Source organism: Pseudomonas promysalinigenes (assembly GCF_014269025.2).
In the GTDB taxonomy this organism is placed as follows: Bacteria; Pseudomonadota; Gammaproteobacteria; order Pseudomonadales; family Pseudomonadaceae; genus Aquipseudomonas; species Aquipseudomonas promysalinigenes.
The window spans coordinates 1-55,713 of sequence record NZ_CP077094.1 but is presented as its reverse complement, the minus strand read 5'-3'; the positions used below and the strand labels follow the sequence as shown (position 1 = coordinate 55,713).

Annotated in this window: 55 protein-coding genes (1 of these 55 only partly in view); 25 read left to right on the top strand and 30 right to left on the bottom strand. The window is 60.4% G+C overall.

The window, feature by feature from the left end; all coding sequences use genetic code 11:
- Positions 1–1,359: the 5' portion of a cytochrome c oxidase subunit I gene (gene ctaD / locus HU725_RS00275; RefSeq protein WP_060479055.1), read on the bottom strand. It extends 231 nt beyond the left edge of the window; 1,359 of the gene's 1,590 nt are visible here — the first part of the coding sequence; it begins with the start codon at positions 1,357–1,359; the stop codon falls past the left edge of the window.
- A gap of 43 nt (positions 1,360–1,402) precedes the next feature.
- Positions 1,403–2,530 (bottom strand): cytochrome c oxidase subunit II, encoded by a 1,128-nt coding sequence (gene coxB, locus HU725_RS00270; protein WP_186476073.1) that lies wholly within the window; start codon positions 2,528–2,530, stop codon positions 1,403–1,405.
- Between the two features lie 368 nt (positions 2,531–2,898).
- Between coxB and HU725_RS00265 the strand changes: the two genes are divergently transcribed.
- Together HU725_RS00265 and HU725_RS00260 are read left to right on the top strand one after the other, a co-directional pair.
- Positions 2,899–3,543 carry a hypothetical protein gene (locus tag HU725_RS00265; RefSeq protein WP_186476074.1) on the top strand — a complete coding sequence of 215 codons (645 nt, stop codon included), beginning with the start codon at positions 2,899–2,901 and terminating at the stop codon, positions 3,541–3,543.
- 127 nt (positions 3,544–3,670) lie between these two features.
- Positions 3,671–4,732: a hypothetical protein gene (locus HU725_RS00260; protein WP_225915507.1), complete on the top strand. Its 1,062-nt coding sequence runs from the start codon at positions 3,671–3,673 to the stop codon at positions 4,730–4,732.
- 2 nt (positions 4,733–4,734) lie between these two features.
- Here the strand turns inward: HU725_RS00260 and HU725_RS00255 are convergent, their stop codons facing one another.
- The 5 genes from HU725_RS00255 to prlC all read right to left on the bottom strand — a co-directional run bounded on the left by HU725_RS00255 (position 4,735) and on the right by prlC (position 10,935).
- Positions 4,735–6,252, bottom strand: a complete 1,518-nt coding sequence (locus tag HU725_RS00255) for a SulP family inorganic anion transporter (RefSeq protein WP_186476076.1) — start codon at positions 6,250–6,252, stop codon at positions 4,735–4,737.
- 194 nt (positions 6,253–6,446) lie between these two features.
- The gene (locus HU725_RS00250) at positions 6,447–7,166 is read right to left on the bottom strand and encodes a carbonic anhydrase (protein ID WP_060479060.1); all 720 of its coding nucleotides are present in this window, start codon (positions 7,164–7,166) and stop codon (positions 6,447–6,449) included.
- A gap of 294 nt (positions 7,167–7,460) precedes the next feature.
- Positions 7,461–8,519 carry a PA0069 family radical SAM protein gene (locus tag HU725_RS00245; RefSeq protein ID WP_186476077.1) on the bottom strand — a complete coding sequence of 353 codons (1,059 nt, stop codon included), beginning with the start codon at positions 8,517–8,519 and terminating at the stop codon, positions 7,461–7,463.
- 86 nt (positions 8,520–8,605) lie between these two features.
- Complete coding sequence (locus HU725_RS00240) at positions 8,606–8,887, bottom strand: YheV family putative zinc ribbon protein (protein WP_186476079.1); 282 nt, start codon at positions 8,885–8,887, stop codon at positions 8,606–8,608.
- Positions 8,884–10,935, bottom strand: coding sequence for an oligopeptidase A (gene prlC, locus HU725_RS00235; protein ID WP_186476081.1), 2,052 nt, complete (start codon positions 10,933–10,935; stop codon positions 8,884–8,886). Before prlC ends, HU725_RS00240 begins: the two co-directional genes overlap by 4 nt.
- A gap of 102 nt (positions 10,936–11,037) precedes the next feature.
- On the opposite strand from prlC, the gene HU725_RS00230 reads away from it, so the two are divergent.
- Both HU725_RS00230 and HU725_RS00225 read left to right on the top strand, forming a co-directional pair.
- On the top strand, positions 11,038–11,586 hold the full coding sequence (locus HU725_RS00230; RefSeq protein ID WP_186476082.1) for a gamma carbonic anhydrase family protein: 549 nt from the start codon (positions 11,038–11,040) through the stop codon (positions 11,584–11,586).
- 20 nt (positions 11,587–11,606) lie between these two features.
- On the top strand, positions 11,607–12,257 hold the full coding sequence (locus tag HU725_RS00225; RefSeq protein ID WP_186476083.1) for an HAD family hydrolase: 651 nt from the start codon (positions 11,607–11,609) through the stop codon (positions 12,255–12,257).
- 38 nt (positions 12,258–12,295) lie between these two features.
- On the opposite strand, the gene HU725_RS00220 is transcribed toward HU725_RS00225, so the two are convergent.
- Positions 12,296–13,378: an aminopeptidase gene (locus HU725_RS00220; protein ID WP_186476084.1), complete on the bottom strand. Its 1,083-nt coding sequence runs from the start codon at positions 13,376–13,378 to the stop codon at positions 12,296–12,298.
- A 67-nt stretch (positions 13,379–13,445) separates the two neighbouring features.
- On the opposite strand from HU725_RS00220, the gene HU725_RS00215 reads away from it, so the two are divergent.
- Together HU725_RS00215 and HU725_RS00210 are read left to right on the top strand one after the other, a co-directional pair.
- Positions 13,446–13,859, top strand: a complete 414-nt coding sequence (locus HU725_RS00215) for a PA0061/PA0062 family lipoprotein (protein ID WP_186476085.1) — start codon at positions 13,446–13,448, stop codon at positions 13,857–13,859.
- A gap of 53 nt (positions 13,860–13,912) precedes the next feature.
- A complete protein-coding gene (locus HU725_RS00210; RefSeq protein ID WP_060479068.1) occupies positions 13,913–14,326 on the top strand; it encodes a PA0061/PA0062 family lipoprotein in 414 nt (137 codons plus the stop codon).
- 30 nt (positions 14,327–14,356) lie between these two features.
- Here the strand turns inward: HU725_RS00210 and HU725_RS00205 are convergent, their stop codons facing one another.
- Positions 14,357–14,590, bottom strand: a complete 234-nt coding sequence (locus HU725_RS00205) for a DUF1161 domain-containing protein (RefSeq protein ID WP_060479069.1) — start codon at positions 14,588–14,590, stop codon at positions 14,357–14,359.
- A gap of 134 nt (positions 14,591–14,724) precedes the next feature.
- The gene (locus HU725_RS00200) at positions 14,725–15,150 is read right to left on the bottom strand and encodes an OsmC family protein (RefSeq protein ID WP_186476086.1); all 426 of its coding nucleotides are present in this window, start codon (positions 15,148–15,150) and stop codon (positions 14,725–14,727) included.
- A 154-nt stretch (positions 15,151–15,304) separates the two neighbouring features.
- On the opposite strand from HU725_RS00200, the gene HU725_RS00195 reads away from it, so the two are divergent.
- Entirely contained in the window at positions 15,305–16,309 is a 1,005-nt protein-coding gene (locus HU725_RS00195) for an LLM class flavin-dependent oxidoreductase (RefSeq protein WP_186476087.1), read from the top strand.
- A 36-nt stretch (positions 16,310–16,345) separates the two neighbouring features.
- On the opposite strand, the gene HU725_RS00190 is transcribed toward HU725_RS00195, so the two are convergent.
- Together HU725_RS00190 and HU725_RS00185 are read right to left on the bottom strand one after the other, a co-directional pair.
- The gene (locus tag HU725_RS00190) at positions 16,346–16,567 is read right to left on the bottom strand and encodes a DUF1161 domain-containing protein (protein WP_186476088.1); all 222 of its coding nucleotides are present in this window, start codon (positions 16,565–16,567) and stop codon (positions 16,346–16,348) included.
- 103 nt (positions 16,568–16,670) lie between these two features.
- A complete protein-coding gene (locus HU725_RS00185) occupies positions 16,671–16,886 on the bottom strand; it encodes a dodecin (RefSeq protein WP_060479073.1) in 216 nt (71 codons plus the stop codon).
- A 149-nt stretch (positions 16,887–17,035) separates the two neighbouring features.
- Here HU725_RS00185 and HU725_RS00180 point away from each other — a divergent pair, with 149 nt between their 5' ends.
- Complete coding sequence (locus tag HU725_RS00180) at positions 17,036–17,359, top strand: ElaB/YgaM/YqjD family protein (protein WP_060479074.1); 324 nt, start codon at positions 17,036–17,038, stop codon at positions 17,357–17,359.
- Here the strand turns inward: HU725_RS00180 and HU725_RS00175 are convergent.
- On the bottom strand, positions 17,356–18,252 hold the full coding sequence (locus tag HU725_RS00175; protein WP_186476089.1) for a LysR family transcriptional regulator: 897 nt from the start codon (positions 18,250–18,252) through the stop codon (positions 17,356–17,358). The genes HU725_RS00180 and HU725_RS00175 overlap by 4 nt on opposite strands.
- 110 nt (positions 18,253–18,362) lie before the next feature.
- Here HU725_RS00175 and trpB point away from each other — a divergent pair, with 110 nt between their 5' ends.
- On the top strand, positions 18,363–19,580 hold the full coding sequence (gene trpB, locus HU725_RS00170) for a tryptophan synthase subunit beta (protein ID WP_186476090.1): 1,218 nt from the start codon (positions 18,363–18,365) through the stop codon (positions 19,578–19,580).
- Positions 19,577–20,386, top strand: a complete 810-nt coding sequence (gene trpA, locus HU725_RS00165; RefSeq protein WP_186476091.1) for a tryptophan synthase subunit alpha — start codon at positions 19,577–19,579, stop codon at positions 20,384–20,386. Before trpB ends, trpA begins: the two co-directional genes overlap by 4 nt.
- A gap of 82 nt (positions 20,387–20,468) precedes the next feature.
- On the opposite strand, the gene HU725_RS00160 is transcribed toward trpA, so the two are convergent.
- Together HU725_RS00160 and HU725_RS00155 are read right to left on the bottom strand one after the other, a co-directional pair.
- Positions 20,469–20,801 carry a DOPA 4,5-dioxygenase family protein gene (locus tag HU725_RS00160; protein ID WP_186476092.1) on the bottom strand — a complete coding sequence of 111 codons (333 nt, stop codon included), beginning with the start codon at positions 20,799–20,801 and terminating at the stop codon, positions 20,469–20,471.
- Positions 20,802–20,824: 23 nt separating this feature from the next.
- The gene (locus HU725_RS00155) at positions 20,825–21,724 is read right to left on the bottom strand and encodes a choline sulfate utilization transcriptional regulator (RefSeq protein WP_186476093.1); all 900 of its coding nucleotides are present in this window, start codon (positions 21,722–21,724) and stop codon (positions 20,825–20,827) included.
- A 108-nt stretch (positions 21,725–21,832) separates the two neighbouring features.
- On the opposite strand from HU725_RS00155, the gene betC reads away from it, so the two are divergent.
- Entirely contained in the window at positions 21,833–23,350 is a 1,518-nt protein-coding gene (gene betC / locus HU725_RS00150; RefSeq protein WP_186476094.1) for a choline-sulfatase, read from the top strand.
- A 14-nt stretch (positions 23,351–23,364) separates the two neighbouring features.
- Positions 23,365–24,288, top strand: a complete 924-nt coding sequence (gene choX, locus HU725_RS00145; RefSeq protein WP_186476095.1) for a choline ABC transporter substrate-binding protein — start codon at positions 23,365–23,367, stop codon at positions 24,286–24,288.
- Positions 24,289–24,415: 127 nt separating this feature from the next.
- On the opposite strand, the gene aroE is transcribed toward choX, so the two are convergent.
- Together aroE and hemF are read right to left on the bottom strand one after the other, a co-directional pair.
- On the bottom strand, positions 24,416–25,240 hold the full coding sequence (gene aroE / locus HU725_RS00140; RefSeq protein WP_186476096.1) for a shikimate dehydrogenase: 825 nt from the start codon (positions 25,238–25,240) through the stop codon (positions 24,416–24,418).
- Between the two features lie 25 nt (positions 25,241–25,265).
- A complete protein-coding gene (hemF, locus tag HU725_RS00135; protein WP_060479083.1) occupies positions 25,266–26,177 on the bottom strand; it encodes an oxygen-dependent coproporphyrinogen oxidase in 912 nt (303 codons plus the stop codon).
- A gap of 135 nt (positions 26,178–26,312) precedes the next feature.
- Here hemF and HU725_RS00130 point away from each other — a divergent pair, with 135 nt between their 5' ends.
- Entirely contained in the window at positions 26,313–27,290 is a 978-nt protein-coding gene (locus HU725_RS00130) for an NADPH:quinone reductase (protein WP_186476097.1), read from the top strand.
- 115 nt (positions 27,291–27,405) lie between these two features.
- Here the strand turns inward: HU725_RS00130 and tsaC are convergent, their stop codons facing one another.
- Both tsaC and dprA read right to left on the bottom strand, forming a co-directional pair.
- Positions 27,406–27,963 (bottom strand): L-threonylcarbamoyladenylate synthase type 1 TsaC, encoded by a 558-nt coding sequence (gene tsaC, locus HU725_RS00125; RefSeq protein WP_060479098.1) that lies wholly within the window; start codon positions 27,961–27,963, stop codon positions 27,406–27,408.
- Positions 27,964–28,007: 44 nt separating this feature from the next.
- Positions 28,008–29,105 carry a DNA-processing protein DprA gene (gene dprA, locus HU725_RS00120; protein WP_186476098.1) on the bottom strand — a complete coding sequence of 366 codons (1,098 nt, stop codon included), beginning with the start codon at positions 29,103–29,105 and terminating at the stop codon, positions 28,008–28,010.
- 206 nt (positions 29,106–29,311) lie between these two features.
- Between dprA and def the strand changes: the two genes are divergently transcribed.
- The 5 genes from def to HU725_RS00095 are packed head-to-tail and all read left to right on the top strand — an operon-like array spanning position 29,312 to position 33,839.
- Positions 29,312–29,818, top strand: a complete 507-nt coding sequence (gene def / locus HU725_RS00115; protein ID WP_003260000.1) for a peptide deformylase — start codon at positions 29,312–29,314, stop codon at positions 29,816–29,818.
- A gap of 60 nt (positions 29,819–29,878) precedes the next feature.
- Positions 29,879–30,811 (top strand): methionyl-tRNA formyltransferase, encoded by a 933-nt coding sequence (fmt, locus tag HU725_RS00110; protein WP_186476099.1) that lies wholly within the window; start codon positions 29,879–29,881, stop codon positions 30,809–30,811.
- Entirely contained in the window at positions 30,808–32,118 is a 1,311-nt protein-coding gene (gene rsmB, locus HU725_RS00105) for a 16S rRNA (cytosine(967)-C(5))-methyltransferase RsmB (protein ID WP_186476100.1), read from the top strand. The genes fmt and rsmB overlap by 4 nt, the downstream gene beginning before the upstream one ends.
- Before the next feature lie 23 nt (positions 32,119–32,141).
- Positions 32,142–33,515: a Trk system potassium transporter TrkA gene (trkA, locus tag HU725_RS00100; protein ID WP_060479088.1), complete on the top strand. Its 1,374-nt coding sequence runs from the start codon at positions 32,142–32,144 to the stop codon at positions 33,513–33,515.
- A 9-nt stretch (positions 33,516–33,524) separates the two neighbouring features.
- A complete protein-coding gene (locus tag HU725_RS00095; protein ID WP_186476101.1) occupies positions 33,525–33,839 on the top strand; it encodes a hypothetical protein in 315 nt (104 codons plus the stop codon).
- An 84-nt stretch (positions 33,840–33,923) separates the two neighbouring features.
- On the opposite strand, the gene HU725_RS00090 is transcribed toward HU725_RS00095, so the two are convergent.
- Both HU725_RS00090 and HU725_RS00085 read right to left on the bottom strand, forming a co-directional pair.
- On the bottom strand, positions 33,924–34,811 hold the full coding sequence (locus tag HU725_RS00090; RefSeq protein ID WP_186476102.1) for a lysophospholipid acyltransferase: 888 nt from the start codon (positions 34,809–34,811) through the stop codon (positions 33,924–33,926).
- Positions 34,812–34,851: 40 nt separating this feature from the next.
- Positions 34,852–35,403, bottom strand: coding sequence for a DNA-3-methyladenine glycosylase I (locus tag HU725_RS00085; protein WP_060479091.1), 552 nt, complete (start codon positions 35,401–35,403; stop codon positions 34,852–34,854).
- A gap of 83 nt (positions 35,404–35,486) precedes the next feature.
- On the opposite strand from HU725_RS00085, the gene glyQ reads away from it, so the two are divergent.
- The 4 genes from glyQ (at position 35,487) to HU725_RS00065 (ending at position 39,847) form a co-directional block, all read left to right on the top strand.
- A complete protein-coding gene (gene glyQ / locus HU725_RS00080; RefSeq protein WP_060479092.1) occupies positions 35,487–36,434 on the top strand; it encodes a glycine--tRNA ligase subunit alpha in 948 nt (315 codons plus the stop codon).
- Positions 36,431–38,482, top strand: a complete 2,052-nt coding sequence (glyS, locus tag HU725_RS00075) for a glycine--tRNA ligase subunit beta (protein WP_186476103.1) — start codon at positions 36,431–36,433, stop codon at positions 38,480–38,482. Before glyQ ends, glyS begins: the two co-directional genes overlap by 4 nt.
- A 3-nt stretch (positions 38,483–38,485) precedes the next feature.
- Positions 38,486–39,013: a D-glycero-beta-D-manno-heptose 1,7-bisphosphate 7-phosphatase gene (gmhB, locus tag HU725_RS00070; RefSeq protein WP_060479094.1), complete on the top strand. Its 528-nt coding sequence runs from the start codon at positions 38,486–38,488 to the stop codon at positions 39,011–39,013.
- A 63-nt stretch (positions 39,014–39,076) separates the two neighbouring features.
- On the top strand, positions 39,077–39,847 hold the full coding sequence (locus HU725_RS00065; RefSeq protein WP_186476104.1) for a lysophospholipid acyltransferase family protein: 771 nt from the start codon (positions 39,077–39,079) through the stop codon (positions 39,845–39,847).
- A 167-nt stretch (positions 39,848–40,014) separates the two neighbouring features.
- Here the strand turns inward: HU725_RS00065 and HU725_RS00060 are convergent, their stop codons facing one another.
- Positions 40,015–41,634: an MFS transporter gene (locus HU725_RS00060; protein WP_186476105.1), complete on the bottom strand. Its 1,620-nt coding sequence runs from the start codon at positions 41,632–41,634 to the stop codon at positions 40,015–40,017.
- A 97-nt stretch (positions 41,635–41,731) separates the two neighbouring features.
- On the bottom strand, positions 41,732–43,378 hold the full coding sequence (locus HU725_RS00055) for a GMC family oxidoreductase (protein ID WP_186476106.1): 1,647 nt from the start codon (positions 43,376–43,378) through the stop codon (positions 41,732–41,734).
- Between the two features lie 119 nt (positions 43,379–43,497).
- On the opposite strand from HU725_RS00055, the gene HU725_RS00050 reads away from it, so the two are divergent.
- Positions 43,498–44,385: a LysR family transcriptional regulator gene (locus HU725_RS00050; RefSeq protein WP_060480538.1), complete on the top strand. Its 888-nt coding sequence runs from the start codon at positions 43,498–43,500 to the stop codon at positions 44,383–44,385.
- Here the strand turns inward: HU725_RS00050 and HU725_RS00045 are convergent.
- The 3 genes from HU725_RS00045 to HU725_RS00035 are packed head-to-tail and all read right to left on the bottom strand — an operon-like array spanning position 44,374 to position 47,370.
- The gene (locus HU725_RS00045) at positions 44,374–45,192 is read right to left on the bottom strand and encodes a sulfite exporter TauE/SafE family protein (RefSeq protein WP_186476107.1); all 819 of its coding nucleotides are present in this window, start codon (positions 45,190–45,192) and stop codon (positions 44,374–44,376) included. The two genes, HU725_RS00050 and HU725_RS00045, sit on opposite strands and share 12 nt — an antisense overlap.
- Positions 45,189–46,445: an NAD(P)/FAD-dependent oxidoreductase gene (locus tag HU725_RS00040; RefSeq protein WP_437180302.1), complete on the bottom strand. Its 1,257-nt coding sequence runs from the start codon at positions 46,443–46,445 to the stop codon at positions 45,189–45,191. Before HU725_RS00040 ends, HU725_RS00045 begins: the two co-directional genes overlap by 4 nt.
- A gap of 40 nt (positions 46,446–46,485) precedes the next feature.
- A complete protein-coding gene (locus HU725_RS00035) occupies positions 46,486–47,370 on the bottom strand; it encodes an MBL fold metallo-hydrolase (RefSeq protein WP_186476109.1) in 885 nt (294 codons plus the stop codon).
- 222 nt (positions 47,371–47,592) lie between these two features.
- On the opposite strand from HU725_RS00035, the gene HU725_RS00030 reads away from it, so the two are divergent.
- Both HU725_RS00030 and HU725_RS00025 read left to right on the top strand, forming a co-directional pair.
- Complete coding sequence (locus tag HU725_RS00030; protein ID WP_186476110.1) at positions 47,593–48,888, top strand: sigma-54 interaction domain-containing protein; 1,296 nt, start codon at positions 47,593–47,595, stop codon at positions 48,886–48,888.
- A gap of 130 nt (positions 48,889–49,018) precedes the next feature.
- Positions 49,019–49,429, top strand: coding sequence for an RcnB family protein (locus tag HU725_RS00025; protein ID WP_060480543.1), 411 nt, complete (start codon positions 49,019–49,021; stop codon positions 49,427–49,429).
- A 57-nt stretch (positions 49,430–49,486) separates the two neighbouring features.
- On the opposite strand, the gene gyrB is transcribed toward HU725_RS00025, so the two are convergent.
- Genes gyrB through dnaA form a run of 4 tightly spaced genes read right to left on the bottom strand, consistent with a single transcriptional unit; the run spans position 49,487 to position 55,713 of the window.
- The gene (gyrB, locus tag HU725_RS00020; protein WP_060477655.1) at positions 49,487–51,907 is read right to left on the bottom strand and encodes a DNA topoisomerase (ATP-hydrolyzing) subunit B; all 2,421 of its coding nucleotides are present in this window, start codon (positions 51,905–51,907) and stop codon (positions 49,487–49,489) included.
- A gap of 4 nt (positions 51,908–51,911) precedes the next feature.
- The gene (recF, locus tag HU725_RS00015) at positions 51,912–53,015 is read right to left on the bottom strand and encodes a DNA replication/repair protein RecF (RefSeq protein WP_060477654.1); all 1,104 of its coding nucleotides are present in this window, start codon (positions 53,013–53,015) and stop codon (positions 51,912–51,914) included.
- Between the two features lie 15 nt (positions 53,016–53,030).
- Complete coding sequence (dnaN, locus tag HU725_RS00010) at positions 53,031–54,134, bottom strand: DNA polymerase III subunit beta (protein ID WP_060477653.1); 1,104 nt, start codon at positions 54,132–54,134, stop codon at positions 53,031–53,033.
- Between the two features lie 40 nt (positions 54,135–54,174).
- Positions 54,175–55,713: a chromosomal replication initiator protein DnaA gene (gene dnaA, locus HU725_RS00005; protein ID WP_186476111.1), complete on the bottom strand. Its 1,539-nt coding sequence runs from the start codon at positions 55,711–55,713 to the stop codon at positions 54,175–54,177.

Sequence of the window (55,713 nt, the reverse complement as noted above, 5' to 3'; positions counted from 1 at the left end):
CGGCATACCGGCCAGCCCCACGAAGTGCATGGGGAAAAAGGCCATGTTCATACCGACGAACGACAACCAGAAGTGCAGCTTGCCAAGGGTTTCATCGTACATATGGCCGGTCCATTTCGGCAGCCAGTAGTAGGCCGAGGCAAAGATGCCGAAGATTGCACCGGGCACCAGCACATAATGGAAGTGCGCCACCACGAAATAGGTGTCGTGGTACTGGAAGTCCGCCGGGGCGATGGCCAGCATCAAGCCGGAGAAACCACCGATGGTGAACAGGATGACAAAGGCGATGGCGAACAGCATCGGCGTTTCGAAGGTCAGCGAGCCTTCCCACATGGTGCTGACCCAGTTGAATACCTTCACCCCGGTTGGCACGGCGATGAGCATGGTGGCGTACATGAAGAACAACTCGCCGACCACCGGGATGCCGACCACGAACATGTGGTGGGCCCAAACGATGAACGACAGGAAGGCAATGGCGCCCGTGGCATACACCATGGAGGTGTAGCCGAACAGCGGTTTGCGCGAAAACGCCGGGATGATCGAACTGACCGCGCCGAACGCCGGCAGGATCATGATGTAGACCTCGGGGTGACCGAAGAACCAGAACACGTGTTGGAACAGCACCGGATCACCGCCACCGGCGGCGCTGAAGAAGCTGGTGCCGAAGTGGATGTCCATCAGCATCATGGTCACCACGCCCGCCAGCACCGGCATCACGGCAATCAGCAGGAATGCGGTGATCAGCCAGGTCCAGACGAACAGCGGCATCTTCATTAGGGTCATGCCAGGCGCGCGCAAATTGAGGATGGTGGCGATCACGTTGATCGCGCCCATGATCGAACTGATGCCCATCAGGTGGATGGCGAAGATGAAGAAGGTGACGCTGGCTGGCGCATAGGTGGTCGATAACGGGGCATAAAAGGTCCAGCCGAAATTGGGCCCGCCGCCTGGGGTGAACAGGGTGGACACCAGCAACAGAAAGGCCGCCGGCAGTAACCAGAAGCTGAAATTGTTCATCCTCGGCAGGGCCATGTCGGGTGCGCCGATCATCAGCGGAATCATCCAGTTGGCCAGGCCGACGAAGGCCGGCATCACCGCGCCGAACACCATGATCAGGCCGTGCATGGTGGTCATCTGGTTGAAGAACGCCGGCTCCACGATCTGCAGCCCAGGCTGGAACAGCTCGGCACGGATGACCATGGCGAACGAGCCGCCGAGCAGGAACATCATGAAAGCGAACCACAGGTACATCGTGCCGATGTCCTTGTGATTGGTGGTCAGCACCCAGCGCATCAGCCCTTTGGCGGGGCCGTGGGCGTGTTCATGGCCGTGGCCGTGGTCGTCGATCACTGCACTCATGTTCTGTCTCCTGCAATCCGCTGATTGCCGCGCAAAACCCGGTTCACTTGGCTTCTGCCTGCTTGAGCGCGAGCACGTCCTTCGGCGTGACCATGTCGCCCTTGTTGTTACCCCAGGCGTTGCGTTCGTAAGTCACCACAGCGGCGATGTCGACTTCCGACAACTGCTTGCCGAACGCGGCCATCGCCGTGCCTGGACGGCCGTGGAATACCACGCTCAGGTGTTCTTCCTTGGGCCCGGTCGCGACTTTCGAGCCTTTGAGCGCCGGGAACATCGGGGGCAGGCCCTGACCTTCGGCCTGGTGGCAAGCCACGCAGGTGGTGTGGTAGACCTTGTCGCCGCGCTCGACCAGCTCGTCCAGCGTCCACTCCTTGCTGGTCAGCTCCTTGAGCTTGGCGGCCTCGGCCTTGCGCTCGCCGAGCCAGGTGTCGTAATCGGCCTGGGACTTGACCTCGACCACCACAGGCATGAAGCCGTGGTCCTTGCCACACAGTTCGGTGCACTGGCCGCGGTAGATACCGGGCTTTTCGATACGGGTCCAAGCTTCGTTGACGAACCCTGGGATGGCATCGCGTTTGACCGCAAAGGCCGGCACCCACCAGGAATGAATAACGTCAGCTGCCGTCACAAGAAAGCGCACCTTGGCGCCGACCGGCAGCACCAGTGGCTGGTCCACTTCCAGCAGATAGTGCTCGTCCTTGGGGGCCTGGTTATGAATCTGTTCGGCGGGGGTGGCCAGGTTGCTGAAAAACTCCACATCCTGGCCCAGGTACTTGTAATGCCACTTCCACTGGTAGCCGGTGACCTGGATGTCGATGTCCGATTCACTGGCGTCGTAGATGTCGATCAGGGTCTTGGTCGCTGGAATAGCCATCGCGACCAGAATCAGGAAAGGGACCACGGTCCAGAGAATTTCTACCCAAGTGTGCTCGTGAAAATGCGCCGGCTGCTGACCCGTGGAACGACGATGCACGACCATGGACCAGAACATCGCACCGAACACCACGATGCCAATGATCACGCAGATCCAGAAGATGGTCATGTGCAGGTCGAACACGGCGTTGGAAACGTCCGTCGCCCCTGGGTGCATGTTCACGGTCCAGGCAGCACTGGCCTGACCTAGAACCGACCACAACAGCAGGCCCATCCAGACAGGTGGATGTCGCATCATTGCGGGTTCCCCTTCTCGTTCTTGTTGTCCCGGAGGCGTGGCCTGCGGCAAGAGGGAACGGCGGTCAAGACTGCCTGACTTCGACGACCGAGCCCCTGCAAAAGCAGTCGGGCCTCATCAACGAATCACGTTCAACGGGAGTATAGACAGCAGGCAACGCCCCGCAACGGCGCCCATGAAATGAACTTCACCAAACACCATGAATCGCGCAAAAGCCCGAGTTTGAGGGGCTATGGGAGTATAGAAAGGGTGCTATATGCCTGAGAGCGCACACGTTTGCGAATTTTATAACAAATGCGTCTTAGGTATTCTGTATACCGAGCTAATTTACTGTCTTCCGTATGAAACGTTTTGTCCCTGGAGTTGTCATGAACATCGCCGCTGTACGCGAGCAAATAAGCCAAGCCCACGATCATGAAGGCCGCACCGGCCAGCTGAAAGCGCGTCTCGAGCTGCAACTGCCCCACCTGCACCCCTCGATCCAACTACCTGAGCAGGACGCGCAGGGTACCTTGGCGCGTTTCGTCAGCGCATACATCGATCAAGTACCTGAACTACTGGAAGCCGCCCACACTGTGGCGCTCGAGGCCGGCATCGAATCGCAGATCAAGCCGGTGCTGAAAATTGCAGAGGCATACTTCCTGCAACCCCCTTGCCTGATGCAGGGGCATGTAGGGCTCGATTGCCTGCTCGATGAAGCTTATTTGGCCCACCGCCTGGTCGAAGAGGTCAACGACCTGTACATCCGTCACTTCCAGCAGCCGCTGATTCCTGTCGATACAACGGTCGCCAACCTTATAGCCCACCAATTGATCGGTGAAACCTTCGCCAACCAGCTGGATGAAGTGGTGCATCATTCAGTGGACGAAATGCTCGACGACGAAAGCTTCGCCGCTGAGTCGGTAGAGGCCTACCGTGAAGCCCTAAGCAGCCCGCAGACAGGCCAGGCCTGGAAGCGCTGGCCGTGCCTGTCGCGTCAGCTGAACGTTGAACTCGGCCAGGCCAGTGCCTGAACGGCCAGGCGATTAGGGAAAGCGCTCCTGCTGCTGACTACCGCCTTCGATCCTTACTGTCATCCGGCCGCCTCAGGGCGGCCTATTTCATTCCGAGGTGATGACAATGACGATCAGAAGAAACCGGATGTACACAGACTTGCTGCGCGGCACCTACCGGACGATTTGGGGCAACTGGGGCCTGAACCCCGCCATCAAGCCGGGTGCGGTCGGCATCATCGATTCCGACTCTGGCGATTTCAAGCTGGTCGCAGACTGCCTGCCTGGGGTCGAAATCAGCAAGAACCAACAAAGCCGCAAGTGGGATTTCAAATCCACGGGGGTGACGTGCAAAAGCATCAACGCCAATGTAGGCGGGACTATCCTCGATCCGAGCACCGGAGCCGAGGTCAAGCCCGAGGCGGCGCTGGAATGGACCTTCGACAAGGAGAACTCCATGACGTCGGAGTTCGCGATCGCCGGTGAGCATGCCATCAGCAATCTGACCGTGCTCGATGATCAGTACGACTGGCTGCTGGAGCAGGCGCGCAAGATGAACATGGCCACCAGCGCCGGCATCTCCGAGGGTTTTGGCGTGGTGACCTCGGTCATCTACGCAAGCAGCGGCCTGAACGCTGTAGCCAAGAAGAGCAAAGCGAGCTTCACCGTTGCCGGCAGCGCAAGCGGCCTGAACCGCCTGCTGGGTGAGCAAGGCATCAGCGGCAAAGGCAAGGCCAGCTACGTGTTCACCAGCAACTCCAGCGAGGTCGAGACCCATACACTGCCGGCCAGAAGTGGTGAGGTGGCAACCAATCCACTGCCCATTGCCTATACCTTTTCTTCGTATGCAGGCGGCCGGGTGTTGATCCCAAGCTGGGTGGGCAAGGTGGGTGTGCTAAACCTTCTGGTCAACAGCAAGGCGTCGGCCTTCACCACTTACACAACCAAAGTCACGCTGTCGTACAAGACGCCTACCGGCCCGGTGGAAGACTCCAGAACCGTCATCGGCGGAAGCTCGGCAAGCTTTGGAGAGATTCCGCTGACCGCCACCGAAATGGTGCTGACCGCCGAGTTCATCAACATCGGCTCCAACACCCGTAAGTCGATCAAGTGGAACACCCCCGCCAGCCAATGGCTGGGTGGCACCCGCACCGTGAACCTCACCGGAACCTGGCCGAGTGCCCCAGACATGACCGAGGTCAGCAACTGACCTTAGGTACCGGCAACACTGCGCAAGCGGCCTTCCACTCTGCGCTTGAGCCCTCGCTGCTCGATGCGCAGGGTGCTGCCGCTGGTCTTGCTCCAGTCCTCCAGCAGCTCCAGGCAAGAGTGGTCGATGTAGTTGAGGTTGCTCAGCGGTACATGCAAGGTGCTCCCGGCCGGTACGCTATCGAGCACCTGGGTCAGCGCAGGAACCTTGAGGAACGTCGCCGCCCCGCTCAGGCGCAGCTCCATATGGCCCTGTGTCTTAAGCTGAACGAGGCTGATCTTCAGGCGCGCCGCCTTGAATGCCAGCTTCAACAGGGTAAGCGCGAAGCCCAACAGCACCCCGGTCAACAGGTCGGTAAAGATGATTGCCATGGCTGTGGCCACATAGGTGAACATCGGCATTCGGCCGTAGCGACGCAGGCCTCGCAGAGCTTTGAAATCGACCAGCTTGATACCCGTGTACACCAATACGCCAGCCAGACTGGCCACGGGGATTTGCTGCAGCACACTGCTCAGAACCACCACGAATGCCAACAGCCACACGCCATGCAGGATGGCCGAAGCGCGGCTTTGCGCACCGGCCTGCACATTGGCAGAACTGCGCACGATCACGCCGGTCATCGGCAAGGCACCCAGCAGCCCGCAGAGCATATTGCCAACCCCCTGCGCCGAGAGCTCGCGATCGAAGTCCGAACGCTGACCACTGTGCATGCGATCGACGGCTGCTGCCGACAGCAGCGTTTCGGCACTGGCGATGAAGGCCAGGGCGAAGGCTGCGACCAGCAGGGTCGGGTCAGCCAGTTTCATCAGGTCATCAGGGCGGATCCAGTCGATGGCTTCGGACAGGTCTGCCGGCACTTGCACACGATTGACCGGCAGCGCCAGCCACATCGCGATGGCGGTCATCGTCGCCACGCCCAGCAAAGCACCAGGCACGAAGCGTAACTTCTGAGGCCGCATCCGCTCCCACGCCCACATGATCAAGATGGTACTCAGCCCCAGGGCACCGGCCATCCACCCGGAACCTGCAGCTTCAAGCGGCAATGCAGCGCTCAGCGTGGCGGGAAATTCCAATAGGTTTTGCAGACCTGAAGGCTGAGGCGCTGTGTCGAACATCACATGCACTTGTGAGAGCACGATCAGTACGCCGATGCCGGCCAGCATGCCGTAAACCACTGCCGGAGCGGTGACCCGGAACCAGCACCCCAAACGCAAACGCCCCGCCAGCAACTGCAATACACCGGCGAGCAATAGTATCGGCCCGAGCATGGCCATACCGTGCTGGCGCACCAACTCGAACACCAGCACCGCCAGGCCTGCTGCCGGGCCACTGACCTGAAGCGGCGAACCTGCCAGAAAGCCCACTACGATACCGCCGATGATGCCGGTGATCAGGCCCTTGGCCGGCGGCATGCCAGAGGCGATCGCAATACCCATGCACAACGGCAGGGCGACCAGAAAGACCACCACCGACGCCAACAACTCACGCGGCAGGGCCGCTTTCAACTGTGTAATGTTCACCCTGTTTCTCCTTTCTCTGTCGCACGGCCATCCCGCTGGCCGTGGGCACGGTTGATCCCTGACGCGCACGCAGGCGCAGGCCGCCAGCGTGATCGCCGGCAGAGCAGTCAAGGCATTTGCAAGGCAGCCGAAGGCCGCGCCACACCCATGACGGGTGCAGCCGGCTATTCAAGGTTCAGCTGTGGATGGGTCGCTTAGTAGCGGCCTCTCGGCGTGGCGCAGGGGATCGATTCACCGGCAGTCAACGGCATGAAGCTGTCGCTGGCAGCGTCGTAGGCTTCGATCTTGCTGGTCTCGATGTCGTACACCCAGCCGTGGATGTACAGCTCACCGGCTGCCAAGCGCGAGGCAACCGACGGGTGGGTGCGCAGGTGATGCAACTGGGCGATCACGTTTTCCTTGGTCAGCACCTGCATGGTTTCGTGCTCACTGCCGCACGAGCAGTTGTTTTCCACCACGGTGCGGGCCACTTCGGCGTGGCGCAACCAGGCGGAGACGGTTGGCATCTTGGCCAACGACTGCGGGTTGAGCACTGCGCGCATGGCACCACAGTCCGAGTGCCCGCAAATGATGATGTGGTGAACTTTGAGCGCAGACACAGCGTACTCGATGGCGCTGGAAACGCCGCCGTTCATCTGCCCGTAGGGCGGTACCACGTTACCGACGTTACGCGTCACGAACAAATCGCCCGGCGAGCTTTGAGTGATCAATTCGGGGACGATGCGCGAGTCGGCACAAGTGATGAACATGGCGCGTGGGGTTTGCGCGGTGGCAAGCTTCTTGAACAGCTCTTGCTGTTCGGGGAACACGTCATGGTGAAAACGCAGGAAGCCGTCGACGATGTGCTTCAGAGCGGCATCGGCGCTCTCCGCGGGGGCTTGCGGAACGACCTTGGATGGGTCCTTGACGGGCATGATTCATCCTCTTGGCGGTGTGTAGGTAAATCCATTTTACCGGTGAAAGATTCTGGCTATGCGCAGATTTAGATGACACGCACGAGCGATAAATCACAGTCTGCTTTGGCTGGATTCCTACGCTAGCGGGGAAAACTTAACTGAAACTTAATTCGAGGGCTCTAGAACGGGCGTTCCAGATCGAAAAGGGGGGAACTGAATAATAGCAAAAAAGCATCAACTGCCAAGAGGGATTACCCAGATTATTTGGTTGCATGAGCCCCATTCGGGGGTGGCACCTTACGGCTGACCCGCTCAGAACAGAGCCATCTGCCCACCAGGTGGACAGAATGCCGAACAATCCAGCGTTTGCGTTTCCCGCCCCGCAAAGTCCAAGCGCTTCATGGCTTTGGCAAAGCGCTGAGCGAGCAACTCGGCAAACACGCCCTCACCGCGCATCCGCGCACCGAACCTGCTGTCGTACAGTTCACCGCCACGGCTCTGACGGATCAGGCTCAGTACATGGTTGGCCCGTTGCGGGTAATGGTCCTGCAGCCACTGCTCGAACAAGGGTGCCACCTCCAGTGGCAAGCGCAGCATCATGTACGCCGCGCTTTGTGCGCCGGCCTCCTTAGCCGCCTCAAGAAGGCGCTCCAGTTCACTGTCGTTGACCATCGGTATCATCGGTGAACACAGCACCCCCACCGGCACCCCGGCACCGCGCAGCACGCGGATGGCTCGCAGTCGGGCCTTTGGTGAGGCCGCGCGCGGCTCCAGCACACGTTTCAGGTCGTCATCCAGTGTGGTCAGGCTGATCATCACCCTGGCCAGGCGCTGGCTGGCCAACTCAGCCAACAGGTCAAGGTCGCGGAGCACCAGCGAACCTTTGGTCACGATGGTCACCGGATGACGAAAACGCAGCAGCACTTCGAGCAGCCGCCGGGTCAACTGCTGCTCGCGTTCGATCGGCTGGTAGGGGTCGGTGTTGGAGCCCAGGTTGATGGGCGCGCAGACATACCCTGGCTTGCTCAATTGCTGCGCAAGCACCTCAGCTGCATTGGTCTTGGCGATCAGCTTGGTCTCGAAATCCAGGCCGGGCGACAGGTCCCAATAGGCATGGGAGGGGCGGGCGTAACAATAGATACAACCGTGTTCGCAACCGCGGTAAGGGTTGATGGAGCGGTCGAAGGGCAAGTCGGGGGAGGTGTTGCGGCTGATGACCGATTTGGCGAGCTCGACCCGGACTTGCGTACCCTGGGTCAGCGGCACTTCCTGGTACCAGCCATCATCCTCGGCCACGCTACGGCTTGGGGCAAAGCGATTGTCGGGGTTGTGCGAGGTGCCACGACCCTTTTGCGCTGCTGGAGTACTCATCGCCTCATCCTTTACTGTATGCATACACAGTATCGAAGTTGGCGTGAGTGCTCCAGCACCTCTGGTCAGAGCGCTGCGGTACAACCCTATTCGGTAGGCTTCTTCAGCTTGGGATTAGGGAAGAACTGCACGGTCTGGACCTTGGCCGGTGCAGCTTTTGGTGCCAGGTGATTGACCCGCGTGCCCAGCTCCTTGGGAATTGAAAGGCCCTGCTCATTAAGGGTATCGGTGAAGCCACAGGCCACGCACTCACGGTGCGGTACGTCGTCTTCGTTCCACATCATCAGCTTGTCGGGCTCGCTGCACGCCGGGCACACCGCCCCGGCGATGAAGCGCTTCTTGGTCTTGTTCACAACCACCTCACTCATGCCGCAGCGGCTTCGGTCAAGCCACTGTGGCGCAGTAACGCATCGATGGAAGGCTCACGGCCCCGGAAGTCGACGAACAGCTCCATGGGTGCGCGCGAGCCGCCGCGAGCCAGGATCGCTTCGCGGAACGCTCGGCCGGTATCGGCATTGAGCACACCCTCTTCCTCGAAGCGCGAAAACGCATCGGCCGACAGCACTTCAGCCCACTTGTAGCTGTAGTAGCCCGCCGCGTAACCCCCGGCGAAGATATGCGCGAAACTGTTGGGGAACCGATTGTACGCTGGCGGGCGCATCACCGAGACCTCATCACGGACCCCTTCGAGCACCTGCAGCACACTACGGCCGTCGCCATGGCTGGCGTGCAGTTCGAAGTCGAACAGCGAGAACTCCAGCTGCCGCACCATCATCATGCCGGATTGGAAGTTCTTCGCCGCCAGCATCTTGTCGAGCAGGTCCTGGGGCAGGGGTGCACCGGTTTCATAGTGGCCGGAAATCAGCGCCAGCCCTTCTGGCTCCCAGCACCAGTTTTCCATGAACTGGCTCGGCAACTCTACCGCATCCCAGGCCACGCCGTTGATGCCGGACACCCCAGCATGTTCGATACGGGTCAGCATATGATGCAGGCCATGGCCGAACTCGTGGAACAGGGTGGTGACCTCATCATGGGTCAGCAATGCAGGCTTGCCAGGGCTGGCCGGGGTGAAGTTGCACACAAGGTTAGCCACCGGGCTTTGCAGCGCGCCAGCCGCCGTGCGGCGACGGTCACGGGCACCGTCCATCCACGCCCCCCCGCGTTTGTTGGCGCGGGCGTAGAGGTCGAAGAAGAAGCGGCCAACGTGCTGGCCGTTTTCTTTGATTTCGAACAGGCGCACATCTGGGTGCCAGGTGTCGAAGCCTTTGAGCTCGGTGATTTCGATGCCGTACAGGCGCTGGACGATGCTGAAGAGGCCGCTGAGTACCTTGTCGATCGGGAAGTAGGCACGCAGAGCTTCCTGGGACACACTGTAACGCTGCTCACGAAGCTTTTCGCCAAAGTACCCGGCATCCCAACTGGCCAGCTCCGGGCAACCCTGCTCGGCGGCGTAGGCCTTGAGCTGCTCCAGGTCCTGAGCGGCGAACGGCTTGGAACGCTTGGCCAGGTCCCGCAGGAAGCTCAGCACCTGATCGCTGGACTCGGCCATCTTGGTCGCCAGGCTAAGCTCGGCGTAGTTTTGGTAGCCCAGCAGCTCGGCCAGTTCCTGGCGCAAGTCGAGGATCTGCTGCATTACCGGGCCATTGTCGAACTGCCCAGCATTAGGCCCCTGATCAGACGCACGGGTGCAGTACGCAGCGTACAGTTCTTCACGCAGGGCGCGGTCGCTGGCGTAGGTCATCACCGCGTAGTAGCTGGGGAATTCCAAGGTAATCAGCCAGCCGTCTAGCCCCTTGGCCTGCGCCGCAGCGGCCATCTGCGCCTTGGCCGAGTCGGTCAGCCCGGCCAGCGCGGCCTCGTCGGTAATGTGCTTGGTCCAGGCCTGGGTCGCATCGAGCAGTTGGTTGGAAAAACGGCTGCCCAGCTCGCTGAGCTTGCTCTGCACCTGGGCATAGCGCTGCTGCTTGTCGGCCGGCAAGTCGATGCCCGACAGGCGGAAGTCTCGCAGGGCGTGGTCGAGGATGGTCTTCTGCGCCACGTCGAAATTAGCTGCTTCAGGGCTGTTGGCCAACGCCTGATAGGCGTCGAACAGCGCGCGGTTCTGGCCCAGTTCGGTAGAGTAGGCGCTCAGCGCTGGCAGACAGGACTCGTAAGCCTCGCGCAATTGGGCGCTGTTGCACACCGCATTGAGGTGGCTGACCGGGCTCCAGGCAGCGCCCAGGCGGTCGTTCAGTTCGTCCATGGCCAGTACCAGGCCAGCCCAGCTAGGGTTATTGCCCTGCTGTTCGAGGATCTGGGCAATGGCTTTTCGGTTGTCGGCCAGGATCGCTTCGATCGCCGGCAACACGTGTTCGGCACGGATTTGCGAGAAGGGCGGCAGATCGTAGGACTGCAGAAGTGGGTTGTTCGCACTCACGGTTCGGATACCTTGGCAGAAGAAACACTACCCCATCTTAATTACAATCGACGCCGGCCGCAGCAAGCAGCCTGTCTATCGGCACAGATGAGAGACGCTATCATGGCCATTCGCAGCTTCCAGCAACACACTCCGAAAGTGGGACCCAGGGCATTCGTCGACCGTTCGGCGGTGGTTCTGGGCGATGTGGAAATCGGCGAGGACAGCTCTGTCTGGCCGCTGGCGGTGATCCGTGGCGACATGCACCGCATCCGCATTGGCGCGCGCACCAGCGTGCAGGACGCCAGCGTGCTGCACATCACCCATGCGGGGCCGTTCAACCCTGACGGGTTCCCGCTGATCATCGGTGACGAGGTCACCATCGGCCATAAGGTCATGCTGCATGGCTGCACGTTGGGCAACCGCATCCTGGTCGGCATGGGCAGCACCATCATGGATGGCGCCATCGTCGAAGACGAAGTGATCATCGGCGCCGGTAGCCTGGTACCGCCCGGCAAGCGTCTGGTCAGCGGCTACCTGTACATGGGCAGCCCCGCCAAGCAGGTCAGGCTGCTGAGCGATCAGGAGCGCGCCTTCTTCCTCTACAGCGCCGGCAACTACGTCAAGCTCAAGGACCAGCACCTGGCCGAAGGTTACGACCAACCGGAATGAACCCGACTCACGAGACGAACATGCACCAGCAGAACATCCTTTTCGACCTCGACGGCACGTTGACCGACCCGCGTCTGGGCATCACCCGCTCGATTCAGTATGCCTTGGCCAAACTTGGCATCGACGAACCCGACCTCACGCGACTGGAACACTTCATTGGCCCGCCACTGCTACAAGCCTTCATGCAGTTCTACGGCTTCGATGAAGCCAAGGCCTGGGAAGCGGTGAATTTCTATCGCGAGCGTTTCAGTGTCACCGGCCTTTACGAAAACCTCGTGTTCGAAGGGGTGCCAGCACTGCTCGAAGACCTGACGGGGCAGGGCAGAACGCTGTACATCGCGACTTCAAAACCCTGGAAGTTCGCCCGGGAAATTGCCAGGCACTTTGCCTTCGACCACCATTTCAAGATGATCTATGGCAGCGAGCTCGATGGCACCCGCACCAACAAGGTCGAGCTGATTCGCCACATTCTGGACGAAGAACGGCTGGACCCTACCCAGACGCTGATGATCGGGGACCGCAAGCATGACCTGATCGGTGCCCGCAGCAACGGCCTCCAGGCGGTGGCCGTGGGCTATGGGTTCGGCAGCCAGGCAGAACTCGCCGCCGAGGCGCCAGCCTTCCACTTCGCCACACTGGCCGAACTGCACCAGGCTTTGACTCGGCCCTGATGACTGTGGGGCTGTGATGCAGCCCCAGAATCCTGGGTTCACATCAAACGCTGTAACGCCGCCTTCCTGTCTGCTGCGGGCAAATGCCCAAGCTCCTCGACCCGTCGATAAAATTGCGGCCAATCCCCCCCCACCTCATGAAATAGCCGCTCGAACGCGGGCACCCACTGATCATAAAGTCCAAACGGCAATAACTTGGCATTGCTCAACGGCCCATAGATCCATGCGTCGTACCGCTTATCGCCGCCCCACTGGCTGTCGCGCACCTGCTTGTACTGGGCCCGTAAACGCTCGAACTCGGCCTGCTTGGCCACACGCTTGTGCGCATCGTCCAGGGGCGCTGCGTAGATTGCCTGCAACCGCTCGCGGCTGGCCAGCACCAGCCGGGTAAACTGCTCACGCTGCTGCGACTGCGCCGTGCCAAGCGGCGCCAACCCGCGCGCTGCGCGCCATTGCCGCGAGCCCTCACGTTCCACAAATGTGGCAAACGACTCGTTGAATGCCGTGTCGTCCTGCACATAAAAGCGCTGGTGGGCCAGTTCATGGAAGATCAGCGTAGCGAGCCGTTCATCCCCCCAAGCGACCATCGACGACAGAATCGGGTCATCGAACCAGCCCAGGGTCGAATAGGCTTCAACTCCGCTCACGTATACGTCCAGGCCCTGCTGGCGCATTAGCGCCGCCTGTCCGCGTGCGGCCCCTTGGCGGTAATAACCGCGGTAAGCGACGCAACCGGCGATGGGAAAACAATACGTCACCGGTTGCAGCGACAGTTCCGGGGTGGCGAATACGTTCCATACGACGTAAGGGCGCTGTAGGTCGGCATAAAGCCGATAGCTACGGTTATCTGGCAGTTTCAACCGCTCGCTGGCAAATGCCCGGGCCTGTTCGGCATGAGCCAGACGTGCTCGCAAGCGAGGGCTGCTGGCCGGGTCAACTATCACCTGGTCCACAGGCTGACGCGCCCGCAGTAACTGCCACTGGCCTTGTGCGAGCTGACTGTAGTAACCCAAGCTGGAGCAACCGCTTAGCAGAAAAGCCCCCAGCAAAGGAACCAAATAGCTGAAAAAGCGGTCGAGTGGCCCGGGGCCTGAGCGCTTGAAAAGAACAGAGAAATGCATCTGAGGTTATCCAACTCGCTCAAGGCCAATGCGCTCCAAGACTATCTCGCCAAGGGGGAGTTTCGCCATGCGTGCTCTATTGCTCACCGCCCCACTGCTGCTGATTAGCGCTTGCTCGACACTGCCGGACCCGGACCCTAACCTCGCCTGGGTCGACCTTACCCCATACGGCGAAACGTCCCTCGACGCAGCGCAGGTTGACCAGCGCGACTGGCCCGAAAGCCGCTACTTCGAGGTCCAACCCGGCAGCCACGAGCTGACCGTGCGTTACCAGTTTCCAGTAGCGCCGAGCAATATCGGCCCGGTCGAGGAGCCTTTGTGGCGTGATTGCCAGGTCAAACTGACGTTCAAGGATTTCAGTGCAGGCCAGCGCTACCAGTTACAAGCCGGCAGCATTGGCTTTCGCCCCTGGATCAAGCTCTATGACCACCAGCAGAAACTGGTGAGCCAAGGCCTGCCAGCCGGTTGCCAACGCACCTGAAGTGCACGAACGGCGCTATGCTTGTAACTGAGTATTGCCAGTGGAGTGTTGCCATGCGCCAGCCCATGATGCTGATTGCCCTGACTGCATTGGGAGCCTGCGCCAGCCCCTTGCCGCCGGCCGATCCCAAGCAGGCCTGGATCGAGCTCTATACCATGACACCCGGCCGAGTCATCATGGCCGACCGCCTCGACGGCCAACGCCTTGACGATGGCCGCTTCTTTCAGGTGTCGCCTGGCAAGCACGAACTGGTTGTGCGCTTCGATTACGAGATATATGCCGGTGGCACGATGACCCAACCCAGGGATCGGACGTGCTATCTGACTGTGCGTTATGACGACTTCAAGGCCGGCCAGCGTTATCGCCTCGAAGCCCGCGCACCGGTAATGGAGCCGCAGGTGCTGCTGTACGATGCTAGCCGCAAGGTACTGGTCGACGAACCGAGCGACGTATTCTGCATCCCATAAAAACTGGGGCCGCGTTGCGGCCCCAGCTATTTATCGATCATTTTTCTGGTAAATGATCTTTTTCGTACCGCCCTGGCATGTGCCAACGATCATGTTCGGATCCTTGACCTCACTGTTGGGTACGATCTCCAGGGTGTAGGACGTCACGCCCTGGGCCTGGATTTTGGCTTCGATTTCGTTCTTGAGTTCTTCGCACGGTTTTACCGCCGCCAATGCAGAAGTGGCCAAAAGCGAAGCCAATAGGGCGATTGCTACGCGAATCATGGAACAGCTCCTGGCAAGGCAGCTGCGCTGCCGACGCTGTTTAGACTACAGCAAAGCGTCCCTGTTTCGCCGCTTCATGCCAGTGTGAACAGCCTGATGTGCAGCGTCATCGAGTAGCACGCATCACCCGGGCCTTATCCAACCAATGAAGCATCCAGGCTGATGTCGGCGTTCAGCACCTTGGACACCGGGCAACCCGCTTTGGCCTTGTTGGCAATTTCAAGGAACTGCTCCTGACTTGCCCCAGGTACCTTGGCCTTGAGAATCAGGTGAACGGCTGTAATGGCAAAGCCGTCTGACTGCTTGTCCAGGGTGACTTCGGCAATGGTATCGATACGCTCTGGAGTAAAGCCCGCTTCACCCAGCATCATCGACAGCGCCATCGAGAAGCAGCCTGCATGGGCCGCGCCGATGAGCTCTTCCGGGTTGGTGCCGGGCGACCCTTCGAAGCGGGTGTTGAATCCATACGGGTTCTGCTTGAGCGCCCCACTTTCGGTAGAAAGCAGGCCTTTGCCATCCTTCAGGCCACCTTGCCAAATCGCCGATGCTGTCTTTTTCATGATGCCTCCGGTTTCAAGGGTTATGTACCTACATCTACGAGGGTGCTGCCCGGCTGCAAGTTCAGCGCAATTGCCCAGCGAGCATTGATTCTGTCGAATCTGCCCATACAGAGTTCTTAGGGCCTTCGGGCCAACCACTATTGCGGAGGCTCCGATGACGCAGTTGCGTGACCTGAAAATTTCAACCCTCGACCTGGTGCCAGTGCGCGCCGACCAAGGCCCGGCGCAAGCACTGCACAATTCTCTGGACCTTGCCCGCCATGTTGAAAAGTTCGGCTACAACCGTTTCTGGGTAGCCGAACATCACAACATGGACGGCATCGCCAGTTCGGCCACTTCGGTTTTGCTTGGCTACTTGGCAGGCGGCACATCGACCATTCGCGTCGGTTCAGGCGGGATCATGCTGCCCAACCACGCGCCGCTTGTAATCGCCGAGCAGTTCGGTACCTTGGCCAGCCTGTATCCAGGGCGGATCGACCTTGGCCTGGGCCGCGCGCCGGGTTCCGATCAGATGACCGCCTATGCCCTGCGCCGTGACCGCGCAGGAAGCGCCGACGACTTCCCCGATGACGTCGAAGAGCTGTCACGCTATCTGGGCCCGCGTACCGATGATCAGAAAGTGATCGCTGTACCGGGGCATGACACCGAGGTGCCCATGTGGCTGCTAGGCTCCAGCCTGTTCAGCGCACAATTGGCCGGCATGCGCGGCATGCCCTACGCCTTCGCCTCGCACTTCGCGCCACGCTACATGCATGAGGCGATCCGCATTTATCGCGACCACTTCAAGCCATCGACAACGCTGGCCAAGCCCTATGTGATGCTGGGCATTCCGATGGTAGTGGCGCAGACTGACGAGAAGGCAGAACACCTGGCTACCTCGGTGTACCAACGCATCCTGGCGTTGATCCGTGGCCAGAGCCTGATGCAAAAGCCGCCTGTGCCGAGCATGGATGGCCTGTGGCTGCCCCATGAACGCGATGCCGTGGGGAGCTTCCTGGGCCTTGCGATGATCGGCAGCCCGCAGAAAGTCAGAGCCAAGGTAGAGGTACTGCTAGAGCAGACGGGCGCGGACGAGCTGATCTTCACCTGTGATCTGTACGAACATGCAGACCGTGTTCGGTCCTATGAGCTGCTAGCGCAAGCGCTCAAGGCGCAGTGACGCTCTTCGCGGGTGGCCCCGCGAAGAAGGCCCGCATCAATTACGGCGGTAGACAATTTCCTTACTACCGCCTTCGCAGCTGCCAATCACTTTGCCATTGACCTCACCCTTCTGCACGACCTCCAGGGTGTAGCCTTGAACACCCTTGGCGTCGAGCTTTTGGGCAATCTCAGCCTTGAGCTCTTCACAGGGTTTACCAGCCGCCATCGTACCGCTCGCCACTGCCATCAAGCCTACCGCAAACATCAGTTTCTTCATCGATTGCATTCCTTGTACAGATGAGAAAGCTTGAAGAACGCCGCTTGGGCGCTCTCCAGAGTTATAACGCCATCACGCCCGGCTGTGCCAGAGCGGTCATGTTTCAGCTATTGGCGATACGGAAGCCGACTTTCAGCGTGACCTGAAAATGCTCAACCTTGTTGTCGCGGATATGGCCACGGGTTTCGACGACCTCGAACCACTCCATATGCTTGATGCTCTTGCCGGCTTCGGCCAGGGCATTGTTGATCGCGTCTTCGATGCTGGTCTGGGACGAACCTACCAGCTCGGTCTTTTTGTAGGTGTGATGATCGGACATGGCACTCTCCTTGGGGGACGGTGAAATTCAGCCTAGCAGCGCAGGCCTGGTTTACCTGCGAGCGGTGACTGCTCGCTAAAGTTCGATCGCACTTTCCCCAAGCCCAGTAGTCGCATTTCTTAGAGCCCATACTGCGAAGGAGAGTCAACATGCACCGCAACTCGCTGCGTAAAAAATCCCTGGAGAGCATGGAAGCGGAGATCGAAAGCCTCCTGAAAAGTCTGGAGAGCCTGAAGCACGACGCCTCTGAGGAAACCCAAAAATCAGTGAAGGCAATGCGCAGCAGCGCTGAAAGTGCACTGCGCCATTCGCGCAGCCTGATCAGCGATGCTTATGAGGAGGTCAAGGAGCGTACCCGCCAGACCGGCATCGCAACCCGCGACTATGCCCAAGAGCACCCATACACCACCGCAGGCGTAGCCATCGGCGCACTGGGCCTGCTGGCGGCGTACCTGCTGTGCAAGCGCAACTAAGCGTTCTGCCTGGCAAGCTCGGCACGTAGCCACTGCGCCAATTGCTCGGCGCGCCCGTCAGCGGCGCGCCTGGGCACCCACAACGCCAGCGCGGCAGGGGTTGGCGAAAAGCCCCAAGGTGCGCTCAGGCGCCCCGCTTGCAGGTCATCAGCGACCAATGGCTGCGGCGCTATCGCCACGCCCAAGCCGGCAACCGCGGCTTCGAGCAAGTAATACAGATGCTCGAACCCCTGGCCGTAATTCAAAGCCTCAGCCCCCAGCCCCTGATCAGCTGCCCATGTCGGCCACGCCTGTGGTCTGGAGGTGGTATGCAGCAAGGCCTCACTGAGCAGCGCCTCGGCAGGCGCAGCGCGCAGGCGCTCAAAACCAGTAAAGTGCGGGCTCAGTACCGGGCCTATGCGCTCCTGAACGAGCACATGAACTTGCATATCTGCCGGCCATGGCGGTTCGGCATATACCAAAAGCGCATCAAGACCGGGCCGACGTGGATCCAGATCGCCTTCACCCGCCGAAAGGTGCAAGCGTAATTCAGGCAACTCAGCGTTCAACCGCCCCAAGCGGGGTATGAACCAGCGGGCCAGAAGGCTGCCGGAGCAACCCAAAACGAACGGTGCCTGGCTTAGATCGCGATTCAACTGCGCACACACACTGCGCAGCCGGTCGAACGCCTCCGCGCTGGCGTCTCGCAGACGCAACCCGGCATCTGTGAGTTTGATGCCCCGCCCGTCCTTGACGAACAGGGCCACGCCCAAATGCTCTTCAAGCACTTTGATCTGCCGGCTCACGGCCCCATGAGTAACATGCAGCGCTTCGGCCGCCTGGCTGACGCTGTTGAGCCTGGCAGTGGCTTCGAAAGCCCTGAGGGCGTTGAGGGGAGGGAGGTCGTGGGCCATGATACCTGTGAGTTTTCCTGACAAGTTTGCGCAATCTTATCGGTTTTCAACCGGGCTTGGCGTGGTTAGAGTAAAGCCCATCACTCATTCATCACGCCTTGGAGCGCCCCATGACCCAGTCCCAATACCGTCCCGGCCCCGACGCCAACGGCCTGTTCGGCTCGTTCGGCGGCCGCTATGTGGCTGAAACCCTGATGCCACTGGTGCTGGACTTGGCCCGCGAATACGAAGCAGCCAAGGCCGACCCTAAGTTCCTCGAAGACCTGGCGTACTTTCAGCGCGACTACATTGGCCGCCCGAACCCTTTGTACTTCGCTGAGCGCCTGACCGAGCACTGCGGCGGCGCCAAGATTTTCTTCAAACGTGAAGAGCTCAACCACACCGGCGCGCACAAGGTGAACAATTGCATTGGCCAGGTGCTGTTGGCCAAACGCATGGGCAAAAAGCGCCTGATCGCCGAAACCGGCGCCGGCATGCACGGCGTGGCGACGGCCACCGTGGCCGCGCGTTTTGGCCTGCCTTGTGTGATTTACATGGGTGCCACCGACATCGAGCGCCAGCAGGCCAACGTGTTCCGCATGAAGCTGCTGGGTGCCGAAATCGTGCCAGTGACCGCCGGCACCGGTACTCTCAAGGACGCCATGAACGAGGCGTTGCGTGACTGGGTCACCAATGTCGACGACACCTTCTACCTGATCGGCACCGTAGCCGGCCCGCACCCGTATCCGGCCATGGTCCGCGACTTCCAGTCGATCATCGGCAAGGAAACCCGCGCCCAGTTGCAAGAAAAGGAAGGTCGCCTGCCAGATAGCCTGATCGCCTGTGTTGGCGGCGGCTCCAATGCCATGGGCCTGTTCCATGAATTCCTTGAAGAGCCAAGCGTGCAGATCATCGGCGTGGAAGCTGGCGGCCACGGTGTCGATACCGACAAACACGCAGCCAGCCTCAACGGCGGCGTCCCAGGCGTATTGCACGGCAACCGTACCTACCTGTTGCAGGACAACGACGGCCAGATCACCGACGCCCACTCGATTTCCGCCGGCCTCGACTACCCAGGCATTGGCCCTGAGCACGCCTACCTGCACGAAGTAAAGCGCGTGGAATACGTCAGCATCACCGACGACGAAGCGCTGGATGCATTCCACGCCACCTGCCGTCTGGAAGGCATCATTCCAGCGCTGGAAAGCGCCCACGCCCTGGCCGAAGCCATCAAGCGGGCACCCGGCCTGCCTAAGGACCACCTGATGGTGATCTGCCTGTCCGGCCGCGGCGACAAAGACATGCAAACCGTGATGAACCACATGGCAGCCCAGGAGAAACAGGCATGAGCCGTCTTGAACAACGCTTCGCCGAACTGAAGGCCGAAGGCCGCTCCGCGCTGGTCACCTTCGTCACGGCTGGCGACCCTGGCTACGCGGCATCGCTGCAGATCCTCAAAGGCCTGCCGGCAGCCGGCGCCGACGTCATCGAACTGGGCATGCCGTTCACCGACCCCATGGCCGACGGCGTTGCCATCCAGCTTGCCACCCTGCGTGCTCTGGAAGCTGGCCAAACCCTGGCCAAAACCCTGCAGATGGTTCGCGAATTCCGTGTGGATAACCACACCACACCTATCGTGCTGATGGGTTACTACAACCCCATTCACCGCTTCGGTGTGGATAACTTCGTCGCCCAAGCCAGAGAAGCGGGTGTCGATGGCTTGATCATCGTCGACCTGCCACCTGAGCACGACGCCGAATTGGCCACGCCGGCCCAGGCTGCCGGCATCGATTTCATCCGCCTGACCACCCCGACCACCGATGACGCGCGTCTGCCGCGGGTACTGGAGCGCAGCTCCGGGTTCGTCTACTACGTCTCGGTGGCCGGTGTAACGGGTGCAGGCTCGGCCACCACTGAGCACGTGACCGAGGCCATCGCCCGCCTGCGTCGGCATACCGACCTGCCGATCAGTGTCGGTTTCGGGATCCGTACGCCAGAGCAGGCTGCTGCAATCGCACGTCTGGCCGATGGTGTGGTGGTAGGTTCGGCGCTGGTCGACAAGATTGCCCAGACCAAAGACGCCGATCAGGCAGTGAGTGATGTACTGAGCCTTTGCTCGGCACTGGCCGAAGGCGTGCGCGGCGCACGCCGCTAAATCGCGCTGGCTGCTTCACGGGTTCACCTGCGAAGCAGCCAGCGAGGTTACGCAGGTTAACTCGCCAACAACTCTGCACAAGCTAACCCCCGAATATCGAGAGATTCAAAGGCCGCACGGCCCCCATCCAAATTGCATGATCGCGATGATCGGCCAGCTCATCGCCAGTCAGCGGATGCAGAAATACCACAAGCCCCTTGCGATACAGCGCCAGCCAGGGCAACACGACGCCCACGAATTCCGGCTCGAAAGCCAGCTGGCAGCTCCAGTCCGGGTGCGGCCCGACCGGTTTCTGATGCATGCGCCCCATGCTCACGGGAAACAGCCGCGCTGCCTCTTCGCACAGCTCACGTGCCTGCTCGAAGGTGGACGCATCGTAGTAGATATGGGCGTGATAGCCCTTGATTCTTTGCACGTTGACTCCTGAAAACCCTGCAATCAGCCAGTGCGCTCATGCTCCAGCCAGTCGACGAAACGCTCGATCAATACCCCGCGCCGTTTACGCGGCGGCAATACCACATGATAGCCCCGCCGCGACTTCAGGCTGCCCTCCATAGGCCGGCATAGCAAACCCTGATCCACCAAGCCATCGACCAAGTGCCGCCAACCGATGGCTACTCCTTGGCCCGCAATCGCCGCCTGGATCAGCAGCGTGTAGTTATCGAAACGCAATTGGCCGGGCGGTGGTGCCGCCTCGACGCCCAGCCCACGAAAGACGCCGGCCCAGTCGAACCAGCGGCTGGCCTGTTCACCTTTCAAATGCAGCAGCGGCAGCCGTTGCAAAGCCGCGGCTGACAAGGGTTTGCCATGAATCAGCCGAGGGCTGCAAACCGGGAATACCTCTTCGTCGAACAGCCAGCGGCTCTCACCTTGGTGAAAGCGCCCATCGCCGAACAGTATCGCCACATCGATATCCGGGCGCAGCATCCCCTGGCTGCGCTCACCGGTCACCAAGCTCACGTCCACCTGTGGATAAGCCTCGTGAAAGCGCTGCAGCCGGGGCATCAGCCAGAAAGCCGCAAAAGCGAAGTCAGTGGCTACCTGAAGCACCTCGCGCTGCCCGCGACCGCTGGCCTGGGCGATGCCATCCTCCATGGCCTGTAAGCCTTGGTGGACCTGCTCGAACAGCATCTGACCGGCTTCGGTCAGCTCGATACCCCGGTAAATGCGATCGAACAGGCGCGTGCCCAGTTGTTCTTCCAGCCGCTTTATCTGCTGGCTCACAGCCGGTTGGGTAGTGCCTAGGGCCAGGGCGGCGGCGGTGAAACTGCGCAAGCGTGCGGCAGCCTCAAATACCCGCAGGGAATCCAGCGACAGTTCAGCAAGGCGCTCAAACATAAGTGTGGCTAATCCCAGTCATTGCCCGCCATGGGCTTTACCCAAATTACTCACAGTCGCATCGTGATAGGCAAGCGTTTCGCATAATTCTCTACGATGGGAGCCTTCATGACACGCCCGAATATCCTGTTCATCATGGCCGACCAGATGGCCGCCCCGTTACTGCCGATCTATGGCCCTTCAGCCATCCAGATGCCGCACCTGACCCGCCTGGCCCAAGATGCGGTGGTGTTCGATTCGGCGTATTGCAACAGCCCGTTGTGCGCGCCATCGCGCTTCACGCTGGTCAGCGGCCAGCTGCCCAGCCGCATTGGTGCCTACGACAACGCGGCCGACTTCCCCGCCGACGTGCCGACCTATGCGCACTACCTGCGCCGCTTAGGCTATCGCACAGCCCTGTCGGGCAAGATGCACTTCTGCGGGCCGGACCAGTTGCATGGTTACGAGGAACGTCTGACCAGCGATATCTATCCAGCCGACTATGGCTGGGCGGTGAACTGGGATGAGCCTGATGTGCGCCCAACTTGGTACCACAACATGTCTTCGGTGCTCCAGGCCGGGCCGTGCGTGCGCACCAATCAGCTGGATTTCGACGAGGAAGTGCTGTTCAAGGCCCGCCAGTATCTGTATGACCATGTGCGCGAGAATGATGGCCGTCCGTTCTGCCTGACGGTATCGATGACCCATCCACATGATCCATACACCATCCCCAAGCGCTATTGGGATCGCTACGCAGATGTGGATATCCCCATGCCCCGCGCGGAGTTCAATCAGGAGGCACTTGACCCTCATTCTCAGCGCCTGCTCAAGGTCTATGACCTCTGGAACAAACCACTGCCTGTGGAAAAGATTCGCGATGCTCGGCGTGCCTACTTCGGCGCTTGCAGCTACATCGATGACAATATCGGCCAACTGCTGCAAACGCTGGAAGAGTGCGACCTTGCCGAGGACACCCTGATCGTCTTCTCGGGTGACCATGGCGATATGCTTGGCGAGCGTGGGCTCTGGTACAAGATGCACTGGTTCGAGATGTCGGCCCGCGTTCCGCTACTGGTACACGCGCCGAAACGCTTTGCCGCCCGCCGCGTCAGCGCCTCGGTTTCGACCTGCGACCTGCTGCCAACCTTGGTCGAACTGGCGGGTGGCGCTGTGGATAACCAACTGCACTTGGACGGCCGCTCATTGCTTGGTCATCTTCAAGGGCACGGCGGCCACGACGAGGTGATCGGTGAATACATGGCCGAAGGTACCGTCGGCCCGCTGATGATGATCCGCCGGGGGCCCCATAAATTCGTGTACAGCGAAGACGACCCCTGCCTACTCTATGACCTGAGCCGCGACCCGCACGAACGGGAGAACCTCACCGGTAGCCCTGACCACCAGGCACTGCTGCAGGCATTCGTCGATGAAGCACGCCAACGCTGGGATATCGCTACCCTGCGCCAACAAGTGCTGGCCAGCCAACGCCGCCGCCGCCTGGTGGCCGAGGCGCTGGCCATCGGCAAGCTGAACAGTTGGGACCATCAACCCTGGGTGGACGCCAGCCAACAGTACATGCGCAACCATATCGATCTCGATGACCTCGAGCGCAAGGCACGTTATCCACAGCCCGCCCCCATGGATTGAACACAGAGGCCGCCATGCACAAGATCGCTACCGCCGTATTCGCACTAGCCCTGACCACCACAGCGGCCCAAGCCGCTGACCCCGACGCGCAATGCAGCGCGGTCAAACTGGCCGACCCCGGCTGGAGCGACATCGCTTCGACCAACGCCGTGGCTCGCCTGCTGTTGGAAGGCCTGGGTTACCAGGTGAAGATCGACAGCCTGGCCGTCCCGATCATCTATGGCGGCCTCAAGGATGGCCGTGTCGACGCTTTCCTGGGCAACTGGATGCCGGCACAGCAGGGCTTTCACGACAAGTTCATCGCCAATGGTGATGTGCAGCGACTGTCGCGCAACCTGGAGGGCACAGAGTTCACTCTGGCAGTGCCGGACTACGTGTGGAATGCCGGGGTGAAAGATTTCGCCGATCTGCAAAAGCACGCCGACCAGTTCGACAAGAAGCTCTATGGCATCGGCTCTGGCGCGCCGGCGAACCTGTCACTCAAGGAAATCATCGACAAGAACGAATTCGATCTGGGCCAATGGAAGCTGGTGGAGTCCAGCGAACAGGCAATGCTGGCCCAAGTAGACCGGGCTGTGAAAAAACAAAAGTTCATCGCCTTCCTTGGCTGGACCCCGCATCCGATGAACGTAAAGCTCAAGATGCATTACCTGACGGGCGGCGAGAAGTGGTTCGGCAGCAAGGGCGAGGTGTTTACCCTGACCCGCAAGGGTTATTCACAGGCCTGCCCGAACGCGGCCAAAGTGCTGGCGAATCTGAGCTTCACCCTGGACATGGAGAACGCCATCATGGCCGAGGTGGTGGACAAGAAAATCAGCTTCGATGAAGCGGCCAAGGCTTGGGTGAAGCAGCACCCCGAACGGTTGCAAGGGTGGTTATCGGGGGTGACCACCAAAGCCGATGGCAATGCCCTGGAGGCTGTAAAAGCCAAGCTGTGACCCACCCCAGGTATCCCTTCGTGGGGGCGGGTTTACCCGCGAACACCGGCGCAAACGGTGCTAATTACCGCGCTGGACACAGCGTCGGGGAATCTGCCCCTCATGGATTATGTAAAGCCCGGAACTGTCAGCCGCGAGCGAGTTGCCGGCGGAGCTCTGCAAGGACCGGCGCCGTATCCGGTCGCACGCCACGCCAGATAAAGAACGCTTCAGCCGCCTGCTCGGCCAGCATGCCCAAACCATCCAGAACCTTGGCGGCCCCCAACGTCGCGGCCCATTGGCAGAAGGGGGTCGGCTCTTTGCCATACATCATGTCGTAGCACACCGTGCGGCCCGCCTCGACGAGGCTGTCGGCGATCGGCGGCAATTCACCAGCCAGGCTAGCCGAGGTGGCATTGATGATCACATCCACCGGCTCCTGCAACCAGGCAAATCCGCTGGCCGCCACCGGGCCCAGTTCATCGAACTCCCGCGCCAGCTGCTCGGCCTTCTCGACCGTACGGTTGGCAATCACCAACGACTGCGGCTGATGGGCCAGGATAGGTTCGAGTACGCCGCGTACGGCGCCGCCAGCACCCAGAATGAGGATACGCTTGCCGGCCAACTCCACCCCTGCGTTCACCGTCAGATCGCGCACCAGCCCAGCACCGTCGGTATTGTCGCCTTGCAGCGTGCCATCAGGCAGCTTGCTCAGTGTGTTCACGGCACCTGCGCGCTGGGCACGAGGGGTGAGGCTGTCGCACAGGCGGTAGGCTTCTTCCTTGAACGGCACGGTCACATTGGCGCCACTGCCTTGCTTGAAGAAGCCACGTGCGCAATCGCTGAATTCGTCCAGTGGCGCCAGCAGCGTGGCGTATTCCAGGTCCTGCCCGGTCTGTTCGGCGAACAGGCGGTGAATCAACGGCGACTTGCTATGACCGATGGGGTTACCGAAGACAACATACTGGTCCATTTCGATTCCTTGTTTATCTACAGGCTTACTGGCCAAGCCAGTCGCGGTCCTGAAGGAAGTAGTCAGTCAGGCGTGCCTCCTCAGTGCCCGGCGCCGCCTTCCAGTCGTAGCCCCAGCGCACCTGCGGCGGTAGCGACATCAAAATGGATTCGGTGCGCCCACCTGACTGCAGGCCGAACAAGGTGCCACGGTCGTAAACCAGGTTGAATTCCACATAGCGCCCACGGCGGTACTCCTGGAACTCGCGCTGCTGGGGCGTGAAGGGCGTGTGCTTGCGGCGCTGAACGATCGGCAGGTAGGCCTCGACATAGGCATCGCCAATGGCACGCAGGAAAGCGAAACAGGTATCGAAGTCCCATTCGTTGAGGTCATCGAAGAACAGCCCGCCGATACCACGTGGCTCGCCACGGTGTTTGATGTGGAAGTAGCGGTCGCACCAGGCCTTGTAACGCGGGTATACATCAGCACCGAATGGCGCACAGGCTTGTTCGGCAACGCGGTGCCAATGAATGCAGTCCTCGTCATGGCCGTAGTACGGGGTGAGATCGAAACCGCCGCCAAACCACCAGACCGCTTCTTCACCTTCCTTTTCGGCAATGAAAAAACGTACGTTGGCGTGAGACGTCGGCACATGAGGGTTATGCGGGTGAATCACCAATGACACACCCAGGGCCTCGAAACCCCGGCCCGCCAGCTCGGGGCGGTGGGCGCTGGCTGAAGGCGGCAAGCCTGCGCCGAACACATGGGAAAAATTGACCCCACCTTTTTCGATCAACTTGCCGTCACCGATCACCCGCGTGCGACCGCCGCCCCCAGCTTCGCGCACCCAGGCATCCTCGACGAAGCGGGCGCCGCCGTCTTCGGCTTCGAGGGCAGAGCAGATGCGGTCTTGCAGATCGAGCAGGTAGGCTTTCACGGCCTCGGTGCGGCTAGTCATCAGGTCACCAGGAACGGGCAGGGAAGAATTCGCCGCGTAGCATACCACCCCCGGCGCGCCCGCCGCAGTTGACGGCGGTCAAGCAAAGGCGTCCGATAGAAGGCCTTTCCCCGTTCCCGACAACAGGAGTGCGAGATGGCCAAGCGTATTCAGTTCAGCCAGCATGGCGGCCCAGAGGTGTTGCAGCTTGTGGAGTTCGAACCTGCTGCACCGGGGCCCCAGCAGGTACGCGTGCGTAACCATGCGATCGGCCTGAACTTCATCGACACGTATTTTCGCAGCGGGCTGTACTCCCCGCCGTCCCTTCCCAGCGGCGTGGGCACCGAGGCCGCTGGTGTCGTCGAGGCCGTGGGCGAGGGCGTGACCCGGCTGAATGTTGGTGACCGGGTGGCCTATGGCACTGGCCCCCTTGGCGCTTACAGCGAGGTACATACCTTGCCGGAAGCCAACCTGGTCAAGCTGCCCGACGATATCAGCTTCGAGCAGGCGGCAGCGGTGATGCTCAAGGGGCTGACCGTGCAGTACCTGCTGAAACAGACCTATGAGGTCAAACCGGGTGACGTGATCCTGTTCCACGCCGCAGCAGGCGGTGTGGGTTCCCTGGCGTGCCAGTGGGCCAAGGCCCTGGGCGCCAAGCTGATCGGTACCGTGAGCTCTGCCGAGAAGGCCGAGCGGGCCAAGGCGCTGGGGGCATGGGAAACCATCGATTACAGCCGTGAAGACGTGGCCAAACGCGTGCTGGAGCTGACCAATGGCAAAAAGTGCCCGGTGGTTTACGACGGCGTCGGCGCCGACACCTGGCTGACCTCGCTGGACTGCCTGCAACCTCGCGGGCTGATGGTGAGCTTCGGCAATGCTTCAGGCGCGGTGAGCGGCGTGAACCTGGGCATCCTGTCGCAGAAAGGCTCGCTGTATGTCACCCGGCCGACCCTGGCGACCTATGCAAACAATGCCGAGAACACCCAGGCGATGGCCGATGACCTGTTTGCGATGATCGGCAGTGGCAAGCTGGTTGTGGATATTCAGCAGCGGTATGCGCTGAGCGAGGCGGCCAAGGCGCAGGAGGCGCTGTCGGCCCGTAGGACGGTGGGGTCTACGGTTTTGTTGCCTTGAGAGGGTGAGACTGAGGTAGGGCTGTCAGGCGCTAAAACCCAAAGGCAGGCACCTGTCAGCCCTCTGATCTTACTTTTCAGCCTCTGCGGCCGCGTGCAGTCTAACCGCCACAGTCTCAGCCCGGCCGAACGACCTCACCCGTCACCAAATCTCGAATCACACTGGGATTCTTGCGCCCACCCAGCGCCCCACCCAGTACCAGGTCGAGCTGGCCATGGAAGTACTGCTCCACCCGCAACCGGCTCTTCGCCGCCGGGCGCCCGCCCGGGTTGCATGAAGTGGAAATCAGCGGCCCCACCAGCGCACACAGCTCGCGCACCTGAGGATGATCGCTCACCCGCAGCGCCACAGTATCGTGCTGCCCGGTCACCCACTCAGGCAAGAGATCCTGGTGCGGTACCAGCCAGGTGTTCGGGCCGGGCCAGGTGCTGCTCATGCGGTCGATCCAGTCCTCGGGGAAGTCCTCGAACAGAAAGTCGAACTGGCGGATGTTGTCGGCGATCAGGATCAGGCCTTTATCCACAGGTCGGGATTTAAGCGCCAGCAGACGATATACCGCGTCCTCGTTCCACGGGTCGCAGCCCAGGCCCCAGACCGCTTCCGTAGGGTAGGCGATGACTGCGCCCGCCCTGATCTCACGTGCGGCTTGTTGCACACGAAAACTGCTCACCATTTTGCGTTTCTCCGCCTTGTTGACCTTGCCTGCGCGCAGTGTACTTAGCCGGCGCGGGCAAACCAACGCCCGCCGACATTGCTGACCCGGCCTTCAAGTTCCAGCTCGGTCAACTGCGCCAGCACCTCGGCCAGCGACTGTTCAGTGAAGTGGGCCAGGTTCTCGCTAGTCTGTGGCGCAGCATGGAGCAGGGCAAGCAGCGGGTGAAGTGGCTTTTGCACCACAGCGGGGGGCAGGTTCTGCCAGCCGCGCAGGCTTTCAAGGATCTGGTCTACGCTCTCCACCAGCAATGCGCCGTCGCGAATCAACTGATGGCAGCCCTTGGCCGCAGGGTGGTGGATGGAACCTGGTACTGCGTAAACCTCACGGCCCTGCTCGGCGGCCAGACGAGCGGTAATCAACGAGCCACTGGCCAGGCTCGCCTCGACCACCAGCACACCAAGCGACAAACCACTGATGATTCTATTGCGCCGCGGGAAGTTGCCAGGCAGCGGCCCGGCATCGAGTGGGTACTCGGAAACCAGCGTGTTGCCGCTATCGATCATCATCCGCGCAAGGTCGCGATGGCGCTGTGGATAAAATTTTTGCAAGCCGGTGCCTAGCACACCAATGGTGCCTCCACCGACCTCCAGTGCCGCCCGATGAGCGGCACCATCTATACCCAGGGCAAGGCCGCTGGTAATGGTGAAACCTGCTTGCGCCAGGTAGCGCGAGAACGCCCTGGCGGTGTCCAGTGCCGGTGGGGTTGCGCGCCTGCTGCCCACGATTGCGACCTGCGGCCGGTCGAGCAGTGCAGGGTCGCCCGCCACGAACAACAAGGGCGGCGCATCGTCGATTTCATTCAGTAAAGCAGGGTAGCCAGGGCCGTCCCACATCAGTAAATGCTGGCCAGGCCGCTCTAGCCAGGCCATGGCAGCCAGCGCGCCATCGCGCACTTCTGGGCTGCGCCGCGCATCGATGGTGGCTTGACCAACACCCAGCGCGCGCCAGGCAGAGCCCGGCGCACTGAGTGCGGATGATGCGCTGCCAAAGGCCTGGATAAGGGTTCGAAAGCGTCGCAACCCCGTCTCAGGCAAGCGATGCAAGCGTAGTCGGGCTTCCAGTTCTGCAGGCGCACAAGACGACGAATGGTCGTTCAACATACTGATCATCCTTGATCGATACAGGGCCATCTACGTGGCACAACCTGTGGATAAGTGTGTGAGTAACTGTTTGAAAAGCTGTCCATGATTTGCCGGCTATCAGGCCTATAGAGACCGTAGACGAGCTTTCGCAGGTGCTGAAATCAGCGTTTGCCTTTATTATGTGTGTTCAGTTTTCAACCGACAGACAGTGACTGCCTGACCTTATGGCCATCTTGAACATTCTCGAATTCCCCGACCCGCGCCTGCGCACCATTGCCAAACCGGTAACGGTGTTCGACGACGCTCTGCGTCAGCTGATCGACGACATGTTTGAAACCATGTACGAAGCCCCTGGCATCGGCTTGGCCGCGACCCAGGTCAACGTGCACCAGCAAGTCGTGGTCATGGACCTGAGCGAAGACCGCAGTGAACCGCGTGTCTTCATCAACCCAACGGTCGAAGAGCTCACCCACGATATGGGCCAGTATCAGGAAGGCTGCCTTTCGGTACCGGGCTTCTACGAAAACGTCGACCGCCCGCTGCGGGTACGGGTCAAGGCCCAGGATCGCGACGGCAAGCCATACGAGCTGGAATGCGAAGGCTTGCTGGCAGTGTGCGTGCAGCATGAGTTCGATCACCTCAATGGCAAGCTGTTCGTCGACTACCTGTCACAGCTCAAGCGCGACCGGATCAAGAAAAAGCTGGAAAAACAGCACCGTCAGCAAGCCTGATCCCGACCTTCCAGAAGGCTTGCTCCGGCAAGCCTTCTTCTTTTTGCAAGCGAGAACTCCATGCGCATCGTCTTTGCAGGCACTCCAGAGTTTGCCGCCGAACACCTCAAGGCCCTGCTCGACAGCCCCTACCAGATCGTGGCTGTTTATACCCAGCCCGACCGCCCTGCCGGCCGCGGCCAGAAGCTCATGCCGAGTGCGGTCAAAGCTTTGGCTTTGGCCCATGACATCCCAGTGTTGCAGCCGCAGACCCTGCGCAACCCCGAGGCCCAGGCCGAGCTCGCCGCGCTCGAGCCCGACCTGATGGTGGTAGTTGCCTACGGCTTGATTCTGCCGCAGGCAGTGCTCGACATCCCGCGCCTGGGTTGCATCAACAGCCACGCCTCGCTGCTGCCACGTTGGCGCGGCGCGGCACCGATCCAGCGCGCCGTGGAAGCGGGCGATGCTCAGAGCGGCGTGACGGTGATGCGCATGGAGGCCGGCCTGGACACCGGGCCAATGCTGCTAAAAGTGACCACCCCGATCAGCGCTGACGATACCGGCGGCAGCTTGCACGATCGTCTGGCTCAGATGGGCCCGGCGGCTGTGATCCAGGCCGTCGCCGGGCTGGCAGATGGTTCATTGCAAGGTGAAGCTCAGGACGATGCCATGGCCACCTATGCACACAAGTTGAACAAGGACGAAGCACGCATCGACTGGAGCCGCCCGGCCGTCGAGCTTGAGCGCCTGATCCGCGCTTTCAACCCTTGGCCGGTGTGCCACAGCACGCTCGACGGCGAGAGCGTCAAAGTTCTAGCCGCCAGCTTGTGCACCGGTATGGGTGCGCCGGGTGAAATCATCTCCGCCAGCAAGGATGGCCTGGTAGTCGCCTGTGGTGATCAGGCGTTGAGCCTGACCCGGCTGCAACTGCCAGGTGGCAAGGCGCTGAACTTCAGTGACCTGTTCAACAGCCGTCGCGAGAAGTTCGCCGCCGGCAAGGTACTTGGCCAATGAACCCGCGCTTGGCTGCCGCCCGTGCCCTCGCAGCTGTACTTAGCGGCAAGGCTTCGCTCAACAGTTCGCTGCCCGGGCAACTGGAGAAGGTCGACGAGCGCGACCGTGGCCTGACCCAAGACTTGGCGTTCGGCACCGCCCGCTGGCAGCCACGCCTGGACCTGCTGGCAGCACAATTGCTGCAGAAGCCGTTCAAAGCCGCCGATGCCGACGTGCAGGCGCTGCTGTTGGTCGGCCTGTACCAGTTGTTCTATTCCCGCATCCCAGCCCATGCAGCGATTGGCGAGACCGTCGGCTGCGCCGACAAGCTCAAGAAACCTTGGGCCAAGGGCCTGCTCAATGCGGTATTGCGCCGCGCCCAGCGCGAAGGCCAAGCACTGCTTGCCAGCATGGAACGCGACCCAGTGGTGCGCACCGCTCACCCACGCTGGTTGCAAAAATCGCTCAAGGCGTTCTGGCCAGAGCAATGGGAAGCCATCTGCGCCGCCAACAATGCTCACCCGCCAATGATCCTGCGAGTCAACCGCCGCCACCATAGCCGCGAAGCTTACCTGGCGTTACTGACGGCAGCAGGCATTGGCGCCAGCGCCTGCCAGTACAGCCGTGACGGTATCGTACTGGCCCAAGCCTGCGACGTGCGCAGCCTGCCTGGTTTCGCCGAGGGCTGGGTGAGTGTCCAGGATGAAGCCGCGCAACTGGCAGCTGACTTGCTCGAACTGGCACCTGGGCAGCGTGTGCTGGATGCCTGCTGCGCCCCCGGCGGCAAAACCTGCCACCTGCTGGAAGCCGAAGCTGGCCTGGGCCAGGTGGTGGCCATCGACCTTGAGGCCAAACGCCTGGCCCGCGTGCGTGAGAACCTTGACCGCCTACAGCTCGATGCCGAGCTGATTGCCTGCGATGCCCGCGAAACCGCCAGCTGGTGGGACGGCAAGCCGTTCCAGCGGATTCTGCTCGATGCGCCATGCTCGGCCACCGGGGTGATCCGCCGCCACCCGGACATCAAGCTGACGCGCCAGGCCGAGGACATCCCGGCGTTGGCCACGCTGCAAGGCGAACTGCTCGATGCGTTGTGGCCGACCCTGGAGGTGGGCGGCATGCTGCTGTACGCGACCTGCTCGAGCCTGCCGACCGAGAACACCGAGGTGATCGAAGCCTTCCTTGCCCGCACCCCGGGCGCCCGCGAGCTGGACCTGGCCACCGCGGCCGGCCTGCGCCAGCCCCATGGCCGCCAGTTGCTGGCCCAGGAAGGCGGCCATGACGGGTTCTATTATGCCAAGCTGATCAAGATCGCCGCCTCGCGCGGTTAAGCACACAGGGTAGGGAGTAGCGGATGAAGATCATCATCCTCGGTGCAGGGCAGGTAGGCGGTACGCTGGCCGAACACCTGGCCAGCGAAGCCAACGATATCACCGTGGTCGATACCGATGGCGACCGCCTGCGCGACCTCGGCGACCGCCTGGACATCCGTACCGTACAGGGCCGCGGTTCGCTGCCCACGGTGCTGCGCCAGGCCGGTGCCGACGATGCCGACATGCTAATTGCGGTGACCAACAGCGACGAAACCAACATGGTCGCCTGCCAGGTGGCCTATACGCTGTTCCACACCCCGACCAAGATCGCCCGAGTGCGCGAGTCAGCCTACCTCACCCGTGAGGAGCTGTTCGACAATGACCATATTCCGGTCGACGTGCTGATCAGCCCTGAGCAGGTAGTGACCAACTATATCAAGCGCCTGATCGAGCACCCAGGCGCCCTGCAGGTGATCGACTTTGCCGGTGGCAAAGCGCAACTGATGGCAGTGAAGGCCTATTACGGCGGCCCATTGGTGGGCCAGCAACTGCGTCAGATCCGCGCCCACATGCCCAATGTGGATACGCGCGTTGCGGCCATCTTCCGCCGCGACCGCCCAATTACACCACGCGGCGATACGGTGATCGAAGCCGATGACGAAGTGTTCTTCATCGCCGCAAAGAAGGACATCCGCGCCGTAATGGGCGAACTGCGCCGCCTCGATGAAACCAACAAACGCGTGGTCATCGCCGGCGGAGGGCAAATCGGCGAGCGCTTGGCCGAGGCCATCGAAAGCCGCTACCAAGTGAAGATCATCGAAATGAGCCAAGCTCGTTGCCGTTATCTTTCCGACACCTTGGAAAGCACCGTGGTGTTGCAGGGCAGTGCTTCGGACAAGGACCTGATGCTCGAAGAGAACATCGCCGACGCCGATATATTTCTGGCCCTGACCAACGACGACGAGGCCAACATCATGTCCTCGCTGCTGGCCAAGCGCCTGGGCGCACGCAAGGTGATGACCATCATCAACAACCCGGCCTATGTCGACCTCGTGCAGGGCGGTGAGATCGACATCGCCATCAGCCCGCAGCTGGCCACCATTGGTACATTGCTTGCCCACGTGCGGCGCGGCGATATCGTCAGTGTGCACTCGCTACGCCGCGGTGCGGCCGAGGCTATCGAGGCGGTGGCCCATGGTGACGCCAAGTCGAGCAAAGTGGTTGGTAAAGCCATCGAACACATTACCTTGCCACCGGGCACCACCATCGGCGCGATCATCCGCGACGAGCACGTGTTGATCGCCCACGACGATACCGTTATCGAGTCAGGCGACCATGTGATTCTGTTCGTTGTGGATAAAAAGCATATTCGGGATGTGGAAAAGCTGTTCCACGTTGGCTTGAGTTTCTTCTAGGGGGCAAGCATGCGCGAATCGCTGGAGAAGATGCTGACCAAGGGTGTGGATAACCCGCTGCTGCGATTCGGCCTGGGTAAAGCCTGGCTGGATGAGGGCAATGGCGCCCAGGCGGCGCTGCACTTGGCATGCTGCGTGGCGCAGGACCCGAAGTACTCGGCTGCTTGGAAGCTGCTAGGCAAAGCCCACCAGTTGCAAGGGGACCTGCCTGCTGCGCGCAAAGCCTGGGAGGACGGCATCCTCGCGGCCCAGGCCCATGGCGATAAGCAGGCCGAGAAAGAGATGGCTGTGTTCCTGAAGAAGCTCAACAAAACGTCTGGTTGAAGCGCGTCGGTAGCAGCGGGTTCACCCGCGATGCGTCGGTAAAGCCAACATCGCATTCGCAGGTAAATCCGCTTGCACAAACGCTTAATACCAGCGCGGCTCGCCTGCCGGGCGCTTCTTGAAGCGCTTCATGCTCCACATGTACTGGCTGGGATACTCGCGCACGTAACGCTCGACGACTTTGCTCATGGCTGCCGCCGATACGTTGACGTCGGTGCTGTACATCTCAGGCGGTGCCGCTTCGAGGAACACCTTGAAACCTGAGCCGTCCGGCAGGCGCAGCGCGTGCAGGAATACCCCCACCGCCTTACCACCGGCCAGCATGTTCGGCACGAACTTGCTGGTCAGCGCCTGAGTGCCCAGGAACGGCACGAACACTCCGGCTGATTCCGCCGGCTCTGGGTCGGCAGGGATACCGACCTGCCCGCCGCGCCGAACTTCCTTGATCACGCTCAGGATGCCTTCCTTGGTCGACGGTGCCACGCGGTTGCCCATCTGCACCCGCTGTTCACGCAACAGGTCATCCACTGCCTTGAGCTTGGGCGGGCGGTAGAAGATGATCGGTTTGCACTGGTTGCAGTAGAAGTGGTTGAGCACTTCCCAGTTGCCCAGGTGGCTGGTAATGCCGACCACACCCTTGCCCGAGGCCAGGGCCTGCTCCAGCACCTCCAGGCCATGCACTTCCTTGACCAGTGCCAGCGAACGCTGCGGCGGCCAGATCCAGGCACAGGCACTCTCGACGAAAGACTTGCCGATGTCCTTCAGCGCCCGGCCAACCAGCTGTTCGCGTTGCGCCGGTTCCATTTCCGGAAAGCACTTGGCCAGGTTGATGCGCACGACGTTGCGCGAACCGTTGGGAACTTTCCACATCAGCCAGCCGATGCCGGCGCCCACACGCTGCACAGCGCCCCAGGGCAGCTTGGCAAACAGACGCAGCACCCCGACCATCAGGGCGCCCTTGAACTTTTCCACAGGCAATTCCTTATTTCAGCAAGGCGCGCATTGTAACCCCTCAGCGCACCAAGGCGGCGTAGCGATCGCAATCGGTGGTGTGGTCCATGACCATGCCGGTGGCCTGCATGAAGGCATAGCAGATGGTCGGGCCAACGAAGGTGAAGCCAGCTTTCTGCAACGCCTTGCTCATGGCCTTGGCTTGGTCGGTAACGGCCGGCACATCACTACGGGCCTGAAAGTGGTTGATCTTCGGCTCGCCACCGACAAACGACCAGAGCCACTGCGCAGGGTTATCCACAGCCAGCCAGGCCTGGGCGTTGCGCCGGGCAGCTTTGAGCTTGAGGCGGTTGCGGATGATGCCCGCATCCAGCATCAGCTCCTCGATGCGTTCATCGCTCATGGCGGCCAGTTTCACCGGATCGAAGCCGTACATCACCTGGCGATAACGCTCGCGTTTGCGCAGAACGGTGATCCATGAAAGCCCTGCCTGGAACCCTTCGAGCAAAAGCATCTCGAACAGCAACGCCGGGTCACGCTGGGGCGTCCCCCACTCCTGGTCGTGGTAGGCCTGGTACAACGGATCGTCGGTACACCAAAAGCAGCGTGGCATAAGGCTCCAATGAGTAGAGGGCGAAGCGAATCAGGTTATACTCCCGCTCTTTACATCCGCATCCCCAGATACAGGTGAATTTCGTGAGCCAGCCTACGCCAGCCGTGCGTACCTTCCAAGACCTGATCCTCGCCCTGCAAAACTACTGGGCCGAGCAAGGTTGTGTGGTGCTTCAGCCCTACGATATGGAAGTAGGCGCCGGCACTTTCCACACCGCTACCTTCCTGCGCGCCGTGGGTCCAGAAACCTGGAACGCCGCCTACGTGCAGCCAAGCCGTCGCCCTGGCGACGGGCGGTATGGCGAAAACCCCAACCGCCTGCAGCACTATTACCAGTTCCAGGTGGTACTCAAGCCCAACCCTGCCAACTTCCAGGAGCTGTACCTCGGCTCCCTGAAAGCCATCGGCCTGGACCCGCTGGTCCACGACATTCGCTTCGTCGAAGACAACTGGGAATCGCCGACACTGGGCGCCTGGGGCCTGGGCTGGGAAATCTGGCTGAACGGCATGGAAGTCACTCAGTTCACCTACTTCCAGCAAGTCGGTGGCATCGAGTGCTACCCGGTCACCGGTGAAATCACCTACGGCCTCGAGCGCCTGGCCATGTACATCCAAGGCGTCGATTCGGTCTACGACCTGGTTTGGGCCGATGGCCCGTTCGGCAAGGTCACCTATGGCGACGTGTTCCACCAGAACGAAGTGGAGCAGTCGACCTACAACTTCGAGCACGCCAACGTCGAGAAGCTGTTCGAGCTGTTCGATTTCTATGAAAGCGAAGCCAACCGCCTGATCAAGCTGGACCTGCCGCTGCCGACCTATGAAATGGTCCTGAAGGCCTCGCACACCTTCAACTTGCTGGACGCTCGCCGCGCCATCTCGGTAACCGAGCGTCAGCGTTACATTCTGCGTGTTCGTACCCTGGCCCGGGACGTGGCGCAAAGCTATCTGCAAGCCCGTGCACGCCTGGGCTTCCCGATGGCTACCCCTGAACTGCGTGACGAAGTGTTGGCGAAGCTGGAGGCTGCACAATGAGTGCTCAAGATTTCCTGGTAGAACTGGGCACCGAAGAGCTGCCACCCAAAGCCCTGGCAAGCCTGGGCGATGCCTTCCTGGCAGGCATCGAGAAAGGCCTGCAGGCTGCTGGCCTGAACTACACCGGCAAGCTGGTTTATGCCGCACCGCGCCGCCTGGCCGTATTGATCCGCCAGCTCGACGTGCAGCAGCCTGACCGCAGCATCAACATCGACGGCCCACCCATGCAGGCGGCATTCAAAGACGGCGAGCCTACTCAGGCTGCCTTGGGCTTTGCCAAGAAGTGTGGGGTCGAGCTGGCCGAAATCGACCAGAGCGGTGCCAAACTGCGCTTCTCTCAGCATATCCCGGGCAAGGCCACCGCCAGCCTGTTGCCGACCATCGTCGAGGACTCGCTGAACGACCTGCCGATTCCCAAGCGCATGCGCTGGGCTGCCAGCCGTGAAGAGTTCGTGCGTCCCACTCAATGGCTGGTGATGCTGTTCGGCGACCAGGTTGTCGATTGCACCATCCTGTCGCAGAAGGCCGGCCGCGAATCCCGTGGCCACCGCTTCCACCACCCGCAGAATGTGGTCATCAGCGCCCCGGCCAACTACGTTGAAGACCTGCGCAAAGCCTACGTGCTGGCCGACTTCGCCGAGCGCCGCGAGCTGATCAGCAAGCGCACCGCTGAGCTGGCCATGCAGCAGGAAGGCAGCGCAATCGTGCCGCCGGCGCTGCTGGACGAAGTGACCGCCCTGGTTGAGTGGCCAGTGCCGCTGGTGTGCTCGTTCGAGGAGCGTTTCCTTGAGGTGCCGCAGGAAGCCCTGATCACCACCATGCAGGACAACCAGAAGTACTTCTGCCTGCTGGACAGCGAAGGCAAGCTGCTGCCGCGCTTCATCACCGTGGCCAACGTCGAGAGCCGTGACCCCAAGCAGATCGTGCAAGGGAACGAGAAGGTCGTGCGCCCGCGCCTGACCGACGCAGAGTTCTTCTTCAAGCAGGACAAGAAGCAGCCGCTGGAAAGCTTCAACGAGCGCCTGAAGAATGTGGTGTTCCAGGCGCAACTGGGCACTGTCTATGACAAGGCCGAGCGAGTGTCCAAACTGGCAGCGTTCATCGCCCCGCTGATTGGCGGCGACGCTCAGCGCGCTGGCCGTGCCGGCCTGTTGTCCAAGTGTGACCTGGCCACCGAGATGGTCGGCGAGTTCCCTGAAATGCAGGGCGTTGCCGGCTATTACTACGCGCTCAACGACGGTGAGCCCGAAGACGTTGCCCTGGCCCTGAACGAGCAGTACATGCCTCGCGGTGCTGGCGCCGAGCTGCCGCAGACCCTCACCGGTGCAGCGGTTGCCATCGCCGATAAGCTCGACACCCTGGTCGGCATTTTCGGCATCGGTATGCTGCCCACCGGCAGCAAAGACCCGTATGCCCTGCGCCGCGCCGCACTGGGCGTACTGCGCATCCTGATCGAGAAGCAGCTGGACCTGAACCTGAGCGCCGCAGTGGAATTCGCGGTCAAGCAGTTCGGTGCCAAGGTCAAGGCTGCAGGCCTTGCCGAGCAAGTGCTGGAGTTCATCTTCGACCGCCTGCGCGCACGCTACGAAGACGAAGGCATCGACGTTGCAACTTACCTGTCGGTGCGTGCTTTGAAGCCGGCTTCGGCCCTGGACTTCGACCAGCGTGTACAAGCCGTACAGGCCTTCCGTAAGCTGCCTGAAGCCGACGCACTGGCTGCCGTGAACAAGCGGGTGTCGAACCTACTGAGCAAGGCCGAAGGCTCCATTGCCGAGCAGGTCGAGCCCAAGTATTTCGACAACGCCAACGAGTTCTCGCTGTACTCGGCCATTCAGCAAGCCGACCAGGCCGTGCAGCCGATGGCAGCGGCCCGCCAGTACAGTGAATCGCTCGCCCGCTTGGCGGCTCTGCGCGACCCGGTTGACGCCTTCTTCGAGGCGGTGATGGTCAACGCAGAAGACGCCAAGGTACGTGCCAACCGTTACGCCCTGCTCAGCCGCCTGCGCGGCCTGTTCCTGGGTGTGGCCGACATTTCGCTGCTGGGGTAAGCCTTGAAACTGCTGATTCTCGACCGTGACGGGGTGATCAACTACGACTCCGACGCCTACATCAAGACGCTGGAAGAGTGGGTTCCGATCCCTGGCTCGGTCGAGGCCATCGCGCAGTTGAGCAAGGCGGGCTGGACGGTGGCCGTGGCCACCAACCAGTCTGGCATCGCCCGTGGTTATTACCCGCTGACCACGCTCGAAGCCATGCACGCGCGACTGCGCGAGCTGGTGGCCGAGCAGGGCGGTGTAGTGGGCCATATCGTGTATTGCCCGCATGGGCCAGACGAGGGCTGCGACTGCCGCAAGCCCAAGCCTGGCATGCTGCGGGCGATCGCTGAGTATTACCAGGTGAACCTTGAGGGCGTCTGGTTCGTTGGCGACAGCAGCGGTGACCTTCAGGCTGCCCTCGCTGTCGGTGCCCAACCTGTGCTGGTCAAAACCGGCAAGGGTGAGCGGACTCTGGAAAAAGGTGTCCCGCAAAACACACTGATTTTCGACGATCTGGCAGCTATCGCCAGAGCACTTATTTAAACAATGATGCGCCTTTGGGCGTATTTTCCCAGGCGGGCATGACCCGCAACGGTACTTGCCACTATGTCGATCCTGCAGGCGATCAGAATCTTTCTTTTTTACCTGCTGCTGGGCACCAGTTCGCTGCTGTGGTGCACCCTGAGCTTTTTCGTCGCGCCGTTTCTGTCGTTCCCCAAGCGCTACAAGTTCATCAACGTGTACTGGTGCCGCTGCGCACTGTTCCTGGCGCGCACCATCCTCGGTATCAACTACAAGGTCAGCGGTGCCGAGAACGTGCCGGATGAGCCCTGCGTGATCCTGTCCAACCACCAGAGCACCTGGGAAACCTTCTTTCTCTCCCAGTATTTTTCGCCGCTGAGCCAAGTGCTCAAACGCGAGCTGCTGTATGTGCCGTTCTTTGGTTGGGCCATGGCCATGCTAAGGCCCATCGCGATCGACCGAGATAACCCCAAAGAAGCCCTGCGCCATGTTGCCAGCAAGGGTGACGAGTTGCTCAAGCAGAAAACCTGGGTGCTGATCTTCCCGGAAGGGACCCGAGTGCCATTCGGCACCGTGGGCAAATTTTCCCGGGGTGGTACCGCCCTGGCGGTGAATGCTGGGCTACCCGTATTGCCAATTGCCCACAACGCTGGGAAGTTCTGGCCCAAGACAGGCTGGGGCAAGCGCTCTGGCACCATTGAGGTGGTGATCGGCGAGCCGATGTACGCTGAAGGCACAGGGCCACGGGCCATCGCTGAGCTCAATGACCGCGCTGCCGCTTGGAACGAAGCCACCCAGCGAGCCATGGGCTCCCTGCCGCCAGCTGAGGAAAAACCGCAGCAACAGATGGCCTGACCTTCTGTGGATAACTTGTGTACAGTTTGTTCGTGAAATGCTTGTTTTATACGCTAAGTGATTGAATTAACTATTTATTTCCAGAGCTAACGATTTCAGTTCGAACGTGCATAAGTTTTTTAAGGCATGAAAAAACCGGCTTTTAAAGCCGGTTTTTTTATCCCTCATCAAACCTTGTCGATATCCACGTCCTTGGTTTCCTTGAGACAGAATATTCCCACCACCAAGCTGATACCGGTCACCAGCACCGGGTACCAGAGCCCATAGAAGATATCCCCGGTATACACCACCAACGCGAACGAAACGGTGGGCAGGAAGCCACCGAACCAACCGTTGCCGATATGGTAGGGCAGCGACATCGAGGTGTATCTGATCCGCGTTGGAAACAACTCCACCATCACCGCCGCCAAAGGCCCATAAGTCATGGTCGCGATCAGGATCATGGCGACGATCAGCACCACCACCATCACTTGGTTGACCTGTGCTGGGTCTGCCTTGGCCGGGTAGCCTGCCTGCTCGATCGCGGCGCGCATGGCTGTTTCATCGAAGCCATTGATGGTCTTGTCGCCGATGTTCACCACAACATCGCTGCCAGCTACGCTTACCGAGCTGTAAGGCAGCCCCTGTTTGACCAGGAAGGTCTTGACCTTGTCACAGGGGCTGTCGAAGCGGGCCTTACCGACCGGGTCGAATTGGAAGGTGCAGCCTTGTGGGTCAGCCGTTACCACAATGGGTGCCTGGCGGCTGGCCGCATCGATCTGCGGGTTTGCGTAATGGCTCAGCGCCTTGAACATAGGGAAGTACAGCACCGTGGCCAGCAGCAGGCCGAGCATGAGGATCGGTTTGCGCCCGATTCGGTCGGACAGCCAACCAAAGAACACGAAGAACGGCGCGCCGATCACCACGCTGATGATCAACAAGGTGTTGGCCTGAGCCGGGTCCATCTTGAGCATCTGGGTCATGAAGAACAGCACGTAGAACTGAGCGGTATAGAACGTTACGGCCTGCCCAGCGTTGATACTGAATAACGCTGTGAGTACGACTTTGAGGTTGGGCCAGGAGGTGAACGACTCGCGGATCGGCGACTTGCTGACCTTGCCCTGGGCCTTCATTTTCACGAACGCCGGCGACTCATGCATGCTCATGCGGATCCAGGTGGAAATCGCCAGCAAGATGATCGATAGCAGGAACGGCAGGCGCCAGCCCCAAGTTTCGAACTGGTCACCGCTGATATAGCGGCTGCCCAGCACGACCAGTAGTGATAGCAACAGACCCAGCGTAGCCGTGGACTGGATGAAGCCTGTGTGGAACCCACGCTTACCGGGTGGCGCATGCTCAGCCACATAAGTGGCAGCACCACCGTATTCACCGCCCAGCGCCAGCCCTTGCAGCATGCGCAACAACACCAGAATGATCGGTGCCGCGATGCCGATGCTGGCGTAAGTGGGCAGCAGGCCAACGGCGAAGGTGGACAGCCCCATCAGTACGATGGTTACCAGAAAGGTGTACTTGCGCCCGATCATGTCGCCCAACCGGCCAAACACCAGCGCACCAAATGGCCGCACCAAAAACCCGGCGGCGAATGCCATGAGCGCAAAAATGAAGGCCGTGGTGTCGTTCACCCCTGCAAAGAACTGCTTGCTGATGACGGCAGCCAACGCCCCATAGAGAAAAAAGTCATACCACTCGAAAACCGTCCCGAGGGATGACGCGAATATGATCTTGCGTTCTTCCCGGCGGCTGGTAGGAGCTGCCGCTGTACCCTGCTCTTGGATGTAATCCGACATCGTTGCTGTCCTCGGCCCGCAGGCCACAGTGATTATTCTTGTTGTTCCACTGCCGGCAGCTTGTGACCGCGAGCTGCCGCTGTTGCACCCTCCTGGGTCAAGGGGTCGGTACTGCGTCTTGGTTCAGGTTGGTTTGGGTGGCCGCTCCTTTAAGGATCAGTTGTGCCGCCTTTTCAGCGATCATCAAGGTGGGGGAACAGGTATTGCCCGACGTGATGTACGGCATGATCGAAGCATCGGCTACACGCAACCCCGGAATGCCGTGCACCCGCAGTTGGTTATCCACAACATCCAGTGCGCCGCTGCCCATTCGGCAGGTGCCCACCGGATGGAAGATGGTAGTACCGATTTTGCCAGCCGCTTCGAACAGCGCTTCATCGCTTTGCAGGTCTGGCCCGGGCAAATATTCCTTGGGGTCGAACATGGCCAGGGCAGGGGCCTGGACGATGCGCCGAGTCAGGCGGATAGCGTCGGCAGCAACCCGCAGATCCTCGGGCGCACTCAAGTAGTTAGGGTTGATCACAGGCGCGCTGTTCATATCTGCACCGCCGATATCGATGCGCCCGCGGCTGACTGGGCGCAGGTTGCACACCGAGGCGGTAAACGCCGGGAACGCATGCAGCGGCTCGCCGAAACGCTCCAGCGACAGCGGCTGCACGTGATACTGCAGGTTCGGCGTGGCCTGCTCCTGGCTGGAGCGCACGAATGCGCCCAACTGGCTCGGTGCCATGGCCAGCGGGCCACTGCGGTCATAGAGGTAGCGTAGACCCATGCCCAACTTGCCCCACAGGCTATTGGCCATCTGATTCAGGGTACGCGTGTTGCGGATCTGGTAGATCAAGCGCAGTTGCAGATGATCCTGCAGATTGCCCCCTACGCCAGGCATATCGTGGCGCACAGCGATGCCCAACTGCTCGAGCAATTTACGCGGGCCGATACCGGAGCGCTGAAGAATGCCGGGTGAGCCCACAGCACCTGCACAAAGAATGATCTCGCGACGCGCAGCAAATTCATGCCAGGCGCCTTGCCAGAATGCCTTGACCGCACGTGCGCGGGTATTGCCCAACAACACTTGGTCTACCTGCACCCCAGTGAGCACCGTAACGTTCGGGCGATCTTTGATGGGCCGCAGAAACGCTTTGGCGGCGTTCCAGCGCACACCGCTACGCTGGTTGACCTGAAAGTATCCACAGCCTTGGTTGTCGCCGGTGTTGAAATCGTCGATCTTGCCGATGCCGCTTTGCTCGGCCGCATCGCGAAACGCGTCCAGGATGGGCCAGCTGTAGCGCTGACGCTCGACCCGCCACTCACCCTCTGCACCATGGTGCTCGCTGGCGCCGGCATGATGGTTTTCAAAGGCTTTGAACAACGGCAGCACATCGTTCCACGCCCAGCCATCGTTGCCTTGCTCGGCCCAATGATCGTAGTCGGCGGCCTGGCCACGCATGTAGATCATGCCGTTGATCGAAGAGCAGCCGCCGAGCACTTTGCCCCGTGGGTAGCCCAGGGCACGGCCGCCCAGACCAGCTTGTGCTTCGGTCTTGAAGCACCAATCGGTGCGTGGGTTACCAATGCAGTAGAGGTATCCGACGGGGATGTGAATCCATGGATAGTTATCGCGCCCACCCGCTTCGAGCAGCAGCACGCGGCAGGAAGGGTCGGCAGACAATCGGTTGGCCAGCAGGCAGCCGGCAGGACCAGCACCTACAACCACGTAGTCGAAGACAGAATCGGCTGATGGCATCTGTAACCTCGCGCCTGATTTTTATTCTTGTTCCGAATCATCTTAGTGAGTAATTTCGTCTTGGGAACACGAGATTTCGCGCAGCCGTTGTGCGTTTTAGCACAGCCATAAGGATCAGCATGTTCGACTGGAACGATCTGCGGTTTTTCCTCGAGTTGCAGCGCAGCGGCCGCCTGCTTACCGCAGCCAAGCGTCTCAACACCACTCACAGCACTGTTGCGCGGCATATCGAGAGCATCGAGAGGAGCCTGGGCACACCCCTGTTCGTGCAGCACGCGCAAGGCTACGAGCTGACCCCGGCGGGGCAAGCGCTGCTCAAGCATGCCGAGGCCATGGAGAACGTTGCTCTGCTGGCGCAGGAAGAAATCACCCAGGCCATCGCGCCCCTGGGCAAGATTCGTCTGGGGGTGACCGAAGGCATCGGCATCATGTTCTTCACCCCGCGCATGAACGAACTATTCGCCCGTTACCCAGGGTTGGAAGTGGAGTTGGTGGCAGTACCGCGTTTCGTCAGCATCCTCAACCGCGAGGCCGAAATCAGCATTCACCTGGAGCGGCCCAACGCCGACTTGCTGATCACCCGCAAGCTCACCGACTACCGCCTGGCGCTGTATGCAAGCCAAGCCTACCTGGACCGGGCGCCACCCCTGCGTAACCGCGAGGACCTGGCCCGGCATAGCTGGATCGGCTACGTCGACGACCTGCTGTTCAGCCAGGAACTGCTGTTTCTCAACAGCTTCTGTCGCTCACCGCACGTGGTATTTCGCAGCACCAGCGTAATAGCCCAGCAAAGCGCTGCCCGCGCAGGGCTGGGCATCGCCGTGCTACCCAACTACATGGCGCGCCAAGACCCAACGCTGGTGCGCGTTCTGCCCAGCGAAACCATCCAGCGCAGCTATTGGATCTGTACCCGCCGAGAGTTGCACAAGTCGGTGCGCCTGCGCGTGGTTTGGGACTACCTGTTGGCACTGTGTGCGGCGCAACAGCATGAACTGCTAGCCCCATAGCGCCTTGACGGCCAACAGCAGGGCGGCCAGCCAGCCGGCAACGGCGAACATTTGTTGCAGGCGCGGCCCAGCAATGCGAGTGGCCAAGGGCCTGGCCAGCAGCAGCCCGACCACGGCACCGACAGCGAAAGGTGCGCCGATCCCCCAGTGCATGACCCCGGCCAGGCTGGCGCTGACCACGCCGCCGATCGATACCAGTGCGATAACGGCAAGGGATGTCGAGACGATGCTTTTCATGCGCAAGTTGGTATAGCGGTTCAATGCCGGAATGATCACGAAGCCTCCACCCACCCCCAGCAGGCCAGAAAGCAAGCCGGACGTCGCCCCGGTCAATGCCAGGGCGCGCGCGCAGGGTAGCGTCCAGCGCAGGCGACCCTGCAATGGGTTCAGCACGCAAGGCTCGATGTAGCGATGGGCTTCATTGCCCTGGCCGCGCAGGGCGTCGGCCGCCTTGCGCCATATGCGTAGGCAGGCATAGACCAATACGGCGGCGAACACCAACGCCAAGGGTGTATTGGGCAAACGGTGGGCCAGCATCAGGCCCAATGGCGCTGCCGCAATACCGATCACGGCGATGAACAGCGCCGCGCGATAACGCACCAACCCCTCGCGTAAACCCAGAAGCGCCCCCACTGTTGCCGCCAATCCGACGGCCAGAAGGCCGATGGGGGCGGCCTCCACCATCGACAAGCCCAGGCCGAAAACCAGCAGCGGCACTGCCAGGATGCCACCCCCAGCACCGGTAAGCGCCAGCACGGCACCAATGATCGCGCCCAGGCCTGCGCCCAGCAGTTGCTGTTCGATCACTGCTCAGCCTCGGCTTTCAACGGTTGCGGGCGGGCCAACCACTCACGGCCTCTGAGCATCGCCTGCCAGTACAAGGGCGGCAAGACCCGCGCCTTGAGTAGCCAGGCCAAGCGTGATGGCTGGCGTCCATCGAGCAACCAGCGGGGGAAACTCGGCGCAAGCTTGCCACCATACGTGAATTCAGCCAGCACGATCTTGCCGCGTTCTACGGTCAACGGGCAGGAGCCGTAGCCGTCGTACTGGGCCAGGGCAGGCAACCGGCCGAGGGCCACCAGCACGTTGTTGGCCACTACGGGTGCCTGCTTACGGGCGGCCGCGGCGGTTTTAGCATTGCTGGTGCTGGCCACGTCACCCAAAGCGTGGATATTGCCGAACTGGCGATGGCGCAGAGTATGGGGGTCGACATCGACCCAGCCGGCAGCGTCGGCCAGGGGGCTTTGGCGAATGAAGTCTGGGGCAACTTGTGGAGGAACCACGTGTAGCATGTCGAAGGTTTCGCTACGGGTTTCGCTGGTGCCGTCGGCAAGCGTACGCATGAAGGTGGCACGCCGGTTGGAGCCATCCACGGCTACCAGGCGATGGCTGTAATTGAGGTCAACGCCATACTTGTCGATATAGGCCATCAAGGCCGGGACATAGTCCGGCACGCCGAACAGCACGCCTCCAGCATTGAAAAAGCTCGCCTTAACATGGCCGAGCCGTCCGTTGCGCAGCCAGTGGTCACAGGACAGATACAGCGCTTTTTGCGGTGCCCCTGCACACTTGATTGGCATCGGTGGTTGGGTGAACAGAGCGCGCCCTTGCTTGAGCGTTTGCACCAGCTCCCACGTATAGGGAGCGAGGTCGTAGCGGTAGTTGGAAGTGACGCCGTTGCGGCCAAGGGTTTCGCTGAGCCCCTCAATGGCGTCCCAGTCCAGTTTCAGGCCTGGGCAGACCACCAGTTGTTCATAACTGATGGCACGACCCGTTTCAAGGCTGACCAGCTGGCGCTTGGGGTCAAAGCCCTGAACCCGCGCCTTGATCCAGCGCACGCCGCTCGGGATGGCTGAAGCCATGGTCCGGGCAGTGCTCGGCGCGGTGAATACACCAGCGCCAACCATGGTCCAGCCCGGCTGGTAGTAATGCACATCGGCAGGGTCGATCAGGGCGATGTCCAGTGACGGGTCACGGGCGATCAAGCTTGAGGCGGTAGCGATACCGGCGGCACCGGCACCGACGATGACCACTTTATGGTGGTCTGTATTGGCAGGCATGGCAGTCAATCCTGAGAATTCTTGGTATGGGGCAGGGCGGTCACAGCGTATTCAGCGGGATCTTCAGATAGCTCACGCCGTTTGGTTCAGGTTCGGGGAGCTGACCTGCGCGCATGTTCACCTGCACCGATGGCAGGATCAGTACCGGCATCTCAAGGGTTTTGTCGCGCGCCTCACGCATGACGACGAAGCTGTCCTCATCGATACCCTGGTGAACGTGGATGTTGCTGGCGCGTTGTTCGGCCACGGTGGTGACGTACTGCATCGCACGCCCGCCCGGCAGGTAGTCATGGCACATGAACAAGCGCGTCTGATCAGGAAAAGCCAGCAAGCGGCGGATCGAGCGGTACAAGGTACGGGCGTCGGCGCCGGGGAAGTCGCAGCGGGCGGTGCCATAGTCAGGCATGAAGAGCGTATCGCCAACGAACAACGCACACTCGCCAGCGTCCGCCACCATGAAGCTCATGCAGGCCGGGGTATGCCCCGGTGTGTGCAGCGCACGGGCCTGCAGATTACCGATGCAGAACCCTTCTTCGTCTTCGAACAGCACATCGAACTGGCTGCCATCTCGGGCAAAGCCTGGCTCTGCATTGAACAGCGTGCCGAAGACTTTCTGAACCTGAGTAATGTGTGCACCGATGGCCGTATGCCCTCCCAGCTTGCCCTTGAGATAAGCCGCTGCCGAGAGGTGATCGGCATGCACATGGGTGTCCAAAACCCACTGCACCTTAGCATTGAGCTGTTGCACACGTTCGATCAGACGATCCGCCGAAGCAGTGCTGGTGCGCCCTGACTTGGGGTCGTAGTCCAGCACACTGTCGATCAGTGCGCATTGCTGGGTTGCCCGGTCCATGACCAAGTAACTGATAGTCGAAGTCGCCTCGTCGTAGAAGGCGTCCACGTGAAGGTTGTTGCCGATGATCATCACGCTCTCCAGGTAGTCTGTCAGGCGCTGTACACGCCAAAACAGTTGAAGGAGGTTTATCAAGATACATGCCAGACGTTCGCCGATGAGCAAGCCAGTGAATACGGGCGGCTTAGCAGGGATGCATCGAAGGATGGCAGCCGCTTTGGCAGTAGACTGTCAGCCAATGGCAGTGTTTGGCAGTCCTTGCTACCCTGCGCCGATCAATCCAATGGTGCTGTGATGCCTGAATTTCATCCACACATCCTAGCTTTGGTGTCTTTCCTTGAGCACGATGCACTGCCCACCATCGTGCTGGATACCGACTACAACATCCTCGCGGCCAATGCAGCCTATCGCCGACAGTTCGGCCAGGACGAGCAGGCCCCGCTAGGTGAGAAATGTCATCGGGTATCGCATCACTACGCCGTGCCATGTGACCAGGCCGGTGAGCACTGCCCGATGCGCAAAGCGTGGGAAAGCAAAACCCCTGAACGTGTGCTGCATATTCATCACACGCCACGCGGCCCCGAGCATGTGGATGTGGAGTTACGACCAATCCTCGATGAGCAGGGTAGGGTGGTGGCCTTCGTCGAGCGGCTCACCAGCATCACGTTAGCTTCAGCACAGCCGCAACAGCAGGGATTGGTCGGCCGCGCCCCCGCCTTCAAGGCAGCACTGGCCAGTTTGCAGCGCGCTGCCCCGGCACAGATCCCCGTGTTGCTTCAGGGCGAGTCGGGCACCGGCAAAGAGCTGTTTGCCCGCGCTATTCACATGGGTAGCCCACGGGCCAATGGCCCGCTTGTGGTTGTCGACTGCACGGGCCTTACCGAGTCGCTGTTCGAGAGCGAATTGTTCGGCTATGAGAAGGGGGCTTTCACTGGTGCCAATCAACGCAAGATCGGGCTGGCCGAAGCTGCCCATGGCGGTACTTTGTTTCTCGACGAGATCGGCGAGGTGCCGCTGGCCATGCAAGTTAAATTGCTGCGTCTGATCGAGTCCGGCAGCTTCCGCCCAGTGGGCAGCTTGCGTATCGTCCATTCCGATTTTCGTCTGGTATCAGCAACCCATAAACCGCTGAAGCAGATGGTTGCCGAAGGCACGTTCCGGGAAGACCTGTACTACCGCATCAGCGGCTTTCCCATTCGCTTGCCAGCATTGCGCGAGCGCTTGGAGGATCTAGAGCTGCTGGCAGAAACCTTGTTGCAACGCACGGGTGGTAAAACCACACCTCGTCTGACAGAAGCCGCTCTTCAGCATCTCAAGCTGCATGGGTTTGCGGGCAACATTCGGGAGCTGCGTAACATCCTCGAGAGGGCGAGCCTATTTGCCGATGACGGGCTGATTCGCCCAGAGCATCTGCCTGAGGACATTGGGTCGCCACGGGTGTCCGCCCAAACCGGAGGTAAGCGGCACGATCTAGGCGATCTGGCTCGAGCACTCGAACAGTTCCAGGGTTCACGTAGCGAGCTGGCACGCCATCTTGGCTTGAGTGAACGAACCTTGTATCGCCGCTTGAAATCCCTAGGCCTCAAATAACGGTATGAGCGTCTTTACCTGACCTTTACCTGTGCCCTGACATTGAACGACAAATGCTGTGGTCTTATGGGTTAACCGCGCCAGCCATGAATTGACACTCGCCCAGTGTTCAACATGCAGAGGATTACCCATGAAAAAGACTATGACCGTGCTCTGCGCCGCACTTGTGCTCAGCACCCCGTTGGCGAGTTTCGCGCAACCAGGCCCTGACCGTCACGAAGGCGGTCCCGGCCCAGGCCATCAGGATCACCGCCCCCCTGGGCCACCGGAACGGCACGACCGTCATGACAATGGTCGTCATGCGCCCTATCACAATCCTAATTTCCGACCTGAAGCTGGCATGCCGATGCCCCATCAGCAATGGCACCGTGGCTATGTGGTAGAACCACGCTACCGCGCCGACCGCTATTGGGTAACCGACTGGCGTGCCCGCCACCTCGACGCACCGCCACGCGATCACCGTTGGTTGTATGTGAATGGTGATTACGTGTTGGTCGCCATTGCCACGGGGGTAGTAGTCAGCGTGCTCGCTGGTTACTGAGGCTCAACCAAAAAAAACGCCCGCAGAAGCGGGCGTTTTTATTGGGCGCAAAGTGGATCAGAAGTCCAAGTTCGACACCGACAGCGCGTTGCTTTCGATGAAGTCGCGGCGGGGCTCGACCGCATCACCCATGAGGGTGTTGAAGATCTGGTCAGCAGCAATGGCGTCTTCGATGGTGACCTTGAGCATACGGCGCACGGTTGGATCCATGGTGGTTTCCCACAGCTGCTCCGGGTTCATCTCACCAAGTCCTTTGTATCGCTGGATGGTGTGACGCTTGGTGCTCTCGTTCATCAGCCAGTCGAGGCCTTCCTTGAACTCGGTGATTGCCTTGCGGCGCTCACCGCGCTGTACATAGGCGCCTTCACCCAACAGGGTAGAGAGCTTTGCACCTAGGTTGACCACCGAGCGATAGTCGTTGCTGCCAAAGAAGTCGCGGTTGAAGGTGACGTAACTGGCCAAGCCATGGGAGGTGATTTCTACCTCTGGCAGCCAAACATTGCGCTCCTTGTCTTCGCGCAGGCTGGACTTGTAGACCAGGCCCGATTTCTGGCTGTTGTTCAGGCGACCCTGAAACTTCTCAAGCCAGGCTTGCATCACGGCATGGTCGCCCAGTTGCTCGAGGGTGACTTCCGGCAGGTAGATGAAGTGCTCGGTGATGTCTTCCGGATACAAGCGTGACAGGCGCTTGAGCGTTTTCATCACAGCACGGAACTCATTCACCAAGGTTTCGAGCGGTACGCCAGAAACGGCTGGTGCCGATTCATCCAGGTGCAGGCTGGCGTCTTCGAGGGCCGATTGGGTCATGTACTCTTCCATGGCCTCGTCGTCCTTGATGTACTGTTCCTGCTTGCCCTTTTTCACCTTATACAGCGGCGGCTGGGCAATGTAGATGTAGCCGCGCTCGACCAACTCCGGCAACTGGCGGAAGAAGAAGGTCAGCAGCAGAGTACGGATGTGCGAACCGTCGACGTCAGCATCGGTCATGATGATGATGTTGTGATAGCGCAGCTTGTCGATGTTGTACTCATCGCGGCCAATGCCACAGCCCAGCGCAGTGATCAAAGTGCCCACTTCCTGGGACGAGATCATTTTGTCGAAGCGCGCTTTCTCGACATTGAGGATCTTGCCTTTGAGCGGCAGGATCGCCTGGGTGCGGCGGTTGCGGCCTTGCTTGGCCGAACCACCTGCGGAGTCACCCTCCACCAGGTACAGTTCGGAAAGGGCAGGGTCCTTCTCTTGGCAGTCGGCAAGTTTGCCCGGCAGGCCAGCGATATCCAGCGCGCCTTTACGTCGGGTCATTTCACGTGCTTTACGAGCCGCTTCACGAGCACGGGCAGCGTCGATCATCTTGCCGACGACGGCCTTGGCTTCGTTCGGGTTTTCCAGGAGGAAGTCGGCGAAGTACTTGTTCATCTCTTGTTCAACGGCGGTTTTCACCTCCGAAGAAACCAGCTTGTCTTTGGTCTGCGAGCTGAACTTAGGATCAGGCACTTTCACCGAGATGATCGCGGTCAAGCCTTCACGAGCGTCATCACCCGTAGTGGCGACCTTGTTCTTCTTGGCCAGACCTTCCTGCTCGATGTAGCTATTAAGGCTACGGGTCAGCGAGGAGCGGAAGCCGACCAAGTGCGTTCCACCGTCACGCTGCGGAATGTTGTTGGTGAAGCACAGCAGGTTTTCGTTGAAGCTGTCGTTCCATTGCAGGGCAATCTCGACTCCCACACCGTCATCGCGCTGGACATTGAAGTGGAAGACCTGAGAGTTGATCGGGTTCTTGTTGGTGTTGAGGTACTCAACGAACGCGCTCAAACCGCCTTCATACTTGAAGAACTCTTCCTTACCCGAGCGCTCATCCTTCAACAGGATGCCGACACCCGAGTTGAGGAACGAAAGCTCGCGGATCCGCTTGGCCAGGATGTCCCAGCTGAAGTGGATGTTCTTGAAGGTTTCTGCCGAAGGCTTGAAGTGAATGTGGGTACCGGTGGTTTCGCTATCGCCGACGATGGCCATTGGCGCCTGTGGAACACCATGAACGTAAGTCTGTTCCCAGATCTTGCCGCTGCGGCGCACGGTCAGCACTAGCTTTTCAGACAGCGCGTTCACCACCGAAACACCTACACCGTGCAAACCGCCGGATACCTTGTAGGAGTTGTCATCGAACTTACCGCCAGCGTGCAGTACGGTCATGATGACCTCGGCTGCAGATACGCCTTCCTCTTTATGCACATCGACCGGAATACCACGGCCGTTGTCACGCACGCTGATCGATTCGTCAGGGTGGATGATGACGGTAATGTCATCGCAATGGCCGGCAAGGGCTTCGTCGATCGAGTTGTCGACCACCTCGAAGACCATGTGGTGCAGGCCGCTACCATCATCGGTGTCGCCAATGTACATGCCGGGACGCTTGCGTACGGCATCCAAACCTTTCAGCACCTTGATGCTGGAGGAGTCGTACGTTTGATTTTCGCTCATGCCTTCACTCCCGATGGTCGTGGGTCTGGGTGATACGGCCATGTTCCACGTGGAACATGGCAACTGGCGTTTCCGTCTGCCAGCCTTCCCTCAGTAATTCGTGATCTACACAGGTGATGAACACCTGGCAGCGTAATTCTTCAAGCAAGCGGCACAGGGCGCGGCGATGCTGGTCATCCAGCTCGGACGGCAGGTCGTCTACAAGATAAATACAGTGACCGCGGCGAGCCTGATTAACGAGGTGGCCCTGGGCGATACGCAATGCGCAAACGACCAGCTTTTGCTGACCACGTGACAGGATGTCCGCTGCGTTATTAGCAGCTAGACGAAGACGCAGATCAGCACGCTGGGGGCCCGCTTGGGTGTGGCCCATCTGCTGATCGCGAAGGAGAGACGAGGCAAGTACTTCTTGCAGTTCTCGGTCCTTGTCCCAGCCTCTGTAGTAGCTCAGGGTCAACCCGTCCAGCTCGACCAGCTCACTCAGGGTTTGCTCGAAGACAGGCTTCAAGGCCTTGATGTAGTTGCGACGGTATTCATCTATTTCTGCGCTGGCCAGGCATAATTCCCGGTCCCAGGCGGCTTGCGAAGCTGGGTCAAGTGTACCATGCCGCAACCACGAGTTCCGCTGCCGCAGTGCCTTCTGCAGGCGCTGCCAAGCCGGAAGAAAACGAGGTTCCACGTGGAACACTCCCCAATCTAGAAACTGCCGGCGAATTTTCGGAGCGCCTTCCAGTAATCTGAAACTATCTGGGTTGATCAACTGCAGCGGTAACAACTCTGCCAGCTGAGCAGCGCTCTTGGCATTCTGTCCGTCAATCCTGATGGTAAATTCGCCCGCCCGCTCCCTAGAGACGCCCAAATTGCTGGTGCCCCCTTCAGCCAACTGCACCTCGCCAAACACTGTACAAGCCGCCTGCTCGTACTGAATTACAGGGTTCAACCGGGTACTGCGGAATGAACGTGCAAGCCCAAGCAGGTGCACAGCTTCAAGCACACTGGTCTTGCCGCTGCCATTGGCGCCGTAAAGGATATTGATGCGGGGGGAAGGTGAGAGTGTCACCGGGTGCAGGTTGCGCACCGCGGTGACCATGATCCGTCGAAGGGACATTTCGCCTGCTTCGTATTACAGACGCATCGGCATGACAACATAGGAAGAGTCGTCATTGCCCGCTTCCTGCAGCAGGGCACTGCTGTTGGAGTCAGACAGGATCAGACGAACTTGCTCAGTGGTCATGACGCCCAACACATCCAACAGGTAACTCACGTTGAAGCCGATTTCCAGCGAACTACCTTCGTAGTCCACGCTGATTTCTTCTTCCGCTTCTTCCTGCTCAGGGTTGTTGGCCTGGATTTTCAATTGGCCGGCCGCCAGCTGCAAACGGATACCCCGGTATTTCTCGTTGGAGAGAATTGCGGTACGGCTGAAAGCTTCGCGCAGCGCCTGACGATCGCCGACTACTACTTTGTCACCGCCTTTAGGCAGCACACGCTCGTAGTCCGGGAACTTGCCATCGACCAGCTTGGAGGTGAAGGTGAACTCACCGGTGGTGGCACGGATATGGTGCTGGCCCAGGACGATGCTGACCATGCCTTCCGGGTCGGTCAGCAGGCGAGCCAATTCGAGGATACCTTTTCGTGGAACGATGACTTGGTGACGATCATCCTGCTCGATCGGCGCGCTCATCGAGCACAGTGCCAAACGATGACCATCGGTGGATACGGCGCGCAAGGTATTGCGCGAAACTTCCAGCAACATGCCGTTGAGGTAGTAGCGCACGTCTTGCTGAGCCATGGCGAAACTGGTGCGCTCGATCAAGCGGCGGAGTTTGCTCTGCTCGAGGTTGCAGGTCAGCGAGCCCGGGCCTTCTTCAACGGTAGGGAAGTCATTGGCCGGCAGGGTCGACAGGGTAAAGCGACTGCGGCCAGCTTTGACCAACAGCTTCTGCTCATCGACCTTGATATCGATCAGCACATCGTTTGGCAGGCTTTTGCAGATGTCCATCAGCTTACGTGCCGGGACTGTGATTTCGCCAGGCTCAGCAGGCTCTTCGAGTTGCACACGGCCAACCAATTCGACTTCCAGGTCGGTACCGGTCAACGACAGCTGCTGGCCTTGCACGACCAGCAGCACATTGGACAGCACCGGCAAGGTCTGGCGGCGCTCGACGACACCGGCGACCAGTTGCAGGGGTTTCAACAGGGCTTCGCGTTGAATGGTGAAATGCATGGTCTAGTCCCTTGCCTTCAATTAGCTGCGCTGGAATGCATCACGTTGTCAGCGTACGCAGCAGGTTCTTGTAGTCCTCGCGGATGTCCGCGTCGGATTCCTTCAATTCGTTGATCTTGCGGCACGCGTGCAGCACTGTGGTGTGGTCGCGACCGCCAAACATGTCACCTATCTCAGGCAAGCTGTGGTTGGTCAGTTCCTTCGACAGAGCCATGGCTACCTGACGGGGGCGTGCAACCGAGCGCGAGCGGCGTTTGGACAACAGATCGGCGATCTTGATCTTGTAGTACTCGGCCACCGTGCGCTGGATGTTATCCACACTCACGAGTTTATCTTGCAGTGCCAGCAAGTCTTTGAGCGACTCGCGAATCAGCTCGATGGTGATATCCCGGCCCATGAAATGCGAGTGAGCGATCACGCGCTTCAAGGCACCTTCGAGTTCACGTACGTTGGAGCGGATGCGTTGGGCAATGAAGAAGGCAGCATCGTGAGGCAGCTCAACCTTGGCCTGGTCGGCCTTCTTCATCAAGATCGCCACGCGGGTTTCCAGCTCCGGTGGTTCTACGGCCACCGTCAGGCCCCAGCCGAAGCGCGACTTCAGACGTTCTTCCAGGCCTTCGATCTCCTTGGGGTAGCGGTCGCTGGTGAGGATCACCTGCTGACCACCCTCGAGCAAGGCGTTGAAGGTATGGAAAAACTCTTCTTGAGAACGCTCTTTGCGGGCGAAGAACTGAATGTCGTCGATCAGTAGCGCATCCACCGAACGATAGAAACGTTTGAACTCATTGATCGCGTTGAGCTGCAGAGCCTTGACCATATCCGCGACGAAGCGCTCCGAATGCAGGTAAACAACCTTGGCATTCGGGTTTTTCTTCAGCAGATGGTTACCCACGGCATGCATCAGGTGAGTTTTACCCAGGCCCACCCCACCGTAGAGGAACAGTGGGTTATAGCCATGCTTGGGGTTGTCGGCTACCTGCCAGGCAGCAGCACGGGCCAACTGGTTCGACTTACCTTCGACGAAGGTTTCGAAGGTGAAGGTACGGTTCAGATAACTGGTGTGCTTGAGCGCACCTTCCACCTGAACCGTGCGTTGCTCAGTGCGGCTGCCGGGAGCAGGCGCTGAGCCACTGTCAGCCATGCCGTCGAAGCTATCACGCGAAGGCGAGTCATTCACCTCATTGACTTGCACCTGCTCACCCACCGAAGCCTCTACAGGTTCGGCAAGCGCAACCACTGTGGGTGCTGCAGCCTGTTGCGCCTGGGTGTTGGCCAGAGATGCCGCCACAGCAGCGCTGACCGGTGCATTGGGTGCAGCACGAGGAGCAGAACTGCGGCGGCTGCCTATTAATAAGGAGAGGGAAGGCGCCATGCCGCTACCGTTTTCACCCAACAGCTCGAGCAAACGGCCAAGGTACTTTTCATTCACCCAATCGAGCACGAAACGGTTGGGCGCATACACGCGCAACTCGTCGCCTTCGGCTTCGACCTGTAGCGGACGGATCCAGGTGTTGAATTGCTGGGCAGGCAGTTCGTCGCGCAGAAGCTCCACGCACTGCTGCCAAAGTTCCACTGACAC

Excerpts from the sequence above, each read along its gene's own strand:
- coxB (WP_186476073.1), bottom strand. The coding sequence starts at position 2,530 with ATGATGCGACATCCACCTGTCTGGATGGGCCTGCTGTTGTGGTCGGTT.
- HU725_RS00265 (WP_186476074.1), top strand. The coding sequence starts at position 2,899 with ATGAACATCGCCGCTGTACGCGAGCAAATAAGCCAAGCCCACGATCAT.
- HU725_RS00260 (WP_225915507.1), top strand. The coding sequence starts at position 3,671 with ATGTACACAGACTTGCTGCGCGGCACCTACCGGACGATTTGGGGCAAC.
- HU725_RS00250 (WP_060479060.1), bottom strand. The coding sequence starts at position 7,166 with ATGCCCGTCAAGGACCCATCCAAGGTCGTTCCGCAAGCCCCCGCGGAG.
- HU725_RS00245 (WP_186476077.1), bottom strand. The coding sequence starts at position 8,519 with ATGAGTACTCCAGCAGCGCAAAAGGGTCGTGGCACCTCGCACAACCCC.
- HU725_RS00240 (WP_186476079.1), bottom strand. The coding sequence starts at position 8,887 with ATGAGTGAGGTGGTTGTGAACAAGACCAAGAAGCGCTTCATCGCCGGG.
- HU725_RS00230 (WP_186476082.1), top strand. The coding sequence starts at position 11,038 with ATGGCCATTCGCAGCTTCCAGCAACACACTCCGAAAGTGGGACCCAGG.
- HU725_RS00225 (WP_186476083.1), top strand. The coding sequence starts at position 11,607 with ATGCACCAGCAGAACATCCTTTTCGACCTCGACGGCACGTTGACCGAC.
- HU725_RS00220 (WP_186476084.1), bottom strand. The coding sequence starts at position 13,378 with ATGCATTTCTCTGTTCTTTTCAAGCGCTCAGGCCCCGGGCCACTCGAC.
- HU725_RS00215 (WP_186476085.1), top strand. The coding sequence starts at position 13,446 with ATGCGTGCTCTATTGCTCACCGCCCCACTGCTGCTGATTAGCGCTTGC.
- HU725_RS00210 (WP_060479068.1), top strand. The coding sequence starts at position 13,913 with ATGCGCCAGCCCATGATGCTGATTGCCCTGACTGCATTGGGAGCCTGC.
- HU725_RS00205 (WP_060479069.1), bottom strand. The coding sequence starts at position 14,590 with ATGATTCGCGTAGCAATCGCCCTATTGGCTTCGCTTTTGGCCACTTCT.
- HU725_RS00200 (WP_186476086.1), bottom strand. The coding sequence starts at position 15,150 with ATGAAAAAGACAGCATCGGCGATTTGGCAAGGTGGCCTGAAGGATGGC.
- HU725_RS00195 (WP_186476087.1), top strand. The coding sequence starts at position 15,305 with ATGACGCAGTTGCGTGACCTGAAAATTTCAACCCTCGACCTGGTGCCA.
- HU725_RS00190 (WP_186476088.1), bottom strand. The coding sequence starts at position 16,567 with ATGAAGAAACTGATGTTTGCGGTAGGCTTGATGGCAGTGGCGAGCGGT.
- HU725_RS00185 (WP_060479073.1), bottom strand. The coding sequence starts at position 16,886 with ATGTCCGATCATCACACCTACAAAAAGACCGAGCTGGTAGGTTCGTCC.
- HU725_RS00180 (WP_060479074.1), top strand. The coding sequence starts at position 17,036 with ATGCACCGCAACTCGCTGCGTAAAAAATCCCTGGAGAGCATGGAAGCG.
- HU725_RS00175 (WP_186476089.1), bottom strand. The coding sequence starts at position 18,252 with ATGGCCCACGACCTCCCTCCCCTCAACGCCCTCAGGGCTTTCGAAGCC.
- trpB (WP_186476090.1), top strand. The coding sequence starts at position 18,363 with ATGACCCAGTCCCAATACCGTCCCGGCCCCGACGCCAACGGCCTGTTC.
- trpA (WP_186476091.1), top strand. The coding sequence starts at position 19,577 with ATGAGCCGTCTTGAACAACGCTTCGCCGAACTGAAGGCCGAAGGCCGC.
- HU725_RS00155 (WP_186476093.1), bottom strand. The coding sequence starts at position 21,724 with ATGTTTGAGCGCCTTGCTGAACTGTCGCTGGATTCCCTGCGGGTATTT.
- betC (WP_186476094.1), top strand. The coding sequence starts at position 21,833 with ATGACACGCCCGAATATCCTGTTCATCATGGCCGACCAGATGGCCGCC.
- choX (WP_186476095.1), top strand. The coding sequence starts at position 23,365 with ATGCACAAGATCGCTACCGCCGTATTCGCACTAGCCCTGACCACCACA.
- aroE (WP_186476096.1), bottom strand. The coding sequence starts at position 25,240 with ATGGACCAGTATGTTGTCTTCGGTAACCCCATCGGTCATAGCAAGTCG.
- hemF (WP_060479083.1), bottom strand. The coding sequence starts at position 26,177 with ATGACTAGCCGCACCGAGGCCGTGAAAGCCTACCTGCTCGATCTGCAA.
- HU725_RS00130 (WP_186476097.1), top strand. The coding sequence starts at position 26,313 with ATGGCCAAGCGTATTCAGTTCAGCCAGCATGGCGGCCCAGAGGTGTTG.
- tsaC (WP_060479098.1), bottom strand. The coding sequence starts at position 27,963 with ATGGTGAGCAGTTTTCGTGTGCAACAAGCCGCACGTGAGATCAGGGCG.
- dprA (WP_186476098.1), bottom strand. The coding sequence starts at position 29,105 with ATGTTGAACGACCATTCGTCGTCTTGTGCGCCTGCAGAACTGGAAGCC.
- def (WP_003260000.1), top strand. The coding sequence starts at position 29,312 with ATGGCCATCTTGAACATTCTCGAATTCCCCGACCCGCGCCTGCGCACC.
- fmt (WP_186476099.1), top strand. The coding sequence starts at position 29,879 with ATGCGCATCGTCTTTGCAGGCACTCCAGAGTTTGCCGCCGAACACCTC.
- rsmB (WP_186476100.1), top strand. The coding sequence starts at position 30,808 with ATGAACCCGCGCTTGGCTGCCGCCCGTGCCCTCGCAGCTGTACTTAGC.
- trkA (WP_060479088.1), top strand. The coding sequence starts at position 32,142 with ATGAAGATCATCATCCTCGGTGCAGGGCAGGTAGGCGGTACGCTGGCC.
- HU725_RS00095 (WP_186476101.1), top strand. The coding sequence starts at position 33,525 with ATGCGCGAATCGCTGGAGAAGATGCTGACCAAGGGTGTGGATAACCCG.
- HU725_RS00085 (WP_060479091.1), bottom strand. The coding sequence starts at position 35,403 with ATGCCACGCTGCTTTTGGTGTACCGACGATCCGTTGTACCAGGCCTAC.
- glyS (WP_186476103.1), top strand. The coding sequence starts at position 36,431 with ATGAGTGCTCAAGATTTCCTGGTAGAACTGGGCACCGAAGAGCTGCCA.
- HU725_RS00065 (WP_186476104.1), top strand. The coding sequence starts at position 39,077 with ATGTCGATCCTGCAGGCGATCAGAATCTTTCTTTTTTACCTGCTGCTG.
- HU725_RS00060 (WP_186476105.1), bottom strand. The coding sequence starts at position 41,634 with ATGTCGGATTACATCCAAGAGCAGGGTACAGCGGCAGCTCCTACCAGC.
- HU725_RS00055 (WP_186476106.1), bottom strand. The coding sequence starts at position 43,378 with ATGCCATCAGCCGATTCTGTCTTCGACTACGTGGTTGTAGGTGCTGGT.
- HU725_RS00050 (WP_060480538.1), top strand. The coding sequence starts at position 43,498 with ATGTTCGACTGGAACGATCTGCGGTTTTTCCTCGAGTTGCAGCGCAGC.
- HU725_RS00040 (WP_437180302.1), bottom strand. The coding sequence starts at position 46,445 with ATGCCTGCCAATACAGACCACCATAAAGTGGTCATCGTCGGTGCCGGT.
- HU725_RS00035 (WP_186476109.1), bottom strand. The coding sequence starts at position 47,370 with ATGATCATCGGCAACAACCTTCACGTGGACGCCTTCTACGACGAGGCG.
- HU725_RS00030 (WP_186476110.1), top strand. The coding sequence starts at position 47,593 with ATGCCTGAATTTCATCCACACATCCTAGCTTTGGTGTCTTTCCTTGAG.
- HU725_RS00025 (WP_060480543.1), top strand. The coding sequence starts at position 49,019 with ATGAAAAAGACTATGACCGTGCTCTGCGCCGCACTTGTGCTCAGCACC.
- gyrB (WP_060477655.1), bottom strand. The coding sequence starts at position 51,907 with ATGAGCGAAAATCAAACGTACGACTCCTCCAGCATCAAGGTGCTGAAA.
- recF (WP_060477654.1), bottom strand. The coding sequence starts at position 53,015 with ATGTCCCTTCGACGGATCATGGTCACCGCGGTGCGCAACCTGCACCCG.
- dnaN (WP_060477653.1), bottom strand. The coding sequence starts at position 54,134 with ATGCATTTCACCATTCAACGCGAAGCCCTGTTGAAACCCCTGCAACTG.